General features: G+C 69.3%; 54 protein-coding genes and 4 pseudogenes (1 of these 58 only partly in view). 22 read left to right on the top strand and 36 right to left on the bottom strand.

Annotation, left to right across the window (positions count from 1 at the left end; genetic code table 11):
* The 9 genes in view from H0524_RS21165 to H0524_RS21125 are tightly spaced (at most 29 nt apart) and all read right to left on the bottom strand, a layout consistent with a single transcriptional unit that may run on beyond the window.
* On the bottom strand, window positions 1-669 hold the 5' portion of the coding sequence (locus tag H0524_RS21165; protein WP_180200207.1) for an SDR family oxidoreductase. It extends 171 nt beyond the left edge of the window; the window shows 669 of its 840 coding nt (coding positions 1-669); its start codon is at window positions 667-669; its stop codon lies off the left edge, out of view.
* A complete protein-coding gene (locus tag H0524_RS21160; RefSeq protein ID WP_180200206.1) occupies window positions 666-1658 on the bottom strand; it encodes a beta-ketoacyl synthase N-terminal-like domain-containing protein in 993 nt (330 codons plus the stop codon). Before H0524_RS21160 ends, H0524_RS21165 begins: the two co-directional genes overlap by 4 nt.
* Window positions 1655-2818 (bottom strand): beta-ketoacyl synthase, encoded by a 1164-nt coding sequence (locus tag H0524_RS21155; protein ID WP_180200205.1) that lies wholly within the window; start codon window positions 2816-2818, stop codon window positions 1655-1657. The genes H0524_RS21160 and H0524_RS21155 overlap by 4 nt, the downstream gene beginning before the upstream one ends.
* Complete coding sequence (locus H0524_RS21150; RefSeq protein ID WP_180200204.1) at window positions 2815-3774, bottom strand: hypothetical protein; 960 nt, start codon at window positions 3772-3774, stop codon at window positions 2815-2817. Before H0524_RS21150 ends, H0524_RS21155 begins: the two co-directional genes overlap by 4 nt.
* A gap of 1 nt (window position 3775) precedes the next feature.
* Window positions 3776-4558, bottom strand: a complete 783-nt coding sequence (locus tag H0524_RS21145; RefSeq protein ID WP_180200203.1) for an alpha/beta fold hydrolase — start codon at window positions 4556-4558, stop codon at window positions 3776-3778.
* On the bottom strand, window positions 4555-5538 hold the full coding sequence (locus tag H0524_RS21140; protein WP_180200202.1) for a beta-ketoacyl synthase N-terminal-like domain-containing protein: 984 nt from the start codon (window positions 5536-5538) through the stop codon (window positions 4555-4557). The genes H0524_RS21145 and H0524_RS21140 overlap by 4 nt, the downstream gene beginning before the upstream one ends.
* Entirely contained in the window at window positions 5535-6695 is a 1161-nt protein-coding gene (locus tag H0524_RS21135) for a beta-ketoacyl synthase N-terminal-like domain-containing protein (protein ID WP_180200201.1), read from the bottom strand. Before H0524_RS21135 ends, H0524_RS21140 begins: the two co-directional genes overlap by 4 nt.
* Window positions 6692-7942 (bottom strand): beta-ketoacyl synthase, encoded by a 1251-nt coding sequence (locus H0524_RS21130; protein WP_255436131.1) that lies wholly within the window; start codon window positions 7940-7942, stop codon window positions 6692-6694. Before H0524_RS21130 ends, H0524_RS21135 begins: the two co-directional genes overlap by 4 nt.
* Window positions 7943-7971: 29 nt before the next feature.
* Entirely contained in the window at window positions 7972-8241 is a 270-nt protein-coding gene (locus tag H0524_RS21125) for an acyl carrier protein (RefSeq protein ID WP_180200199.1), read from the bottom strand.
* Window positions 8242-8566: 325 nt separating this feature from the next.
* Between H0524_RS21125 and H0524_RS21120 the strand changes: the two are divergent.
* Window positions 8567-9025, top strand: a pseudogene (locus H0524_RS21120) (amino acid permease); the annotation flags it as partial.
* Between the two features lie 114 nt (window positions 9026-9139).
* Here the strand turns inward: H0524_RS21120 and H0524_RS21115 are convergent.
* Window positions 9140-9655, bottom strand: a complete 516-nt coding sequence (locus tag H0524_RS21115; RefSeq protein WP_180200198.1) for an SRPBCC family protein — start codon at window positions 9653-9655, stop codon at window positions 9140-9142.
* 123 nt (window positions 9656-9778) lie between these two features.
* Between H0524_RS21115 and H0524_RS21110 the strand changes: the two genes are divergently transcribed.
* Window positions 9779-10408, top strand: a complete 630-nt coding sequence (locus H0524_RS21110; protein WP_180200197.1) for a TetR/AcrR family transcriptional regulator — start codon at window positions 9779-9781, stop codon at window positions 10406-10408.
* A gap of 231 nt (window positions 10409-10639) precedes the next feature.
* Here the strand turns inward: H0524_RS21110 and H0524_RS21105 are convergent, their stop codons facing one another.
* Genes H0524_RS21105 through H0524_RS21090 form a run of 4 tightly spaced genes read right to left on the bottom strand, consistent with a single transcriptional unit; the run spans window position 10640 to window position 13152 of the window.
* A complete protein-coding gene (locus H0524_RS21105; protein ID WP_180200196.1) occupies window positions 10640-11137 on the bottom strand; it encodes a hypothetical protein in 498 nt (165 codons plus the stop codon).
* On the bottom strand, window positions 11130-11966 hold the full coding sequence (locus H0524_RS21100) for a hypothetical protein (protein WP_180200195.1): 837 nt from the start codon (window positions 11964-11966) through the stop codon (window positions 11130-11132). The genes H0524_RS21105 and H0524_RS21100 overlap by 8 nt, the downstream gene beginning before the upstream one ends.
* Window positions 11963-12505, bottom strand: a complete 543-nt coding sequence (locus H0524_RS21095; protein ID WP_180200194.1) for a barstar family protein — start codon at window positions 12503-12505, stop codon at window positions 11963-11965. Before H0524_RS21095 ends, H0524_RS21100 begins: the two co-directional genes overlap by 4 nt.
* Window positions 12502-13152, bottom strand: a complete 651-nt coding sequence (locus H0524_RS21090; protein WP_180200230.1) for a recombinase family protein — start codon at window positions 13150-13152, stop codon at window positions 12502-12504. Before H0524_RS21090 ends, H0524_RS21095 begins: the two co-directional genes overlap by 4 nt.
* 155 nt (window positions 13153-13307) lie before the next feature.
* On the opposite strand from H0524_RS21090, the gene H0524_RS21085 reads away from it, so the two are divergent.
* The 4 genes from H0524_RS21085 (at window position 13308) to H0524_RS25165 (ending at window position 16644) form a co-directional block, all read left to right on the top strand.
* Complete coding sequence (locus H0524_RS21085; protein WP_218942375.1) at window positions 13308-14798, top strand: Mu transposase C-terminal domain-containing protein; 1491 nt, start codon at window positions 13308-13310, stop codon at window positions 14796-14798.
* 4 nt (window positions 14799-14802) lie between these two features.
* Window positions 14803-15711 carry an AAA family ATPase gene (locus H0524_RS21080; RefSeq protein WP_255436129.1) on the top strand — a complete coding sequence of 303 codons (909 nt, stop codon included), beginning with the start codon at window positions 14803-14805 and terminating at the stop codon, window positions 15709-15711.
* On the top strand, window positions 15708-16295 hold the full coding sequence (locus tag H0524_RS21075) for a recombinase family protein (RefSeq protein ID WP_218942374.1): 588 nt from the start codon (window positions 15708-15710) through the stop codon (window positions 16293-16295). Before H0524_RS21080 ends, H0524_RS21075 begins: the two co-directional genes overlap by 4 nt.
* Window positions 16296-16374: 79 nt before the next feature.
* Window positions 16375-16644: an integrase core domain-containing protein gene (locus H0524_RS25165; RefSeq protein ID WP_255436128.1), complete on the top strand. Its 270-nt coding sequence runs from the start codon at window positions 16375-16377 to the stop codon at window positions 16642-16644.
* Between the two features lie 106 nt (window positions 16645-16750).
* On the opposite strand, the gene H0524_RS21065 is transcribed toward H0524_RS25165, so the two are convergent.
* On the bottom strand, window positions 16751-17521 hold the full coding sequence (locus tag H0524_RS21065; RefSeq protein ID WP_180200192.1) for a dienelactone hydrolase family protein: 771 nt from the start codon (window positions 17519-17521) through the stop codon (window positions 16751-16753).
* A gap of 253 nt (window positions 17522-17774) precedes the next feature.
* Here H0524_RS21065 and H0524_RS25505 point away from each other — a divergent pair.
* A pseudogene (locus H0524_RS25505) lies at window positions 17775-18706 on the top strand (GNAT family N-acetyltransferase).
* Here the strand turns inward: H0524_RS25505 and H0524_RS25140 are convergent.
* Complete coding sequence (locus H0524_RS25140; protein WP_309225187.1) at window positions 18600-19382, bottom strand: VOC family protein; 783 nt, start codon at window positions 19380-19382, stop codon at window positions 18600-18602. The pseudogene H0524_RS25505 and the gene H0524_RS25140 sit on opposite strands and share 107 nt — an antisense overlap.
* 900 nt (window positions 19383-20282) lie before the next feature.
* On the opposite strand from H0524_RS25140, the gene H0524_RS21050 reads away from it, so the two are divergent.
* Window positions 20283-21263, top strand: a complete 981-nt coding sequence (locus H0524_RS21050; RefSeq protein WP_255436124.1) for an aldo/keto reductase — start codon at window positions 20283-20285, stop codon at window positions 21261-21263.
* Between the two features lie 67 nt (window positions 21264-21330).
* Window positions 21331-22023: a dTMP kinase gene (locus tag H0524_RS21045; RefSeq protein WP_309225185.1), complete on the top strand. Its 693-nt coding sequence runs from the start codon at window positions 21331-21333 to the stop codon at window positions 22021-22023.
* A gap of 129 nt (window positions 22024-22152) precedes the next feature.
* Here H0524_RS21045 and H0524_RS21040 read toward each other — a convergent pair whose 3' ends face one another.
* On the bottom strand, window positions 22153-22998 hold the full coding sequence (locus H0524_RS21040) for an AraC family transcriptional regulator (RefSeq protein WP_180200191.1): 846 nt from the start codon (window positions 22996-22998) through the stop codon (window positions 22153-22155).
* 6 nt (window positions 22999-23004) lie between these two features.
* On the opposite strand from H0524_RS21040, the gene H0524_RS21035 reads away from it, so the two are divergent.
* Window positions 23005-23436, top strand: a complete 432-nt coding sequence (locus tag H0524_RS21035; protein ID WP_180200190.1) for a DUF2000 domain-containing protein — start codon at window positions 23005-23007, stop codon at window positions 23434-23436.
* A 284-nt stretch (window positions 23437-23720) separates the two neighbouring features.
* Here the strand turns inward: H0524_RS21035 and H0524_RS21030 are convergent, their stop codons facing one another.
* Window positions 23721-23915: a hypothetical protein gene (locus H0524_RS21030; RefSeq protein ID WP_180200189.1), complete on the bottom strand. Its 195-nt coding sequence runs from the start codon at window positions 23913-23915 to the stop codon at window positions 23721-23723.
* Window positions 23916-24812: 897 nt separating this feature from the next.
* On the opposite strand from H0524_RS21030, the gene H0524_RS21025 reads away from it, so the two are divergent.
* The gene (locus H0524_RS21025; RefSeq protein WP_180200188.1) at window positions 24813-25625 is read left to right on the top strand and encodes a nucleoside-diphosphate kinase; all 813 of its coding nucleotides are present in this window, start codon (window positions 24813-24815) and stop codon (window positions 25623-25625) included.
* Window positions 25626-25711: 86 nt separating this feature from the next.
* Entirely contained in the window at window positions 25712-26914 is a 1203-nt protein-coding gene (locus H0524_RS21020; protein WP_180200187.1) for an amidohydrolase family protein, read from the top strand.
* A gap of 72 nt (window positions 26915-26986) precedes the next feature.
* Here the strand turns inward: H0524_RS21020 and H0524_RS21015 are convergent, their stop codons facing one another.
* Window positions 26987-29848 (bottom strand): BTAD domain-containing putative transcriptional regulator, encoded by a 2862-nt coding sequence (locus H0524_RS21015; RefSeq protein ID WP_180200186.1) that lies wholly within the window; start codon window positions 29846-29848, stop codon window positions 26987-26989.
* Window positions 29849-30033: 185 nt separating this feature from the next.
* Here H0524_RS21015 and H0524_RS21010 point away from each other — a divergent pair, with 185 nt between their 5' ends.
* The 3 genes from H0524_RS21010 to H0524_RS21000 all read left to right on the top strand — a co-directional run bounded on the left by H0524_RS21010 (window position 30034) and on the right by H0524_RS21000 (window position 32159).
* Window positions 30034-30741: a DUF4386 domain-containing protein gene (locus H0524_RS21010; RefSeq protein WP_180200185.1), complete on the top strand. Its 708-nt coding sequence runs from the start codon at window positions 30034-30036 to the stop codon at window positions 30739-30741.
* A 125-nt stretch (window positions 30742-30866) separates the two neighbouring features.
* Window positions 30867-31193, top strand: coding sequence for a thiamine-binding protein (locus tag H0524_RS21005; RefSeq protein ID WP_180200184.1), 327 nt, complete (start codon window positions 30867-30869; stop codon window positions 31191-31193).
* 357 nt (window positions 31194-31550) lie between these two features.
* A complete protein-coding gene (locus H0524_RS21000) occupies window positions 31551-32159 on the top strand; it encodes a DsbA family protein (protein ID WP_180200183.1) in 609 nt (202 codons plus the stop codon).
* 34 nt (window positions 32160-32193) lie between these two features.
* Here the strand turns inward: H0524_RS21000 and H0524_RS25495 are convergent.
* The 5 genes and pseudogenes from H0524_RS25495 to H0524_RS20975 form a co-directional block, all read right to left on the bottom strand.
* Window positions 32194-32801, bottom strand: a pseudogene (locus tag H0524_RS25495) (ABC transporter permease).
* Window positions 32798-32980, bottom strand: coding sequence for a hypothetical protein (locus H0524_RS20990; protein WP_180200182.1), 183 nt, complete (start codon window positions 32978-32980; stop codon window positions 32798-32800). Before H0524_RS20990 ends, H0524_RS25495 begins: the two are co-directional and overlap by 4 nt.
* A gap of 343 nt (window positions 32981-33323) precedes the next feature.
* Window positions 33324-34571, bottom strand: a complete 1248-nt coding sequence (locus H0524_RS20985) for an MFS transporter (protein ID WP_180200226.1) — start codon at window positions 34569-34571, stop codon at window positions 33324-33326.
* Between the two features lie 427 nt (window positions 34572-34998).
* Entirely contained in the window at window positions 34999-36336 is a 1338-nt protein-coding gene (locus H0524_RS20980) for an MFS transporter (RefSeq protein ID WP_180200181.1), read from the bottom strand.
* Window positions 36337-36443: 107 nt separating this feature from the next.
* Window positions 36444-37946 carry an MFS transporter gene (locus H0524_RS20975; RefSeq protein ID WP_180200180.1) on the bottom strand — a complete coding sequence of 501 codons (1503 nt, stop codon included), beginning with the start codon at window positions 37944-37946 and terminating at the stop codon, window positions 36444-36446.
* Between the two features lie 144 nt (window positions 37947-38090).
* On the opposite strand from H0524_RS20975, the gene H0524_RS20970 reads away from it, so the two are divergent.
* From H0524_RS20970 to H0524_RS20960, 3 genes are all read left to right on the top strand, one after another.
* A complete protein-coding gene (locus H0524_RS20970) occupies window positions 38091-38618 on the top strand; it encodes a SigE family RNA polymerase sigma factor (protein WP_180200179.1) in 528 nt (175 codons plus the stop codon).
* Window positions 38615-39781, top strand: coding sequence for a hypothetical protein (locus H0524_RS20965; protein WP_180200178.1), 1167 nt, complete (start codon window positions 38615-38617; stop codon window positions 39779-39781). Before H0524_RS20970 ends, H0524_RS20965 begins: the two co-directional genes overlap by 4 nt.
* A gap of 93 nt (window positions 39782-39874) precedes the next feature.
* Entirely contained in the window at window positions 39875-40540 is a 666-nt protein-coding gene (locus H0524_RS20960) for a GPP34 family phosphoprotein (protein WP_180200177.1), read from the top strand.
* Window positions 40541-40609: 69 nt separating this feature from the next.
* Here the strand turns inward: H0524_RS20960 and H0524_RS20955 are convergent, their stop codons facing one another.
* From H0524_RS20955 to H0524_RS20930, 6 genes and pseudogenes are all read right to left on the bottom strand, one after another.
* Window positions 40610-41032 (bottom strand): hypothetical protein, encoded by a 423-nt coding sequence (locus H0524_RS20955; protein WP_180200176.1) that lies wholly within the window; start codon window positions 41030-41032, stop codon window positions 40610-40612.
* Window positions 41033-41207: 175 nt separating this feature from the next.
* The gene (locus H0524_RS20950) at window positions 41208-42128 is read right to left on the bottom strand and encodes a phosphotransferase (RefSeq protein ID WP_180200225.1); all 921 of its coding nucleotides are present in this window, start codon (window positions 42126-42128) and stop codon (window positions 41208-41210) included.
* Window positions 42129-42262: 134 nt separating this feature from the next.
* Window positions 42263-42898 carry a response regulator transcription factor gene (locus tag H0524_RS20945; RefSeq protein ID WP_180200175.1) on the bottom strand — a complete coding sequence of 212 codons (636 nt, stop codon included), beginning with the start codon at window positions 42896-42898 and terminating at the stop codon, window positions 42263-42265.
* The gene (locus H0524_RS20940; RefSeq protein ID WP_180200174.1) at window positions 42895-44250 is read right to left on the bottom strand and encodes a sensor histidine kinase; all 1356 of its coding nucleotides are present in this window, start codon (window positions 44248-44250) and stop codon (window positions 42895-42897) included. Before H0524_RS20940 ends, H0524_RS20945 begins: the two co-directional genes overlap by 4 nt.
* Window positions 44208-45040: pseudogene (locus H0524_RS20935) on the bottom strand (ABC transporter permease). The gene H0524_RS20940 and the pseudogene H0524_RS20935 overlap by 43 nt, the downstream one beginning before the upstream one ends.
* The gene (locus H0524_RS20930; protein WP_180200173.1) at window positions 45037-45888 is read right to left on the bottom strand and encodes an ABC transporter ATP-binding protein; all 852 of its coding nucleotides are present in this window, start codon (window positions 45886-45888) and stop codon (window positions 45037-45039) included. Before H0524_RS20930 ends, H0524_RS20935 begins: the two are co-directional and overlap by 4 nt.
* A gap of 272 nt (window positions 45889-46160) precedes the next feature.
* On the opposite strand from H0524_RS20930, the gene H0524_RS20925 reads away from it, so the two are divergent.
* Window positions 46161-46430, top strand: a complete 270-nt coding sequence (locus H0524_RS20925; protein ID WP_180200172.1) for a hypothetical protein — start codon at window positions 46161-46163, stop codon at window positions 46428-46430.
* 4 nt (window positions 46431-46434) lie between these two features.
* On the opposite strand, the gene H0524_RS20920 is transcribed toward H0524_RS20925, so the two are convergent.
* The 3 genes from H0524_RS20920 to H0524_RS20910 all read right to left on the bottom strand — a co-directional run bounded on the left by H0524_RS20920 (window position 46435) and on the right by H0524_RS20910 (window position 49637).
* A complete protein-coding gene (locus H0524_RS20920) occupies window positions 46435-48015 on the bottom strand; it encodes an MFS transporter (RefSeq protein WP_218942371.1) in 1581 nt (526 codons plus the stop codon).
* Between the two features lie 102 nt (window positions 48016-48117).
* The gene (locus H0524_RS20915) at window positions 48118-48939 is read right to left on the bottom strand and encodes an aldo/keto reductase (protein ID WP_180200223.1); all 822 of its coding nucleotides are present in this window, start codon (window positions 48937-48939) and stop codon (window positions 48118-48120) included.
* Between the two features lie 47 nt (window positions 48940-48986).
* Window positions 48987-49637 (bottom strand): TetR/AcrR family transcriptional regulator, encoded by a 651-nt coding sequence (locus H0524_RS20910; RefSeq protein WP_180200171.1) that lies wholly within the window; start codon window positions 49635-49637, stop codon window positions 48987-48989.
* A gap of 75 nt (window positions 49638-49712) precedes the next feature.
* Here H0524_RS20910 and H0524_RS20905 point away from each other — a divergent pair, with 75 nt between their 5' ends.
* The 3 genes from H0524_RS20905 to H0524_RS20895 all read left to right on the top strand — a co-directional run bounded on the left by H0524_RS20905 (window position 49713) and on the right by H0524_RS20895 (window position 52565).
* The gene (locus tag H0524_RS20905) at window positions 49713-50321 is read left to right on the top strand and encodes an NADPH-dependent FMN reductase (RefSeq protein WP_018728874.1); all 609 of its coding nucleotides are present in this window, start codon (window positions 49713-49715) and stop codon (window positions 50319-50321) included.
* 17 nt (window positions 50322-50338) lie between these two features.
* Window positions 50339-51817 (top strand): MFS transporter, encoded by a 1479-nt coding sequence (locus H0524_RS20900; protein ID WP_309225184.1) that lies wholly within the window; start codon window positions 50339-50341, stop codon window positions 51815-51817.
* A gap of 88 nt (window positions 51818-51905) precedes the next feature.
* A complete protein-coding gene (locus H0524_RS20895; protein ID WP_180200169.1) occupies window positions 51906-52565 on the top strand; it encodes a class I SAM-dependent methyltransferase in 660 nt (219 codons plus the stop codon).
* An 89-nt stretch (window positions 52566-52654) separates the two neighbouring features.
* Here the strand turns inward: H0524_RS20895 and H0524_RS20890 are convergent, their stop codons facing one another.
* The 3 genes from H0524_RS20890 to H0524_RS20880 all read right to left on the bottom strand — a co-directional run.
* Complete coding sequence (locus H0524_RS20890; protein ID WP_180200168.1) at window positions 52655-54220, bottom strand: S8 family serine peptidase; 1566 nt, start codon at window positions 54218-54220, stop codon at window positions 52655-52657.
* 125 nt (window positions 54221-54345) lie between these two features.
* Complete coding sequence (locus H0524_RS20885; RefSeq protein ID WP_180200167.1) at window positions 54346-55344, bottom strand: alpha/beta hydrolase family protein; 999 nt, start codon at window positions 55342-55344, stop codon at window positions 54346-54348.
* A 65-nt stretch (window positions 55345-55409) separates the two neighbouring features.
* Window positions 55410-55908: LGFP repeat-containing protein (locus tag H0524_RS20880; protein WP_375372019.1), on the bottom strand; the 499-nt coding region annotated here is incomplete at its 5' end.

Here is a 55908-nt window from a genome sequence, read left to right as displayed (position 1 = left end):
GTTCTCCGCGGCGCGGGCGACGTAGCCGGCGTGCTCGGGAATGAGCTGAAGGGCGGGAGTGACGGTGACGCCCGCCCGCAGCGCGTTGACCGCGACCCGGTGCGGCGCGAGCTCGCAGGCGAGCTGCCGCACGTGCGACTCCAGCGCCGCCTTCGCCGCGGACACCGCGCCGTAACTCGGCAACGCCTGCCCGACCCCGGCGCTCGTCATTGCGAACACCTTGGCACCGGGGCGCAGCAGGCCCGCGGCGTGCAGGTCCTGGGTCCAGTAGACGAGGCTGTGCGCCATCACGTCGGTGGTCATCTCCAGTTGCCGCGAGGACAGCGTCTTGTCCCAGCCGTCGCGCGGCAGGAACGGCACGAGCGAACCGAAGGCCAGGGAATGCACGAGAAGATGGATGCCGGTCCTGCCGGTGAGCTGACACAGGGCGGCGACGACCCGGGTACGCGTCTCGCGGCTCGCCGCGTTGGCGTTGAAGAACTCGGCGCGCACGTCGAAGTCGCGCAGCCGGGTCACCAGCTCCGCCACCTCGTCCTGACGGGCGGCGGTGTCGAAGTGGACCCCGGCTACGTGCACGCCCTCGCGGGCCAGGCCGAGGCAGATCTGCCGGCCGATCCCGCTGGACGCGCCGAGGACGAGGCACCACGTGCCGGAGAGGGACTTCATCATGGCCGGGACTCCTGCCGGGGGGACCGACGACGTGCGCCGGGGCGGCACGCCAGGGTGATCGCGAGATGCCCGTCGTGGACGGCGGTGACGAGCAGGGTGTCGCCCGACTCGCCGGTGAGGGCGCCGGCGAGGTGCAGCGCCGGAGTCAGGCAGCCCAGCGGCGACTCGGTGCGGTGCTGGGTGACGTCCGGCCCAACCAGGGCGGCGGGCACCGTACGCGCGATCAGCTCCGCAAGGCCCGAGCCGTCGAGGATCAGCCGCACCCGCAGGCCGGGCGCCGCATCGCCAATGATCCGGCGGACGGCGGCCCTGATGGTGACGGCGGCCCGTTCCGTGCCGCCGGGGGCGGCGAGGACCTGTGGCGGCACGAACAGCGATCCCGCCCGGAGAACAGGCATTTCCTGCCGGCCGTCGCTCGCCTCGAGCACCAAGGCGACCGCGCCCTCCTCGCCCGGGGCCGAATCCGAGCCGGCGTCGGGCAGGTGATGTTCGGTCGCGGCCACCAGGGCCAGGTCGCAGCGACCGGCCCGCAGCGCGCGAGTGCCCGCCTCCACGGCGTCCATCGCGGCTGTCCGCGGGGAGGCCATGGTCAGCGCGAACGCCTTCAGGCCTTGGTCGGCGGCGACCCGGTTGCCCATGACGTTCACTGCGAAGTACGGCGCGCTCACGGGCGCCAGCCCTTCCGCGCCTTCCGCACTGGCGACCTGACGGTCCATGTCGTCGAAGAGGCGTCCCAGTCCGCCGTTGGTGGCCAGCACCAGACCGCGGCGTACCTCCGGGATCTCGGCCAGGGCCGTGCCGTCGGCGGCGTGCCGGGCCGCGGCGAGCGCGTACTGGGTCGCGGGCGGCAGGTAGCGATATCCCCGCGCACCGAGGCGGGTGCGATGGTCGAACCAGCCAGCCGCCGTGCCCGTGCCGCCCAGCGCCGCCGTGGCGCTGTCGCCGCCGGGGCTCACCACCGCGACCGCGGTTACCGCAACTGCACTCATGCCGCCTCCAGAATCAGGGACATGTTGTTGCCGCCGAAGCCGTACGCGTTCACCAGCACCTGGCCCCCGTCGAGCGGGACCGGCCCGTCCTGGGGCAGCCACACGTCGCACTCCTCGTCCTGCTGGTCGAGGCGCACATTGGGCGGGACACTGCCGTGTCGCAGGATCTGGGCACCCGCCACGGCACCGAGCGCGCCGGACGCCCCGCCCGCGTGGCCCAGCAACGCCTTCAGGCTGAAGAGCGGTACGCGGCCAGCGCGGGCGCCCAGCACCCGGTGCAGCGCCCGGCTCTCCAGAACGTCGTTGAGTCGGGTGCCGGTGCCGTGCGGCACGACGCAGCCGACCCCCTCGGCGCCGCCGGCCTCGGCGAGCGCCTCGCTCATTGCGCGCACGATCTGTTCCGCCTCCGGCTCGGGCGCCGTGGGATGCCCGGCATCGCAGCTCCAGCCCGTGCCGGCGATCCGCAGGCCACCGCCGGGCACGGTGGCTCCGCGCGCCTCGGCGTGCTCACGCGACTCGAGGACGAGCATCGCCGCGCCCTCGGCGAAGACCGTGCCGCCCCGGTTCCGGTCGAAGGGGCGGCACCGCTGCGGGTCGACGGCGCCGAGCCGGTTGAAGCAGCCCAGCGCCACCCGCGAGTACGCGTCCGCGCCACCGGCGACGACCACGGAGGTATCACCCGCGCGGATCATGTCTGCCGCGGCGCCGAGCGCGTACCCGCCGGCGGTGCAGGCGTTGGCGATGTCCTGGGCCGTGCCGAGCACCCCGAGCGCCCCGGCAACCCCGGCTGCGAGCCGGAACGGCGGCAGCCAGCCCTGTTCCGGTGCGACATCCCCGCGCCGGTCGCTTTCGTTGATGCCCGGCTCGCCCATGCAGCTGCCGACGACGACCGCCGCCCCGGTACCGGCCTCGGCGGGGCCTAGCCCGGCGTCGCGCCACGCCTCCCGGGCCGCGGCGACCGCGAACCGGGTTGCGCGTGCGCCGGTCAGATCCTTGTCCGGGGCGAGGTGGATTAGCGGGCGGTCCATCACCGCCGGCGGATCGGCGGGGCGGTCGGGGCGGCGCGCCACGGCGTCCGTCATGGCCTTCCACAACGCGTCCGCGCCGGTGCCGTGGCACGAGACGGCGCCGATACCGGTGACCATGACGTCGGTGGTCATGCCGACGTACCGGCCAGGGCGGCGTTCATCCGGTCGTCGAAGGTAACCAAGCTCCAGTCGCGGCGGTTCTCGATGAGGGCGTACCCGTGAGTGATGGTGCCCGTAGAGGTGTGCACCAGGGCGCCGTCGCGCACGACGTACGTGTCCATCCGGGCCGTGTACGTGACGTCCTTGAAGACCTCCTCGACGGTGAAGACCGTGTAGAGGTCCTCCTCCATGCGGGCCTCTTCGAGGACGGTGATCCGCGAGCGCGGCACGACCGGGATCCAGTTCTGCTCGTCCAGCAGCGTCTTGATGGACACGCCGCGGTCCTCAAGGAACAGGTCTACGACCTCCTCCATGAGCCGCAGGTAGCCCGACATCTGCACGCGCTCGGTAAAGTGGCAATACCAGTACGGCATGCGCCACTTCCAGGCGAAGGCGTTGCTGCCGGCGGTCAGCTGCTTGATCAGGTCGTCGGTGTCGAGGTTGACCTCGGGCGCCTCGACGTCCCAGCCGGGAGCCCCGCCCAGCTGCGACACGACATGTGGGTGCAGCACGGCCGGGATCGGCTGGTCTCCCCCGCCGCGAGGGTCGTGGCGCAGCTGCACCCGTACGGTCGACATGGCGGCTTTGACCAGGCCCTCCTCCCGGGCGACCTGCAGCACCACCCCGAACAGCAGCTCGCCGTCGCGGGCGCGCCGGTGCGGCCGGACCGTGGCGGTGACGACGTCGTCGATGTGCAGGGCGTGCACGATGCGAGTGTCGATGTCCACGATGTCGGTGCACAGGCCGTACGTCTCGTAGATCGCACCCGGCGGCAGCCCGCCCTCACGCAGGTGGTTCAGCACCGACTCCTCGACGAGGTAGTTGACGTGTTTGAAGCCGATCCAGGTGCAGATGTTGGAGCCCTCGTAGCGGGGCCGGATCGTCAGCTCGGACGGCTCCGTCAGCGACGGGGTCAGGGTCAGGGTCACGTCAGCTCCTTGAGGTGGTGGTCAGGCGGGAGAGCTCCCGCAGCAGGTCCCCGACGACACCGGCGCAGTGCCCGGGTCGCTCGGCCATCGGGAAGTGGCCGCAGTCAGTGAGAATCTCCAGCCGAGCGTTCGGCAGGCGCGCTGCAAGGGCCGCGGCATCGCCGGGCGGCGCGCAGAAGTCGTCGGCGCCGGCCACGATCCGCACGGGCAGGTCCAGCGCGGCGACGTCGAGGAACGGGGTACGCAGGTACGCGTCGAAGAACCGGGTCCAGCCGTACGGCCCGATCCGGTCCCGCACCCGCCGGGCCATCCCCGCGACGACGTCATCCCCGAGCCGGCCGACGGAACGTACCCGCAGCCCTTCCTCGAGGATCCGGTGGAAACCGTTGAGGTACGTCGAGGCGGTGTCCCAGGTGAAATCGCCGGGGGTGGCGCGGTGGAAGGGCGCCAGCATTATGGCCGAGCGGGGCCGGTCCGCGTTGCGGGCAAGCCACTCCAACGTGAGCGGCACCGCGAAGGAGTGCGCGACAAGGACGTCCACTGTGCCCGGGATCGCCGCCAGCGAGTGGCCGACCCGCTCCGCCGGGTCGCCGCGGTGACTCCACGCCGGGTCGCGGAACGAGCTCCACGGCAACTCCGCCATCCATACCTCGGCGCCGTCCGGGAGCCCGCCCGCGAACAGCTCCCACACCGCGTCGTTGCCCGCCAGACCGGAGAGCAGCAGTACCCGCTGCGGAGTGTCGGAGGTGGCCGGGCGGATCAGCCGTGCGCCCGTCGCCGTCACGGGGCGTACGAGGACAGGACGACCGCGGCGGCCGCGTCCTCGCCTCCCGCGTCGCCGATGCCGGCGGTGGCGAGCACGGACCCCGCGTGCGGGCCGCGCAGCCACGCCGCCGCGGCCACGCACTGCAGGACACCCAGCGCGCCGGAGGCGGGTCCGCACGTCGCCGACAGGTCGATGCGGTGCGCACCCGTCACGACGTCCCCCGTAGGAGCGGGCCCGCGCTCCGGCAGGCACCACAGCCCGACCGGGGCCGCTCCCGCGGTCACCTGGGCGATGGCCGTCGTGAGCGAGGCGCACCGGGCGTAGCGTCCAACGACGGCCAACGGCCGCACGCCCCGGTCGAGGGCTGCCGACTCGGCTTCGAGCACCAGCCCCGCCGCGCCGTCGAACGGCTCCGCGGTGACACCGGAACCGGACAGGACGTGACGGACCGGCGCGTTGTCGGGCTCGGCCCCGGCGACCAGCACCCGGTCGGCACGCCCCGCGGCGATCAGCAGCGCCGCCCAGTGCACGGCATCGAGGCCGGAGGTCTGCCCGTTGCACAGGGTCAGGTTCGCTCCGCGGAAGCCGTACGTAATCGCCAGCCAGGACGCGATAACGTTACTGGAGGTCGCGGGCAGCGTCATCGGGCTGGTACCGAGGTAGGTGTGTTCCGCGATCGTCTGCACGGTGTCGCAGACGGTGTCGACGTTGCCGAGGTTGGTGCTGACGACCACGCCGACCTGCTCGCCGGGCACGGTCGCCCGGTCGTCCTCGCCGACCAGGCCGGCCGAGCGCAGCGCGTCGCGGCCGGCGACCAGGGCCAGCTTGGTAGCGCGGTCCTTGTAGCGCAGTCCGCGGCCGGTGAGTCGGCGCACCGGATCGGCGGGGGCGGGGTATCGCCGGTCCCCGCGCTGCTGCAGCAGATCGCCCGCGTCGTCGAGACCGGCAACGGCGAGCCCGAGCCCGGTCACCACCGCGCGCCGGCCTTCGGGCGTCATGGTGTGTCCTCCGCGCTCTCGATGACGGCCACGGCGTTGAGGCCGCCGAAGCCGAAGGAGTCGATCTGGGCCAGGCGCATCGGCTCGGCGGGCCGTAGGGCCGCGCCGCGCGCCAGCCGGAACCCGGAGACCGCCTCGACCGGGTCGGTGAGGCCGAGCACCGGCGGCACGACGCCGCGACGCATCGCCAGCACCGCGGCGACCAGGCTGTGCAGCCCCGACGCCCCGGCGGTGTGGCCGGTCATGGACTTGATGGCGGTCATGTGGGGCATCGGCTCCACCCCGGCGAAGACCGCGCTGATCGCCTCGGACTCCGCCTCGTCGTTGAGCGGCGTGCCGGTGCCGTGCAGCAGCACGAGGTCGATGTCCCCTGGGGTGATCCCGGCGCGGCGGTGGGCCTCCTCGGTGACCGCCGCGATGCTCTTGGCCTCCGGGGCGGATGGGTGGTACGCGTCGCAGTTGACCGCGACACCACGCACCCTCGCGTGGATCCGGGGCGCGGGACCGGGAGCGGCGGTCTCCCGGCGCAGCACGATCGCGACGGCGCCCTCCCCCTGCAGCATGCCGCGGCGATTGCGGTCGAAGGGGCGTACGCGGTCGGGGGCCTCGGGATAGCAGCGGTCCAGCAGGCCGTACGTGCTCTCGGTGAGGGTGTCCACGCCGGCGATCACCACCGTGTCCGCGTGCCCGAGGTCAAGCAGGTCAGCACCGAGGGCGAGGGCGTACAGCGAGGCGGAGCAGGCGTTGACGACGGTGTGCGTGTCGGCGGCCCGGAAGTGCCGCCGCAGCGCCGTGCCGAAGTGCAGATCCTGTACGTGGAACGGAATCTTGTCGCGCCAGGACAGCTCGACCGAGCGCAGCTCGCGCAGGGTGGTGCCGACCAGGACCGGCACCTCGCTCAGGTCGTCGCCCAGCCCCGCGTCTGCGGCCGCCGCCGCGACGGCCTGCACGAGCCAGCGGGTAGCGCGCAGCGGCTCGTCGGAGCCGAGTTCGGGGCGGTCGTCGATCTCGTATGCGACCTGCGCCCGGAACCGGCTGCGGTCGAAGCCGCGCAGCTCGTCGATGCCACTGCGGCCGGCGACCAGCGCGGAGAACATCTCCTCCGTGTCGGCGCCGACGCTGGCGACCGCGCCCATACCGGTCACGATCCAGCTCATGCCGCGCTCCGGTACCGGCGCATGATGAGCACAGCGTTGTTGCCACCGAAGGCGAGCGCATTGTTCTGCACGATGTCCAGCTCCATGTCGAGCGCCTCGTTGGGCACGCAGTCCACCGCGCACTCGGGGTCGGTGACGCGGTGGTTGACGGTCGGTGGGATGAACCCGCGGGAGACCGCGATGGCGCAGGCCGCGGCGGCCACCGCGCTGGCAGCGCCCATACTGTGCCCGATCATCGACTTGATCGAGATGGTGCGCGGCACGGCGTCGTCGCCGAACACCTGCCGCAGCGCCCCGCACTCGGTGACGTCGTTGGCCTTGGTGCCGGTGCCGTGCGCCGAGACGAAGTCAATCTGATCGGCGGTGACACCCGCGTGCCGGTGGGCATTGCGAACCGTACGCGCGATGCTGTCCCGGTCGGGCGCGACGGGGTGCAGCGCGTCGCAGGCGAGCCCGTACCCGAGCACCTCGGCGTAGATGTGCGCGCCGCGGGCCAGCGCGGAGTCGAGGCTCTCCATCACCAGGATCCCGGCGCCCTCGCCGGTGAGGATGCCCTCGCGGTCCCGGTCGAACGGGCGGCACAGCTCCGGGGCGATAGTGCCGAGCCGGTAGAAACCCGTGAACGTCTTGCGGCACATGGCGTCCGCACCGCCGCACAGGGCGATGTCGACGTCGCCGCTGCTGAGGGCGTCGTACCCGGACCCAACCGCGTAGTTGCCCGCCGCGCACGCGGTCGGGATGGTCACGGCCTCGACGTCCTCGAGCGCGAGCTCGCGGACGATGCCAGCGGACAGCCGGCCGGCCGAGACCCGCCGGGCCCGCACCGGGTCGTAGGATTCCGGCCCGTCGCGGAGTCCCGCCTCGACCAGCTCGTCGAGGTCGCGGGACTCCCCGTCGGTGGTGCCGACGGAGACCAGGCACCGGCGGGCGCGGACGCTGTCCTCGGTGAGGCCGGCGTCCGCGACCGCCATCCGGGCGGCGGCGACCGAGAATTGGCTCGCCCGGCCCAGCTCCGCGGGATCGAGGCGCTGGATCCAGGCGTCCGGCTCGAAGTCGTCCACCTCGCAGCCCTGGGCGTGGGCGAAGCCGGCGGTGTCAAAGGCGGCGATCGCCTTGACGCCGCTGCGCCCCTCCCGCAGCCCCGACGCGAAGGCTTCGACGCCGGTGCCAATGCTGGTGATGACACCGAGGCCGGTGATGACGACCCGGCGGCGCGTGGCGCCCGGTGCTGGAGCGTGCTGCATCATCTCACCCATCTGCGGTCGGGGCCGAGCGGTCAGCGGCGCGAGGCCTGCTCGACGACCTGGTAGATGCCCTGGAGGTTGACCATCCGGCTCAGCTCGGCCTGGTCGATGGTCACGCGCTGGCTGCGCTCGAGGGCGGCGAGAATCTCGATGGCGCTCAGCGAGTCCGCCTCGTGGTCCTCCTTGAACAGGCTGGTCTCGCTGACCTCGTCCTCCTCGAGCTCGAGGATGTCGCAGACGATCGTCTTGATCTCCTGCTTACGGGCGGCGTCAAGGCCAACGGTCAGGTCGGCGTTCGGCATGTCGGCTCCGTTCGGTTCGGGGCGCGCCGGCTAGGAGGGGCGAGCCCTTTGTCGAGCAGGTCGAGAGTGCCGTCGGCGGCTATACGAGCCCTATACGGCGGCGCCCGCATCGGTCCAGCGCGCGGCAAGGCCCGCATCGACCCGATCCGCTTACCGGATTCGGCGTTGGTGAGCGCGACGAAGCCGGTGCCACTGTCGAGCCGGGTAAACGTGCCGGCGCGGTAGCCCGCGAGTACGGCCACTGTGGCCGTACTCTGCGCAGCCGCCGGTGTCGTCGATGACCGTCACGCGCCCATAGAAGCTGCCGGGGTGGCCCACCGCGAGCATCCGAGCCGGCGCAGCCGTGGCGGTGATCGGAGTGCTGCTCTCGCTACTCGCCGGCGTGGGTCGGACCCTGCTGGCGATGGGCCGCCGACGGGACCTGCCGGTCAGCTTGGCCGCCGTGCACCAGGTGCACCAAGTGCCATACCGAGCTGAGCTGGCGGTGGCCGCGGTAGTTGCGGCCGTGGTCCTCGTCGGGGACATCCGCGGGGCAATCGGCTTCTCCAGCTGCACCGTGCTGGTCTACTACGCAATCACCAACGCCGCGGCGCTCACCCTCGGCCGCGACCCGGACCGCCGGCTGCCGGTACGGCTGCTCGCCGTACTGGGGCTGGCCGGCTGCCTCACGCTGGCCGCCAGCCTGCCCCCAACCAGCGTGGGGGCGGGAATCGGCGTGCTCGCCATCGGCGCCGCCTGGTACGCGCTGCGTCGGCGGCACCTCGACCGCGCCGGAGGCCGTTGACCCGCCCTGAACGAGGCACCTGGCACGTTACCGCGATGGGGGTAGCCGCCGGCGAACGACGACCTTCCACGCCGCTGCTCCTGGCCGGCGCGGGCAGAGGCCCGGCGTGGTCGTTCAGCAGCGGGACTCGGCGAGGCCGACGAACTCGTCCACGGCACCGGGGACTTCCGCTCCGAAGATGGAGGTGGTGATGGGAAGGGTCAGGATCGAGAGAGGGCCGCGCGCCTCCAGTCGCCAGGTGACGTCGTACCCGCCCTGGTCGTTGGGTTCGATCGTGTGGTGCCAGTCGGTGTGGGTCCACGGCAGACTCTTGAAGCGGTCTGTGTAACGCTCCTGGGGCACGACTTCGACCACCTCGTAGGCGATGGGGTCCTGTCCCTGGACCTTCACCGTGCCGGTGGCGCCGGCCTCGAAGGGCTCGTCGAGCTCGATGTAGTCGAGGCCCTTGTCCCACTCGGTGCGGGCGGGCACGTCGGCCCACAGGTCCCACATCGCGTCGCGGCAGGCGTCGGTGGAGCGGGTCACCGTGACGATGTGGGTGTCGCGGACCGAGCCGAGGAATGCCAGGAGGGCCACCAGGCCCACGAGCGCCCCGGCAATCGACAGTACGACCTTACGACGTCGGGTCATGAGAGTCCTTCTTCCGGGTCGGCCGACTCACCAGATTCAGCCGGGCTACATTCCTGGGACGTACCACACGCCCGCATTACACAGACGTGTTGCACAAACGTACCAACTCGAAGGGGTGTGTCAATGCGTGTCGACAATCGAGCTGCCCTGCTGCGCGGCGCGCGGACCTGTCTCGACCAGCGTGGGTACGCACGGACCCGCGCCCGTGACGTCGCCTCCGCGGCCGGGGTGAGCACAGCGGCCATCGGCTACCACTTCGGGACCACCGAGGCCCTGCTCCTCGCCGCCCTCACGGAAGGGCTCGAGGAGTGGTCGGCCACCCTGGATGGTCGGCTGCGGTCGGTACCGGCCCGTACGTCGCTGCCTGATCATCTGGCCGCCGCCTGGGGGCAGGTGGTCGAGTCGTTCGAGGGCAACCGCGGCGTGCTCGCCGCATCGTTCGAACTCATCGCACAGGCCGACGAGGACTCCGAGCTGCGCCAGGCGCTCCGTCGCACACTCGCGGACGCGCGAGAGAACCTCGCCACGCAGATGCTGGGTATCGACCCCACAGCCGAACCCCAGCGGGCCAGGAACGTCGGCGCGATGTGCTACGCGATCCTGAGCGGCCTCATCGTGCAATGGCTCGTCGACCCCGACGGTCTGCCCACCGCCGAAGGCCTGGCGTCCGGCCTCCTCGACCTGCTCGCCCTCGACGGCGCCCCCAGGCACACGCCACCATCGCCGCCGACATCTTCGAAACCACCACCCTGACCAGCGCCCGCCTGTACGTCCTGGCGATCATCGACCACGCCACCCGCCGGATCCGGGTCCTGGGCGCCACCGCCCACCCGACCGCCGCCTGGGTCACCCAGGCCGCCCGCAACCTCGTGATGGATCTCGAGGACGCTGGATGCCAGATGAGGTACCTGATCCGGAATCGAGACAGCAAATACCCTGCCCTGCTCGACACTGTGACCTTCGCCGGTTAGTGGCGGTGGAACTCTACGGTTGAGTGGCGCGTAGTTGTGCTGTGCAGCAGGCTCGCACCGTGTTCTTGAGTTCCTCGATCGGTGGCCCCCAGCCGCCTTGCCACGCGTCCTCGGTGCCGTAGAGCTGGCCTAGGGGAAGGTCGATCACCTCGTTGTCGTAGTTGGCGCGCATGACGATGTCTTCGACTTGTTGGGTGACCCAGAGTTCGCCTGCGCGTTCGGACAGGCACATCTCGGCTAGTTGTCGGAATGCTGTGGCGGCTGCTGCCATGGTGGTGGATGGCAGTGCGATTCCCAGCTCGGCCAGGGCGGCGGGGAGTAGGTCGTTGACGGTGTGCGAGTCTCGGCTGTTGAGCCCGGCAAGTTCCCGTAGCGCTGGGCTGTCGTGGCCGTCGGCCAGCCATTGTGCGGCCCACCAGGGGATGCTTTCGGTGGGTGCGATGCCGAGGATGAACCAGGCCGCCACCGTGACCGGTGTGGGGGTTCGCTGGTCGTGGTGGTGTTCAGTCATCGGCCGCGACCAGCAGGGACAGGATGCGGTTCATGCGGTCAATGGTTACCAGTTCGTGGAATTCGGTGTGGACGCCGCCCCAGTCGTGGAAGGCCGCCGGGCCGAGGTCGCGTAGCTTGTACACCCGGTCGGCGGCGCGTAGCCGCTGGTACGCCTCCTGCTCCAGGTCGGGCCGCAGGTGCTCCGGAAGCGGTGCGAGTTGCTCGGCCCAGGCGCGTAGGTGCCGCTGGGCTGCGTCGGCGTCGATCGGGTCGTAGCAGGCGGGCCTGATCCGTTCACGCCAGTACGGGCCGTGCCGTTCGGGGTCTCCACCGGGGTCGCTGCCGGCGTAGTTGTTGCCGAAACGCTCATGTGCGATCAGTGCTGCCAGGAGAGCGCCGTCGTCGTCGGCCGTCTCGGGTAGGCGGAAGTGCTGAAGGTCAACCCACTGGAAGGTGCCGTTGGCGAAGTTGATGAAGGTGTGTGCGAGGTGCACAAGCCGGGCCGCAGCGGTTGGTACGTCGTTCGCGCTGATAGAGGCGTCGGGCCCTTGCAGCGCGACGAGCAGGCGTAGCTGAACTTCGTGAGTGAGGCTGACATGCCATGTCACTTCGCCGGTGACTGTAGTACCGAGGGGCGGGACGACGTCGTGGGCTATCGCGGTGCTCTCGGCGTATCCCAGGGCGTCGGGCATGCCGTCGATGCGGATGAACACGCCGAACGGCTTTCGGGCGATGACTGTGCCGGTGACCCGTGCTCCGCACGGTAGCGCCTGCACGGTTGTCGGCCAGGCCCTTCGGAGCCGGTCCGGGTCGTCGTCGCGCGGGTTGGGCCAGGGGTACTCGGTCATGGCCGGTCCTGCTGACGGGTGGAGTCGAGCCACTCCGCGTCGTTCCATGTCACTGGCGTCGCGCCCACTGGTTCGAACCGGATGGCCGGGTCGTTGGACTGCACCAGGCAGCACACGCGGTGCCCGAACAGTGCCGCTGCGCGGGCCTGGTCGGCGATGATGTCCAAGACGACCTGCGCTGTCCGGGGACAGTGGCGGGAGAAGGTGTCGTAGCCGGTAAAGACCAGCACCAGACCGGTCGCGTCCGGGGTGGTGCCGTAGTCGTAGGTGACCACGTCGCTCAGGCAGTCGTTGAGCGCGTTGAGGTTGTGGCCGTAGTAGTCGGGAAAGTGCAGCGCCGCGGCTATGTCACGATGCAGATCCGCCTCCGATGGCCAAGTGGAGGCGTCCAGCCGCACCACCTGGTAGCCCTGTTCCCGCAGCGTCGCGACGACGGTATCCAGCACCGACGTGCGCCAGAACAGCCGCACGTATGAGGGCGCCACGAGCCTAAATGCGGCGTCACCGGACAGCTCAGCGTCGAGATCGAACGCGCTCACACGAGTTCCGCCGAGGCTGGGTCCGCGAGGTAGCGGTGCAGGGAGGTCTTGGGGATGCCGGTCTTGGCGGCGATCTTTCCCAGGCTGGTGCCCTGGGCCTTCAGTAGCCGGGCGTATTCGATCTTGTCGGCGGAGTGGGCGATGGGGCGGCCGACGTGCCGGCCCTTGGCCTCGGCTGCGGCGCGGGCATGCGCGGCGCGTTCGGCGGTGAAGGTCCGTTCCATCTCGGCGAACAGTGCTAGGAGCAGGAAGGCGATGCGGCCCATACCCTCATCGGTGGTATTGATCGGCAGCGGATCTGCGAGGGACCGTACGCCGATGCGCTTCTCGGCGAGGTCGTGCACGAGGTTGAGGACCTCGCGGAGGTTGCGGCCGAGGCGGTCGAGGGTGTGCACGACGATCGTGTCGCCTGCTCGCGCGTAGCGCAGTAGTGCCGCTAGGCCCTCGCGGTTGATTGTGGTGCCGGATTTTTTGTCGGTGAAGATCTGCTCGTCTGGGATGCCGTCCGCGGTAAGAGCGTTGAGTTGCCGTTCGAGGCTCTGTTTGGTGGTGGAGACGCGGGCGTAGCCGAGGTCGAGCCCGGCTGGAGGGTGCGGTGCGGCGGTAGCCATCCGGAGATCGTACCGGAAGTCGGCGCTGAACCGCATTTTCGGAACACCCATTGTGGGACGAATTGTGGAACGGGTGGGTGCCGTTTGTCGGCGTCGCGAATGGATTCCTGGTTGCTGTTCCACTTCCAAGAATGTGGAACAGTCCGCGTGTCCCACTCGAATATTGACAATTTTGCACCTAATCTACGGCGGTGCGCGGCTCGCCCCTTCCGCCGTCGCGGCCCGGTCTAGCCGAGTTGCCGGAGACCGTGCGGGCACAGGCGCTGCATCGGTGGCGGGTGCTGCGGCCGCATCTGGAAGATGGGGTGCCGCTGCTCCGCGCAGCCAGCGAGGCGGAGGTCGCGCTGAGGACCGCGCAACGCTGGCTGACCCGCTACCGCGCCGAAGGACTGGCCGGTCTCGCCCGGGCGCCGCGCGCCGACCGGGGAACGCGCCGGCTCCCCGACGATCTGCGGCTGCTGATCGAGGGCCTGGCGCTGCGCCCGCCCGGGCCATCGGCGGCGCATGTGCACCGGCTCGTGGTCGACGTCGCGAAGAACGAGGGCTGGCCGGTGCCCTCCTACGCCACGGTGTACGCAATCGTGCGGGACATCGACCCGGCGATGCGCACGCTGGCCCTGGACGGGGAGAAGCGGTACCGGGAGGTGTTCGACTTGATCCACCGCCGGGAGGCGGCCGGGCCGAACGAGGTCTGGCAGGCCGACCACACCCAGCTCGACCTGTGGGTGATCGCGCCGTCGGGCAAGCCGGCCCGGCCGTGGCTGACCGTCATCGAGGACGACCACTCCCGCGCGATCGCCGGGTACGCGGTCAACCTCGGCGCACCGTCCGCGATCCAGACCGCGCTCGCGCTGCGGCAGGCGATCTGGCGCAAGAGCGAACCAGGCTGGCACGTGTGCGGAATCCCGGGCACCTTCTACACCGACCACGGTTCGGACTTCGCCTCGGCCCACATGCAGCAAGTCGCCGCCGATCTGAGAATCCGCCTGGTGTTCTCCCAGCCGGGCAAGCCCCGTGGTCGCGGGAAGATCGAGCGGTACTTCGACACGATCAACCAGATGTGCCTGCCCACCCTGTCCGGCTACGCCCCGCGCGGCACCAAGGACCGGGCCGGGCAGGCGAAGCTCAGCCTCGCCGAGCTCGACGCGGCGATCGGCCGATTCATCGTGGCGAAGTACAACCAGCGGCCGCACAGCGAGACCGGCCAGCCACCGCAGGCCCGCTGGGACGCCACCGGGTTCCTGCCACACCTGCCGGCCAGCCTGGAACAGCTCGACCTGCTGCTGCTCACCATCGCCAAGCCGCGCAAGGTCCACCCCGACGGCATCCACCTGTTCGGGGTGCGATACCTCGACACCACCGTGCTCGGCGAGTACGTCGGCGAGTCGGTCACCATCCGCTACGACCCGCGCGATATCGCCGAGATCCGCGTCTTCCACGACGAGAAGTTCCTGTGCCGGGCCATCTGCCCCGAACTCGCGGCGCAGAGCATCGGCATCAAGGAGATCACCGCCGCCCGCAATGCCCGCCGGCGCGGCCTGGCCCACGGACTGACCCACCGCGCCAGTGTCGTCGACCGGCTCCTGGCGGTGCACCAGCCACCCGAACCATCGCCGTCGCCACCACTCACCGATCCGGCCGCGCCCGTCACGCCGGTGTTAAGGCTCTACCGGGAGGACTGACACGATGACCGACCCCAACGTGCAGGTCGAGGACACCCCGGAGCAGTGGGCCGCCAAGGAATCGGCCGTCGCCTGCCTGGACATGGCGGAACCCATCGAGGAGGAACCGCCGGCCGAGGCGCCATTCGTGGTGACCAAGGAGTACCGGCGCTTCGCCGAGTTCGCCGACGCGGTCCGCCGCGAGCGCTACATCGGGCTCTGCCACGGCCCGCCCGGGGTCGGCAAGACTCTCTCAGCACGCCGGTACGCCCGCTGGGACCTCGTCGAGCACGCCGTGCAGACCTTCAAGTTCTTCCACGCCGAGACCATCCCGCGCGAGATCCTCGACACCCGTAGCGCCGTCTACACCCCGAAGGTCCACAACAGCCCTGGCCGGCTGGAGAAGGAACTTGCCCACATCCAGGACCGGGTCTCCTGGATGGTCCAGACCCTGCAACACCCCGACCACAACCCGCCCATGCTGTCGCGGCATCAGGGCCGCTTCGCCGAACTGCTGCTTGTCGACGAGGCCGACCGGCTCAAAACCCCGACGCTCGAACAGCTCCGCGACCGGCACGACCGCACCGGTATGGGGCTGATCCTCATCGGCATGCCCGGCATTGAAAAACGCCTCGCCCGCTATCCGCAGCTCTACAGCCGGGTCGGGTTCGTCCACCACTTCCGGGTGCTCTCCGCCGAGGAACAGGCGTTCGTCCTCGCCCGCCACTGGCCCGAACTCGGCTTGCACGACCCTGAGGACTTCACCACCGCCGAGGCCCTGGCCACGATTATCCGCATCACCAGCGGCAACTTCCGGCTTACCGCCCGCCTGGTCGCCCAGATCAAACGAGTCTTGGACATCAACCACCTGGTCGTGGTGACCAAGGAAGTCGTCGAGGCCGCCCGCGAGTCCCTGGTCATCGGCGTGCTGTGACCGTCATCGGCTACGCCCGGCCTCGCATGGGCGAGGAGACCACACAGATCCACGCCCAGCTGGTAGCCGCCGGCTGCACCGCAAATTACTTCGACGAGCAGATCTCCATCCGCGGCGCGCGGCCTCAACTCGAGTACGCGCTCGCCGCCATCCCGCCCGGTGGCGCACTTGTCGTCTGCCGACTCATCCATATCGGTCAGTCCCTGGAAGATCTGGTCGGCCTGCTTGACCAACTCAGCTGCCGCGGCGTCCAGTTCCGTTCCCTACACGAACAGCTCGACACCGCCGAGCACGGCGAGCTGCTCCTCCAGGTCACCCACGGGCTGATCGACGCTCGCAGGACCTGGCAATCCAAAGCAACACGCGATGGGCTCGCCGCGGCCATCGCCGCCGGTCGCAAACCCGGCCGGCAACCAGGACCGCCACCGCTCACGCCGGAGCAACACGAGTTGGCACACGAGCTCAAGGGCGCCGGCCTACCCATCACCGACATTGCCGACCTGCTCGGCGTCTCACGCGCCAAGCTATACCGCACACCACCACCCGGCACAGCGTCAACTAACGGCGAAGATTCAGCGCCGTAGACCTTCGAAGGTCACACTCGACACAGTCCTCGCCGACTCCGGGATCACAGCCGTGCGCAGCGGTGTCCGGATACCCCGCATGAACTCGATCACGGAACGCTGGATCCAAGCCTGCCGCCACGAACTCCTCGACCGGGCACTGATCTGGAACCACGCCCACCTGCTACACGCCCTACGCGAGTACGAACACCACCACAACCAGCACCGCCCGCACCGCGGCATCGCCAACGCCCGACCACTGCGTCCGCTGCCCAAGCCGATCACCGACCCCACAACGCTGACGCACCTGCACGTCCACCGACACGACAGACTCGGCGGCCTCCTCCACGAATACGAGAACGCCGCCTGACCAGCACGGATGAAATTTTCGGCACCCGCAGGGCGGGGCGTGTTCGGTCACGCTGATGCCCGGCTGCTCGCCGACCTAGCCGACGCGACCGGCCTGACCAGGGCGTTCAGCCACGCCCTTGGAGGTCTGCGGCAGCGGCAGCGCGGGCCTCCGGTACGTGAAGGCACTCCGCCAGCAGGGCCACGATGTCGAGCCAGGCCCGCTGCGCGTGCCGCTGGTGGTAGCCGACGCCGGGAAGCACAGTCTGGTCGGGCCCCATCGGTGGATGGTGGAAGGCGTGCAGGGCACCCCCGTAGACAACAAGCCGCCAATCGACCTCCGCGGCCTGCATCTCGGCGGTGAACGCGTCCCGTTGGGCCGGCGACACTATCGGGTCTTCCGACCCGACCCCGGCCCACACCGGGCAGCGGATGTGCGCCGCCTCGCCCGGCCGACCCGTGGTCATTGCGTTAATCGTTGCGATCCCGCGCAGATTGGCGGCGGCGCGGCCGAGTTCCAGCACGATTGCTCCCCCGATGCCGTAGCCGATGGCGGCGATCCGGTCCGGGTCGGTTCGTGGTTCGGCGCGCAGCACGTCCAGCGCCGCGTGGCCGATGCCCCGCATCCGGTTGGGGTCGGCGAGCAGCGGATTCAGGCGCGCCAGCATCTCCTGGGGGTCGGTGAACCAGCGTCCGCCGTGAATGTCGAAGGCCAGCGCCACGTACCCCAACTCCGCGAGGGCGTCGGCCCGGCGACGCTGAAAGTCGTTGAGCCCCGGCCCCTCGGGTCCGACCAGGACCGCCGGCCGCCGGTCGACGCCGACGGGCAGCGCGAGGTGCCCGATCATCGTCAGGCCGTCGGCCGGGTACTCGACCGAACTCGTCGTGATGGACGTCATGAAGCCGGACTATAGCGATCGTCGAGCCCGGCCAGGCACATGTTTCGCCACTGGCAGATGATGTTCTGATCCGCAGACTGTACGAGGAGGCTGCCATGAGCTTCCCGTGGCAGCGCGACGACGGGAGGGTCGTCAACAATTTCCTGGCAACGCAGACCCGGGAACCGTACCGTGACGACCGACGCATTCTCGTCGCCATGTCCGATCTGTACGTGACCACAGGCACCAATGAAAACCTACCACTGGAGGCGGCATGCGTATCCGGACAGCTGCAGAGGCTGAGGCCGGCTCGGTCGCCAACTTCATCGTGGACGAGCCGGTCAGCTGGATCACGAGGGAACGGTTCGACAAAGAATACGCCGAGCAGCGCTTTCGCCCGGAGTGGACCTGGATCGCCGAAGACGACGATGGACGGATCGTCGCACGCGCCCTGTGGTGGGGCCGCTCCGACTCCGAGCACCCGGTCGCCCTGGACTGCCTGCACGTCCTCGGCTCTGTCGAGGACCGGAGCTACTCGCGGCCGGACACGCGGCGTTCGAGCGGGCCGGCGCCAAGGGACGGCCCCAATACAACATCTCACTGGACAACGGCTGGCGCGAGCGACCCGAGGTAGCGGCGGCAGTGGCCTGGCGCAGCGAAGCGGCCCGCCGCGCCGGACTGATCGAGGAAGTCGAGCGGCTGCAGTACGAATGGACCCCCGAAGCTGGCCTCCCCGCACCCGCCACCCAGCTCGAATTCCACCCCGACAGCAACGACGAGACATTCCTCGAGGCCTTCAAGCAGATCGCCGTCGGCAGCCTCGACATCGCGACCCTGCGCGAACTGCCGATGCTCGGCGCGGACCGGCAGGCCCGCGAGGACGTGGAGTTCTACCTGAGCTGCCCCGGCTAACGGGAATGGTGGCGCCTGGCCTACACGTCAGAGGGCGAACTGGCCGGCATGGCCATCCCGTCGGCGACGCCATACAACCGCAACGTCGGCTACCTCGGCGTGGTCCCCGCGATGCGCGGACGCGGCTACATCGACGAGATACTCGGCGAGATCACCCGGCTACACGCCGCCGACGCAGCGAAGCTGATCACGGCGACGACAGACACCACCAACACACCGACGGCCGCGGCCTTGGAGCGAGCCGGGTACACCAACACCGAGATCCGGCTGATCTTCGAGGCCCCCGCGAGCTGACGGGCACCCCCGCAGGGCAGCCACGAAAAGGGCGACCCCGTCCCACTTGCTGGCATGGCGTCGGCGGATTCGTCCCGTTGAGCTTGTGCTCGACGGGACGCAGTGTTGCCAGAAGGGAGGCCCCGGTGCGGGCACGGGGTCTGCAGGTGCTCGATGGGTGCTCGGACGTCAGGTACTGACACGGACGCACAGGAACGTCTCCGCCCTGAAGAACGACCGCGCACTCTCGGCCGGCAGCCTCACGGACCACGGCGCGGCCTGTTCGAGGGACGGAAGGGCACGGCCCGGTTCCCGGACATCGCAGCGGCACGGATACGCGGGGGCGACGCCCCGAGGTGGTCGACCAAACCTTCGTCTCATCGTCGCTAACCTCCCAGCGGCGGTCCGGGCCCTGACCCACATCGACCCTGCCGGCGCCCAGGGCGATCGGCCGCTCCACCTCGTCCTTGGTGCTCGTGTCGATCAGGCTCACGTCAAGGTGGAGACGGTTCTTCACGGTCTCGCCCTCGGGCACCCGGACGAAGACCAGGGTGACCGGCATCTGACGAGCCCACAGATCCTCGAGGTCCGGCACCCCGGAGCCGATCTCGATGATGTCCTCGCCACGGTCGAGAACCGTGAACCCGAAAACCCCGCACCAGAAGGCAGCGAGCCCTTCCGGGCTGTGGCAGTCGATGCTCAGCCCTGCCCCTCTGGTTCGGGTACGCCGCCACTTCTACGGCCCTGGTGGTACTGGCACTGATGCCACTTCCGTGGATCGCATGGCTGGCGGTCGCCCTGCTTGGTGTCGGTAGCTACCTGCCCTTCGGGGTGAACGTCACACTCGGCCAGCGCTACCTACCGGGGCGGGCGACCACCGTCTCCGGCGTCACACTCGGCCTCGCGGTGTCCGTGGGAGGTCTTTTCGCCCCGGTGTTCGGGCTGATCGCCGACCGTGCCGGCCTCCACGCGGCACTGCTCACGTTGGCGGCAATGCCCATCATCACGATGGTCACGGTCCACCGTCTCCCCTCAGTGTTGAACGAGGCCGAAAATATCCGCCAGCGCGCCCGCGACTACCCAAGGCCACGGCGGCGCGCGCGGCGGCGGAGACGAAGCTGGCGGCCAGAATTGCACCGACTCCGCGTGCCGGGCCACCTCGGCAACGGGGACGCCGAGTGCAGGCCAGTCCGACGCCGAGTGCAATGGCAGCGTGGAAGATCCTCGCCCGGTCCAGATGTTCCGGTACGCCGCGTGCCCGGGCGATGGCCTTGACGGCGGCCTGGTCGGAGTCCGTCAGCCCGTAGCCATCGGGGCCTCCACCGTGCGAACGGGGAGGTTGGGCGCGAGCCGCCGTAGTGCTTGTCGGCTCCGCTGAAAAGTTTGGGGCCCGCGTTGACAGTGCTCGCTACAACAGTGAGGCGTCTCGAAACCGGGTGGCAGCTGGCTCTGGATCCGTTGCATGCTTCGACCCACGAGATAGGTCACCGTGGCTCCCAGGACCTGTGCGGACGTGACCCGTGCGGACCGACAGGTTCCCACTCCAGAGAAGGTGATGTGGACGATGGAACTGCGCAGACTAGGTGCTGACGGGCCGATGGTGTCAAGGCTAGCGCTGGGCTGCATGACCTTCGGGCAGGAGGCCGACGAGGACACGGCGTACGCGATCCTCGACGCCTTCGTCGAGGCTGGCGGCACGCTGATCGACAATGCCGACGTCTACGCCGACGGCCGCAGCGAGGAGATTCTGGGCCGTTGGATGCGGGACCGCCCGGAGCACCGCAAGAACCTGGTCCTCGCTACCAAGGGGCGATTTCCGGTTACCGGCCAGTCGGGTGCAGGCCTGAGCCGGGCCTATCTGCACCGGGCGCTGGACGCCAGCCTGCGGCGACTCGGCGTCGAACGAATAGACATCTACCAAGCACACGGGCCCGACCCCCGAGAACCCCTCGAGGAGTTCGCTGCCTTCGCCGTCGAGGCCACCGCGGCAGGCAAGGTGGCGCACGTCGGGGTCAGCAACTTCGCTGGGTGGCAGACGGCATTACTGCACTCCGAGATGCTGCGGTCCGGGGCTGCCGCACCGGTTTCGCTGCAGCCTCAGTACAGCCTGCTCGTGCGCGAGCCCGAGTGGGAGCAGCTTCCGGCGACTCGGGCGCTCAACATGGGCACCATGGTGTGGGGCCCGCTCGGGGCGGGCTGGCTGACCGGCAAGTATCGCCGCGCTTCCAGTGCGCCTTCGGGAAGCCGGCTGGGCGACGACCCGAACCGGGGTCTGGAGGCATTCTCCCGGCGCGGCACCGAGCGGAACTGGCGTACCGTCGAGACACTCGCCGAGGTCGCGGCACAACACGGCCTCACCTCGGCGCACGTCGCGCTGGCATGGGTGATGGACCGGCCGGGCATCACCGCTGCTCTGGTCGGTGCCCGCACGGCCGACCAGCTACGCACAAGCCTCCAGGCAGCGAACCTGCACCTCGATCCCGCCGCCATGGAGGTTCTCGACAAGGTCAGCGAGCCGGCGACTCCCGACTATCCCTACACGTTCCTCACGGAAGTGTCGGCGTGGAACGAACGCTGACCCGCGTAGACCGCGTAGCCCCCTGCGGGGCGGGCGATGCTCGCTGGCCCTAAAGAAAGGCTGATGCGTGTTTGACCTGAACGTTCCCGGCCGGCTGATCGCCATCGTCGGCATCGACGGAGCAGGCAAGACGACACAGGTGAAGGAGCTCGCATCGTGGCTCACAGCGCTCGGTGTTCCCGCACGTCAACTGCCGCATCAGACCCTTCTCCCGGTCCGACAGTCCCTCGACAAGATCGCTCGGGAAGATGGCTTCGAGGATCACCTCGACATGTTGGGTCCAGATATTATCCGCCTGATCCCGGCGTGCTGTAAATTTGTTACGCTCGCCGCGCTGAACGAAACGGCAGCCGATCCGGAATCGGTCACGTTGATGGATCGCTACACTTACTGTCAATATGCGGCAGTTCGGTTGCAGCGGGCGGACAACGAGGAGTTCCTGCGACGCCTCAACCGCGCGCTCCCCACTCCCGACCTGACCATCTTCCTCGACGTCGATCCGGCTGCCGCTCAACGACGTATCGAAGGTCGCGGCATCGATCGGGAGAGCATCGACTTTCTCGCCGGCTATCGACGTGCCTACCGGTCCCTACCAGAGTTCGACAGCTTCGTCGTTGTGGACGGCAACGGTCGACGGGAGGCGGTACAGCAGGCTCTGCGCGAGGTCGTCGCCAGCGCCCTCGACATTTCGGCCGCCCCTTCCCCAAGCGCCGCCCCTCCCCCAGGCGCCGCCGGTCCCACCCCAACCGGTAGACGCTGACGTGGTTGCGGGAGTCGGTACGGAACTCGGCACAGTCCCACCAGGACCATCGCTCCCATAATTGCCAACCCGCGCCGGCCGCCAACTCGTCGAGTTCGTCCGGCTGCCCTGCTGTCGGCCTCGGGCGGCTCAGCCCTTGCTGAACGCCTTCGGACTAACGCCGAGGATCCGCTTGAAGTGGCGGCTCAGGTGCGGCTGGTCGCAGAAGCCGCTCGCCCCGGCGACCGATCCCAGTGGCTCCCCGGCCAGAATCAGCCGGCGGGCCAGGTCGACCCGGCGAGAGATCAGGTACCGATGCGGCGACATGCCGAACTCGCGGGTGAACGACCGCACCAGATAGGCCGGGTGAAAGTGCAGCACGCGGGACGCCTCGTCGAGCGAGACGCCCGGCACGACGTGCTCCTCCAGCAGGTCCCGCAGCCGGTACGCCGGGGCCCGGTCGAGTCGCTCGGGCCGGCCCGCGTGGCCGAGCCGGGCGCGCAGCCGCTCGGTGATCTCTGCGAGATGGGTCTCGGCCTCGAGCTCCTCGCCGGCCTGCCCGATCACCGTGTGCAGGGCTGAGATCCGGCGGCGCAGCGCGGGATCGATGAACGCCGAGTTGTCCACAGCGGCCCCGACCAGGCCGGTGGGCAGCCGGTCCGGCTCCAGGTAGAACACGCGCTTGCGCAAGCCGTGCGGGTGGGCGGCGGTACCGTTGTGCGGTACGTACGGCGGGAGCAGGGTGACCAGGTCGCCGAACGCGCCGCGCTCGTGCTTGTCGAGGTCGTACCGCACGGCGCCATCGTCGACGATCAGCACGCTCCAGGTGTTGTGCGCATGCATCGGATAGGCGTGACCAGTGAGATGGGCGCGCAGCACCTCCACCACACCGCCCAGGCGCGGACGCCAAGCGGAGATCTCCATGCCCGCCGCGCCAGCGCTGGTCACCGACACGTCAAAATCGTACAAGACCGCGGGACCGGCACGGCCGATCATCGGATCATGCAATCTGACACCACATCCGTACGCTTCGACACCAAGATCGCCGTTCTCCTACGCGACGACCTGCTCACGTGGCAGCGCCTCAACATCACCGCGTTCCTGGTCAGTGGGATCGGCACGGCGGTGCCCGAGGTGATCGGCCAGCCGTACGAGGACGCCAGCGACGTGCAGTACCTGTCGATGTTCCGGCAGCCCGTACTCGTGTTCGTGGGTGGCAAAGAACTGCTCCAGGCGGCACATTCCCGGGCGATCGGCCGTAACCTGCCGGTGTCGGTCTTCACCTCCGACCTGTTCGCCACGAACAACGACCGGGACAACCGGGCCGCCGTCCGCGCCGTCACGTCCGAGCAGCTGGACCTGGTCGGGATGGCCACCTACGGCCCGCGTAACGCGGTGGACAAGGCACTCAAGGGCGCAAAGATGCATCACTGACCGGCCGGCCCCGCCGCCGGGATCGGCGCGCATTCCCACCAGGTTCCTGCCGGCCTACCGAGGTACGGCCCGGAACGGTCACCGGTGAGGTCAGGAGCGCAGCGACGACCTGCGGAGCCCGCGCTGGCGGCGGGGTGCCGGGTGGGTTCCGGCAAGCATGACCGACGTCGAGGAGCTGCGCGGCCGGCGGCCCTCAGGGTAGACAGTGTGTTGCGCCGCCAGAAATACGTCTCGGCGGGCGTCCTCCTCGTGGGAGCACATCCGCCGATTCGGGGGATGAGGGTTCAGGCTGCCTTGATCACGAGCTTTCCCCCACCCGTGTCGACATCGACGTTCGGACCCGACGCCGCGGTCGCTACCGCTACCTTCTTCGGCCCGCCACCGGCGTCGGCACTCACCTGGAACAGGCCACCGGGCAGAGCCACGTCGGCGCCACCACCACCGGTACGAACGCTCACCGGCTGCGGGGCCACGCTCATGGCGACCTTGACACCGCCGCCGCCACCGGAGTAAACCCCGAGCTTCGGGGACCCGTGCCAAGGGCTTCGCGTAGTCGGCTGAGGTGTGTTTGACCTGAGGTGTGTCTGACCTGGTCATGGTGATCACACCCAGGTCGTCACTCCACACCACATCGAAAACTATCTGTGCGAACCGACTCGAACCCTACTGGGAAGCCCTCCGGGTACGCGCGGCCACCAGCGTGACGGCCAGGACCGTCAACGAGATGACGGCGACGGATCGACCAATCCGGTCTATGCGTATCGAGTTACAGGCCCGAAACGCCGGTTCCCAATAGTTACCGTCTGAGGGGAGCGCCCGCCAGGGATTCAGATTGGTTTCCAACACGTTTCCGCAACTCATCTTTTCATGGTCACCCGGCGCGCGAATATTAATTGGCCAAGCCAACAGAAGCGCCACCAGGACACTGCCCAGCACGGCGACTTTGACGGGTGTCAGCCAGCGGCGCCTTCGACCACTCCGCTCAGCTCCAGCTGTCATCCAACGAATAGTAGGTCATGCGTGCCGCGCCGGCCCAGCCCGCCCACATCGATTCGGGGACCAGCATCCTGGCCAGCACCAGTCAACGCCCTTGGTGTCGGCCGGACGCAGCACCTGAGTTGGTCATCGGTTCTCGGAGTTTCGGAGTTTCGGAGCGGACCTTAAGGACCCTTCTTCGGGAATATCCCACTTAATCAGTATCTCAGCCAACACTCCGTTACACATCAGGGTGCGACTTTGAAATCATTACTTTGCGAACCGCAATCACTTATCCTACGTTCTCAACTCCTTCATGGAGTGTGCAACGGAACAATCCCGGCTTCCTGCGCCACGGTGCGGGCCGAGATTGAGAGTGGACAAGATTCAGGAGTAGGTGCGTGGACGACGAGCGACTGGCACTGGTCATGCTGAAGCCGGACGCGGTCCGGCAGCAGCTGACCGGCCCGATACTGCGCTGGCTGGCCGGCAGGGGGTTCGAGCCGGTCGAATTCCGGCAATTCCTGCTCTCCGCGGAGCGCCGGGCCAACCTCTACCGCACGACCCGCAGTGGTGGTCGGCTCGACTGGCAGCTCAACGCCGTCCTGTACACCCTGGGGCCGGTGCAGAGCCTCCTCCTGCGCGGTCCGGCCGGGGACCTGCCGGCGGCGAGCCTCGTGTCCGGGCACCTCAAGGGCGACTTCCGTCCGTCCCGGGCACAGCCCGGCACGATGCGGGCAGATCTCGGTGCGTTGAACCCCATCTTCAATCTGGTGCACTCCGCGGACGACCCGGCGAGCGTCCGGAGGGAGTCCCGCGTCCTCTTCGATGACGGTCCCTTCTTCAACGAGGCTGGGCTGTCGGCCGCTGCCACTCGGCCACCGACACCATTTCCCTTGTGGAGCACCGTCGCCGATGTGCTCCACCGATGGGCGGCGAAAGCAGGCGTGGCTGAGGCGACGCTGGCTGGGGTGAACTGGCCGGCGGACTCGGGTGGCCCGCGACACGATGCGCTGCGGGTGGCGACCCGGGCGGTCGAGGAGATCGCGGCTGCGTCGTCACCGGGCACGGCCCGGCTCCTGGTTGGGATCCGCACGGGCGAGACGACGTGGGCCGGATGGCGGGACCGGACTAAGATCGATGACGACCCTTGGCCCTCCTACCTCACGTACACCACCCTGCGCTATCTCGATCTTTGTCTGGAAACCCCGTGATGCATATCCGTCCTGGCGGAGAGCCCACAATCCCGGTCCGAAAGAGGGATCTGTTCGCCGACATCCGGGCCGATTGGAGCTGACCGATGGGCTTGGCGACGACTCAGGTGGAGACCATCTTTGATCCACGACTGGCGATCCGTGCGGCCCGCCTGTTCGACGGCTACCTGCTGCACGACGGCCCGGTGCTGCTCTTGGTAGCAGGCGGGCAGATCACCGATGTGGACGTTACCGGCGCTGCGCCCCCGCACGGGGTGCCGATGACCGATCTCGGAGATGTCACGCTCCTGCCCGGTCTGGTGGACGCGCACACACATCTGGCGTTCGACCCGCAGGGGCGCACCGAGCACCAGATGGTGCACGACGACGACGCCACGGTCCTGGGCCGGATGCGCGAACACGCGGCCCGCGCGCTGCGCGCCGGGATCACCACCGTCCGAGATCTGGGCGACCGGGGTTACCTCAGCCTGCGGTTGCGGGCCGAGTACGCCGAGGACACCAGCGGTCCACAGGTGCTCGCCGCCGGGCCACCAATCACGCGCAGCGGCGGGCATTGCTGGTATCTCGGCGGCGAGGCAGATGACACGGACCAACTGGTCGCGGCTGTTCACGCCCGAGCCGACCGCGGCACCGATCTCCTGAAGATCATGGCGACGGGTGGGATGACCACCAGCGGCTCGAACGCCGCAGCGGCGCAGTACACCCTCGACGAACTACGCGCGGTCACTCGGACCGCCCACGACCGGGGCCTGCCGGTCATCGCCCATGCCCACGCGACCAGGGGGATCACCGACGCGGTCACAGCCGGCGTCGACAGCATCGAGCACTGCACGTTCATGACCGCCGATGGGCTGAAACTCGATCCGGCGACGGTCGACGCAATCGCCGCGGCCGGGATCTTCGTCGGGTGCACGGTCGTGCGACCCAGAGACAGCATGCCCGAGGAGGTGCTTCGGACCATCGCGCCCTACTGGGAGAATCAGGCGTACCTGCGTCGCCGTGGCGTTCGCGTCGTCTGCTGCACCGACGCGGGGATCAGCCAGCACAAGCCCCACGACATCCTTCCGAGCGATGTCGGATACTTCGCCAGCCAGGTCGGCACCAACGCCGAGGCGTTGGCTTCAGTGACATCGTTGGCCGCGCAGGCGTGCCGTCTCGGTCATCGCAAGGGGCGGGTGGCGGTCGGCTACGACGCCGATCTGCTGGCCGTGGCCGGAAATCCAGTCACGGATATAACTGCACTGGTCCAGACTCGCGCTGTCTTCCGGGCCGGAAAGCGCGTCCACTGAACGTCCATCCAGCAGGGTGGAGTTTCGGCACGTGCACAACAGGCCGTCACGCGGCGCGGAGAGCAGCAGCCCTCAGCAACTGGCCGGGCTGGTCTGTTCGACAAGAAGGTCGTCGAGAGTCTCGCCGATCATGGCGAGGGCTTGCCGCTGACTTACGATCGTGGATCGAGTCGGTACGGGGGCAACGGCGGCGAGCTTTTCCCTGGCGTCGGCGACCATGGCCGCCCAGGCGGCGTTGTCGAGCGCGCCGGTCGTGTCGAGGAAGGCCAGGATCCGGGCGCCGTCGGCGAAGCGTGCCACTGCCGGCATCATCGTGACGAAGCTGATCATGACCACGCAGGCAGCGTGCATGTTGTCGGCCTCGAGCAGTTCTTCGACGTGGGCACGGAGTAGCTGATAGGCGGCTCTGCGGTCGCCGCGCCGGAACAGTGCCTGGGCGCGCACGGACTGGTTCGGCGAGTGGGTGCGTGCCGGCAGCGGCACGTCGATCGCCTGGTCGAACAGCTGGTCTGCGGCCGCCCGTTGACCTTGGAAGCTGGCGGAGAAGCCGAGCAGCATCAGCGTCCAGTGCAGCAGGGTCGGCGGGCCGTGGCTGCGGAACCGGTCAACGAGCGGGGTGAGCTGGGCTTCTCCGCGTGCGTACTGCCCCTGAAAGACCAACGCTACGCCGAGATCGACCTCGACCTGCGCGGCGAGATCGTCGGCGCCGAGTCGGCGTAGCTCGGCCAGCGCCGGCGGCGCCGTGTGGATCTGCGCGGCGTAGTCGTCGTGGACGTTGGCTCGCAGGTGCCGGGCCACCGGGTCGTCAGGGTCGCAGTGCTGCCGGATCAGGGTGTCGAACCCGGCTGGGTCCTGACGGACGTGATGGCGGGACGCGGCGGCGATCAGGCCGGCCACGACCCGCGGCCGGTCCTCGACCGGCACCCGGTCCTCGGCCGGCGTCCGGTCCTCGGGCGGTGCCTGTTCGAGGAGGCGTTGGGCCCACTGACCGATCTCGTGGCGGTGCCGCCGGGCGGCCTCGGTGGCGATCGGCCGGAACAGGTCATGGGCCAGGCGGTGGTCGCCGCTGGCAAAGGCCCGGTCAACCGCCACGCGCAGGTTGGGCCACAGCTCGTCCAGCTGGGCGACCCCCTGGACTTCCGTCAGGCCGGTGAGCTGGTCGTGCAGCGAGGCCACCCGTTCCCGTACGTATCGGGTGTGTGCGGCCTGGGCGGGTGCGGCCGTCGGTCCGGCGGCGAGGTGTTCGGCGGCGAACTGGCGTACTGGTTCCAGCAACCGGAACCGCTGGCCGAACGGGCCGGGTTCGGCGGAAACCATCGAGCGCTGCACGAGGCGGTGCAGCACATCGTTGACGTTCAGGCCGCTGCCGGCGGCAACGGCCGCGGCTCCGGCCCGGTCGACTGGGCCGGTACACACCGACAGCCGTTGCAGCAGGTCCTGTTCGGCCATGGTGAGCAGCCGGTAGGACCATTCGATCGTGGCGCGCATGGTGCGGTGCCGGTCCGCACCGGTCCGCCGCCCGCCGACCAGCAGCCCGAGCTGATCGTCGAGACGCTCGCGGATCTCCTGCGGGGTGTGACTGACGGTTTGGGCGGCGGCCAGCTCGATGGCGAGGGGAAGCCCGTCGAGGCAGCGGCAGATCTCCTCGATCACCTCCCGTGCGGCATCCGTCGTGCCCGCGGCGGTCAGCGCGTTCGCACGTTCGGTGAACAGGTCGGCGGCGGCCCCGGCAGCGGGTAAGGGTGGCACGGCGACCAGCCGTTCGTGACCGTGGTGGAGGCCGAGCGGTTCCCGTGCGGTGGCCAACACCCGCACCTGCGGGCAGCCGTCGGCGACGGCCTGGGCCAGGCGGGCCGCGCCGTCCACGACGTGTTCGCAGTTGTCGAGCACCAGCAGCGCCCGGAGGGAACTCAAATACAGCACAATGGACTCACTCAGCGACCGGCCTGGGCCCTCCTCGACGCGTACCGCCGCAGCGACAGCTTGGGGAACGTCCTCGTCCGTCGTGATCTCGGTCAGGTCGACCAACCAGGCGCCGTGCTCCAGCCGGGCCCGTTGCGCGGCCGCGACGGCGAGCGCGGTCTTGCCGATGCCGCCCGGCCCGACCAGGGTGACCACCGGGCTCTCGACCAACGCCCGGCCGATGCGGTCGAGGGCAGCGTCACGGCCGAGCAGTCGTACGGCGCGCCGGGGCAGCCGGTCGACCGGCTCGGGCCGCCGCGCGCCGCCGATACGGTGGTCCTGGCCGAGAATCGCCAACTCCAGGCGGCGCAGTCGCGGCCCGGGCTCCACACCCAGGTGCTCGATCAGCCGCTGACGGGCAGTGCGGTACGCGGCCAGCGCGTCGGCCTGCCGGCCCACCCGGTACAGCGCCGTCATCAGCAGCGCCCAGATGCCCTCCCGGAACGGGTACCGCGCGCTCAGCTCGGTCAACGGCCCCACCGTCGCTGCGGCGTCCGCGTCCACCCGGGCGGCGAGATCGGCCTCGACCGCGCCGAGCCACCGCTCGACCAGGCCGTCCACGGCGGCAGCCAGGCCGGGCACCGGCACCCCGGCCAGCGGGTCGCCGGTCCACTCGGCGAGCGCCCCGGCGAGGTCGCCGGCCTCGACCCGCCGGCCGAACCGGATCACATCGACCGCGTCGGCGGGCACATCGAGACGGTACGCGGCACCCGAGCGCACAATCCTCGTCGCGCCCAGACCGCCTCGTAGCCGAGCGATGTACGACTGCAGGGTCCGGACGGCGGTACGGGGTGGTTGCTCGCCCCACAGCAGATCGATGAGCCGCCAGTCGGGAACCGCCGTGCCGGGCTGCAACGCCAGGGCCGCCAGCAGCGCACGGCACTTACCCGCCCCGATGTCAACGGCGGCGCCGTTGCCGTCCACCACCTCGACCCCGCCGAGCAACCGGATGCGTACCGCCGGCCCTGCCATCGCCACTCCCGCGTCCGATACCCGCCCCGACCCGCAGCTCAACATTTTCGCAACGCCGGCACAACGCCGGTCCAACGTCTGCCCGGCACGATCGGTCCACCTCGATCGCGGGAGGCAGGTCGCCGCCCGTCGCTCGAACCCGCCGCAGCCCGACCCAGGGTTGCCACGATACTGCTGGAGGAACAATGTCCGACCGGTCCGCCGCCCGCCTCGCCGGCGCCCTCTTCCTACTGGTCATCGCGGTCGTCCTGGCCAGTTCGGCTGCTGCCGGCAGCGGCGCCGGCGGCATCGCCGAACGGCTCGACGACATCGCCACACACCCGTCCGGGGTACGGCTCAGCATCGTGCTGCTGGCCATCGCCGGCATCGCCACGCTGGGTCTGGCCGCCATGCTGCACGCCATCACCCGCCGACAGGACCCGTCCCTGGCCGCTTTCGCCCTGGCCTGTCGGGCGGTGGAGTCGGGGCTCTACGCGGTACAGATCCTCGGTGCCATGCTGCTCCTGTCACTCAGCGGACAACGCACGGACAGCGCCCGGGAACTGGGTGCGGCGACGGTCGACATCGCCGCGTGGAGCACGAACGTCGGCGCCTGCTTCTTCGCCGTCGGCAGTGCCGTGTTCGCCTACCTACTGCTACGGTCCGGCGCGATCCCCCGACCGCTGGCCAGCCTCGGCCTGCTCGCATCGCTGCTGCTTGCGGTCAGCGTCCCCGTGCAGAGCGCCGCCGGCGCCGTCACCGCCGAAGGCGCCGGAATACTGCTGTGGCTGCCGATGCTCGCCTTCGAAATCACCACCGGTGGCTGGCTCCTCATCAAGGGCCTACGGTCCACCGACCCCGCCCTCGCCCCTTTCACTGGCGTAAAGGAGAGCGACGAAGTGAGAACAGCATGACGAAGCAGCTCAACTCGATCATGAACGAAGGTAACACTGGATTCAGTCTGCGCTTCAGCTTCCCCACCGGCTCCCTGCAGATAGGCTGAGCAGGCCAGCTTCGCCAAACCTTGGAGGATGCAGCTATGCCCGTTCTGGTCGCGTTCTCGATCACTCCACTCAGCGTCGGCGAAGACATCGGTGAACTTGTGGCTGAAGCCGTACGCGTGGTCCGCGCCTCGGGTCTGCCGAACCACACCGATGCGATGTTCACCCTGGTCGAGGGCGAGACCTGGGATCAGGTGTTCAAGGTGGTCAAGGAAGCAGTCGATGCGGTGGCATTGCGGTCGCCGCGGGTCAGCACAGTCATTAAAATGGATTACCACCAATACAAATCGAACGCCATAACGGCCAGAATGGAAGCCGTCGACCGGTACCTTGCATCTGGTCACGAAGAAAAGTCATCAGCTTGATCTCGTAGTGGGTCCGCAGTCGGGCCGGGTCGTGCGGATACTGGCTTGATCTTCTGCGGCTGGGGCTCAACCGGGCCGGGTTTCGATCGGCTGGCGAGCAGCATCTGCACTTCCAGCGCCCGGTCTTCGATTGCGGGTGTGAGGTGCTCAACTGGCATCAGGGACAGTGGCGGGGCGGCGAACTGCCGGCGTCCCGCTTGTCCGGTGCGTGCTGAGTAGCCGAGTTCGAGGCGGGTGATGCGATGCCCGGGCGAACAGATCCTTGACCACTTGTCCGAAGCACGTCAGCATTCAGCGGCACACGCGAGGCCAAGGCCATGCTGTGGCTGTTGGATGCACGAAGGAGGGTGCCCGGCGGTGGATCGGTCAGTGGACTTCTGGTTCGACCCGAGTTGCCCGTACACCTGGATCACGTCGCGATGGATCGTTGAGGCGGCGACGGTACGGCCGCTGGAGATCCGCTGGCACGTGATGAGCCTCTCGGTGCTCAACGAAGACCGAGAGGTCGACCCGGAGGGTGACACCGAGGGCTACCTGTGGGGCCCGGTGCGCGTCTGCGTGGCTGTCGAGCAGCGGCACGGCCAGGACGGACTGGCCCGCTTCTTCACCACATACGGAAAGCGGGTCCACGTGGGCGGAGGATGGGCCGAGTTCGGCGACGTCCTGGCCGACGCCGGCCTCCCGGCGGACCTGGCCGCAGCGGCCGGGACGAGCGAGTTCGACGAGGCGGTCCGGGCGTCGCACGCGGCGGGCATCGCCCTGGTCGGCGACCATACCGGAACCCCGATCATCGCCGCCGACGACGCGGACGGGAACCGGGTCGCCTTCTTCGGACCCGTGATCTCGCGGATCCCACGGGGCGAGGAGGCGGGCCGGCTCTTCGACGGCGCGGTGCTGGTCGCCGGCGTAGCGGGCTTCCACGAGCTGAAGGGGCGACCGCACGCGGAGCCGCAGTTCGGCGGGTAGCGCCTCCACCGTGGCCCGCTAGCATCACCGGTGCTCAGCCGACGCGTTTCATGGCTTCCTGCTTACGGTCCTGCATCTTCGAACCTGACTCACGGCGTGCGGCGCGGCTCAACACGATCGGCGCCAGCAGAAGGCCGATGAAGGCCCAGGCAGCCGGAGATGCCGGCCAGGGCCATCGTGGGGAAGGTAGCCCAGGTGTTCGCCTCCCGGGGGCCCTTCACCAGCGACCCGACGATGATGCCCAGCGGCATGGTCGCCAGCAGCCCGAGCACGAACACCCAGAGCAGGGTGAGCCAGCTGCTGACGTGCAGAGAGGCCAGCCCATCCACCAGCAGCAGGCTGGGCACCAGGATGAGGACGAGCAGGGGCAGTGTGCCCACCGACAGGCCGAACACCCGAGTACGCGGCGCCGCCCACCGTCTGGAAGGCGAGCAGGCCGCCGAGCAGGCTCGGCATCACGACGGTGGCCAGCGACAGATCGGTCCCCTCGACCGTCGAGTCGCGCTGGAAGAACAGGACCGTCAGCAATACGGCCGCCAGTAGCAACCAATAGACAATGTCACCCACGTTCGTCAGGCTCTGCCGGAACTCGATCCAGCCTCGGCGCAGCCCGAGGCGCACGGCGTAGGTCGTCGGATTCACGCCCGAGCCCCCTCGCAGGACGCTGCCGCCTCGGTCAGCACCTCGGGGCGCCCGACAATGCCGGCGAGGGCATCATTCTGCCCGTACCACGTACACAGGTCGGGAGCTTCGATCGGGGCCGTCTCGTCCGGCGGACCGACGGTTGGCGCTGCCTCCTCCAGTTTCTGCACGCTCGGCATAAGCTACGCCCTCCACTAGGCCTCCTTGTACGAATGATAGTATATCTGCTACATACCGTGGTCACCCTAGTAGCTGATGACTGCACAACGAGTCACTACTCTTCGACAGGACCGGCCCTGCAAAGCTCGGCAACGGACCCGCGCCCTGCGGTGACGGCAAACCTCCACGGCAACCGGGGACTCCAGCTACACCAACGGTGCCGGCAGCAGCTCTTCACACACCCCGTCGGACTCGAGGAAGTTCCACTCCAGCGCCACCTCGGTCTCGACGCTGCCGGCCTTCACCTCGGCCAATGAATCCCAAAGGGCACGCCGTGCTCGGCGCGGTCCGAGCCGGCGCCCGTCAAGGGCGATCAGGACTGTGGAGTGAGGTCGATGCGGTAGCGGCCACGACCGGGCCGGTACCGGACAACGGAGTTAGCCGGGGTCGGAGGCGACGACGCCCGAGAACAGCCGCGAGCGCCCCGATGAAGCCACCGACCACCGCGAGCAGGAACGCGGCGGTGCTGTCGGTCGCGTCAACGACCTGGCCGCCGACGGCAGCTCCGGCGGCCAAGCCGACCGTCACCGCGCTGGACAGCCAGGCGAACCCCTCGGTCAACGCGGCGCGGGGCACCAGCGACGCGGCCAGCGAACTTCCGGAGATCAGGATCGGTGACACGGCGACACCCGCAAGCGCGACGCCGACGGCCAACACCGGCACGGTGTCCGCGAACACCATCGGTACGGCGACCACGCAGAGCGCGGCGGCTGATCCCACGAGGCGTTGCAGGGACGTGATCCGGCCGATCGGCACCGACCCGTATACCAGCCCGGCGACGAGGCTGCCGACCGCGAACAGCGCGAGCAGCACGCCCGCGGCGCCGGTGACGCCGCGCTCGGAACTGAACGACACCACAGCGACGTCGACCGCACCGAGAAACACCCCGAGACCGACATAGACGGTGAGCAGGACACCCATGCCCCGGGCGCGGACCGCACTCGCCCGCCGCCGCTGGGGCGCCCGCGGCGGTTCGGTGCGCCGCTGGACGGCGAGCGCAAGCGAGCCGAGCACAGTGAGCGCCAGGGCACAAAGCATCCCGGCCGCCGGGAACCAGCCCACCGCCAGGGCGGTGACCAACACCGGACCGGCCACGTAGATGACCTCGTCGAGGATGGATTCGAGGGCGTACGCCGTCGGCACCCGGGCCGAATCGACGAGCACCGTCCACCGGGCCCGGACCAGCGAGCCGAGTGGCAGGGCCGACGCTCCGACGAGCGCGGCGGAGCAGATCAACGTCCACGCCGGGGCGGATCGGCCGGCCAGGACTACGAGCGCCACCATCCCGAAGGCGTGCACGAGCACCGAGACGGCGATGACGATCCGCTGCCCGACCTGGTCGGCGGCCCGCCCCAACGCCGGGGCGGCAACCGCCTGCGCCAGCGTGAGCGCCGCGGTGACCACACCGGCGAGTCCGTACGAGTCGGTTTGAATGGAGATCATGAGCAGGCAGCCGAGGCTGCGCATCGACATCGGCAGCCGACCGACGAAGCCGGCGGACACGAAGAGGGCAGCACCCGGCGTGCCGAGCAGCTCGCGGTACGCGCGCAAAGCCAATCACCCTTTCCTCGGTTTCGCCAGCAACCCCATCAAGTAGTCGTCACCACTCGACCCGGCACCGACTACATCCGCATTTATGCCCACCACAGCAGGCTTCGATGCAACGACCAATACCTCCCCGAGGGAGCGCACAGATACGCGAGTTTAGAAGCGATGAGCTGATACGCGCCATCATGTTTCGCGCCCCAGAATTTTTCACACCGTTGACGGCTCGGAGCAAGACCGCCCACCGCCGGCATCCAATTTGTACAACCGGTGCAACCCCTTACCTCGACCGGTCGACGCGACCGGCGAGGAGCACGAACGTCACCACCCCAACCACCGAGATGATCCCCTGGCGCAGGGTCATGGCGGCCGGTGCGGCGGTGAGCAAGCGGCCAGTCGGCCGGCACCCAGGGGAATCGCTCATGTTCGGGTCTCAGTGCACGGCCTGGGCCGGCCCGGTGGGCGACGGCGCGAACGCGGCATTCAGCTCATCCCGGTGCCGGCGCAGCAATGCAATCACCCATACCCCGACGACCAGGCATCCGATGCCACTGACGGCGAAGACCGTGGGCACGTTCGTGGTCGCCGCCAGCACCCCGCCGGCGAGGGCGCCGATCGGGATACCACCCCAGACCAGCGTCCGATACGAGCCCTGCACCCGGCCGAACAGCTCCTCGGGGATGAGCGCCTGGCGCAGCGACATCGAGAGTACGTTTCCGATCATGACGAAGAACGCGGCCAGGCCGTACAACGTGCCACCGAGGATCGCGTTGTCGGTCAGGCTCATCGCGATCAGCGGCAGTGGGAACAGCACCGCGGTCAGGCTCAGGGTGCGGACCCGGCCCAACCGCCGGCTCACCGCCGGTGCGACGAGACCGCCCAACAGCCCGCCCACGCCGCCGCCCAGCATCACCAGGCCGTAAAAGGCCTCTTGCACCCGTGCCACCTCCAGCACGTAGAGCACCAGGACCGCGTTCGGCATGCTCTGTAGCGCCGAGGTGGCCCCGTTGACCGCGGCGAGCTGGCGCAGGAAGCGGTGGCCCCACAGCCAGCGCACGCCGGCCGCCAACTCGGCCCGGAAGCCGGCGGCCTGGGCAGCGTTCCGCTCCGGTGTGAACCGACCGGCGACCGTCACCATCACCAGCGCGGCGACCGCGTAGAAGGCCATGTTGCCGAACAGTGGTGCGGCCGCGACCAGCCCGAAGACCAGCGCGCCGACCGGCGCCCCGACGAAGGTCTGCATGCCGGTCTCCGCGGTCACCAGTAGCCCGTTTCCCCGGTCCAGCTGGTCCCGGCGCACGATCTGCGGCAACACGGCCCGGGCAGCGCTGTCGTAGAGAGTCTCGGCAACGCCGAGCATGAACACCACCACGTACAGCAACCAGATCGACGTCGTGCCGGTCGCGACCGTGCTGGCCAGCAACGCGACCAGCACCGCGCGGAACAGGTTGGACCGAATCATCACCCGGCGTCGGTCGGACCGGTCTACCAGCGTCCCGGCCGGCAGTGCGAACAGCAGCCAGGGCAGGAAGGACAGACTGGTGATGACCGAGATCAGCAGGGGGTCGCGGGTCAGGGTCGCCGCCAGCAGTGGCACGACAGCCCGGCCCACCCCGTCTGCGAGATTCGACGCCGCGCTTGATCCGAACAAGCGCCAGAACGCCCCGCTGAGCTGAGGGTTGACGGGCTCCGGCGAAGCTGCGGGACCTGCCGTCGCCAACTGTCGCTCGGCACTCCCCACGGAGGTCGACCTTCGCTTTGAAAGGGGCATCGACGGAACCTAGCACTCTGCTCACGGCAGGATGGGCCCGCTTTCTTGAGGTGCGGCAGGTGCACCGCGCCGGCATCGGTGGGCCCCGCCCGCACACCGGCTGTCACTCACGCCCCGGATCGCCGGTAGCGGAGCAGGCGGGTCCAGGTCCAGATCGAGTCGACCAAAAAGATGATCAGCCAGATCCTACTGGCGCCCAGCTGCCACGGCGCCTCGCCAAGGTCACCGTTGAGTGCCTCCAGCAGGGTGTACCGGCCGCTCGCGACCGCCGCGAGCCAGGAGTGGCCGAGTGCCGCGAAGGCCACCTGCCCGGCGATGAACACGGCCGCCCGGACGGTCCAGCGACGCCGCAGCTCTGCCGGCGAGCGGCGGCGCTGCGGTGGCGGCGCCGGTGGCACGGTCTCCGCCGCCGGCGCCGCCACCAGGAGGGAAACACCCGAGGGCTGGAGCGGTGGCCGGTCCGGTACACCGACGCGGCGCAGTGCGGCGGGGACGAGCGCCGCTCCCGCCACAAGCACGACGGCCGCGCCGACGCAGGCCCCGCGCCAGCCGCCACTCTGGTAGAGCGCGCCGGCACTCAGCGGGCCGAGGACCGCGCCGAGCAGGGTCGCACTCTGGTAGATACCCATGCCGCGCCCGAGGCTGCCGTCCGAGGCCTCGGCGGCGACGGTCTGCTCCACCGGGATCGCCGCAGCCAAGCAGGCAGCGGAGACCGCCCACAGTGCTCCGATGACGACCGGGTTGGCCGCGAAGGCCAACCCGACGGCGACGATGGCGCTCGCGACCAGCGACGAGGTCAGGGTTGCCGCGCGTCCGATCCGCCGTACGACTGCATACAGGCGCAGTGGCAGCGCGGTGAGAATGACGAAACCGGGCAAAAACACCAGTGCTATCTGACCGACGGTGAGTCCGAAGCCCCGCTGTAGGTGCAGCAATAGCAGCAGGGACACTCCGAACTCGACGGTGGAGGTGACCGCCACCACGACGAGCAGTGGGCGCAGCCGGCGGGTGACCTGTCGCAGGTCGGCCTGGGCGCGCGACCGCCCGCCGGTCTGCGTCGGGGTGGACAGGAGCAGTACCGCGGCCAGGAGGCAGGCAACCCCGGCGGTGGCGAAGACCAGCTGGTATCGGTTGTTGTCGAGGAGTGTCAGCGCGATGAGGAAGCCGATCCAGATGCCGGTCCCCTCGGCAGACAGCAGCCGACTGAAGATCGCCGCATCGTCGCGCAGGTGCTCACCGACGCGCGCTCGCAGCGCCACCCAGAACAGCGCGCCACCGATTCCGCCGCAGACAGCAGCGCCGAACGCCACGCCAAGGTTGTTGGCAAGCGCGTACCCGAAGAGTGAAAGCCCGAAGAGGATCGCACCGACCGCGGCCACCCGCGCCCGGTCGAAGCGATCGGACAGGACCCCGGCGGCCGGCCGACCCAGCAGGGACAGCAGCGCCTCGGTCGCGGCCAATGCGCCGACCTGGCCGGCGGTCGCGCCCATCGCCGCGCCGGCCCACAGCGGCAGCAGGAAGTCCAGCACCTCGGCCGGGCCTCGGGCCAATCCCGCCGCAGCCAGCACCCGCGGACTGCGGCGGTGGCCTGCGGCCTGAGCCGGGTACATGAACGCTTCTTACCATGATGTGATCACAGCCGCGCGCCCAGGACGCTCACCCACGCCGAGTTTCCATTCGTGAACTCGAACGACTCAACCCTCCCCTCGCCGACCGGCGTTAGACAGGTAGCGGATACGGGTCAGGGGGCAGAGATGTCGGGTCAGGACCAGTACGCGGGATTTCGGGAGTTCGTTCTGTCGCGGGGGCAGGCGCTCTCCCGGGCCGCCTACCTACTGACCGGTGACCACCAGGCAGCCGAGGATCTCCTGCAGGAGGCCCTGACCAGGACCGTGCGGCACTGGCGGCGAATCGAGCGCGACGGCCGCCCCGAGGCCTACGTCCGAACTGTCATGGTGAACCAGCTACGTTCGTGGTATCGACGGCGGCGCCCGATCGAGCTATCAAGCGCCAGCGTGCCGGACCGGTCGGGCGAGCCGGATGTCGCCGACCACGTGACCCAACAGGCCGCGCTCGCGCGCCTGCTGGCGCTGCTTCCGCCCCGTCAACGGGCAGTGCTGTACCTGCGGTACTACGAAGATCTGTCGGAGGTCGACACCGCTCGACTACTGCGGTGTTCGGTGGGCACGGTCAAGCGACACGCGCACGACGCACTCGTACGCCTCCGGAAACAGCCGGCGCACCTTTTGGATTCGCATCCCTCATCGGAGGCAAGGAGATGACCCAAGACTTCCGTAGCGCCTACCGTGAGCTCGCCGAAGAGGCCGGTAGCTACGCAGACCCGGAACGGGCGATCGCGGTCGCGCGTCGCCGTCGGCGAAACAGCATCCTGGTGTTGCCGGCGGTGCTGACGGTCGCGATCACGATCGGCACCGCCCTCGCGGTACGCCCAGATTCGGGCCCGGCACCCGCGCAGCCCCTCGGACCCGGTGTCACCGCGTCAGCCCAGGCCCCGGCGGCCACGAAGCCCTTACCCTCGACCCCGGTCGGTCCCGCCACACTGGTGTACGCGCCGTGTGAGACGTGCGCGACCCAGATCGTGCTTGCTACCGGCGCCCACCACCTCGTGCCCTCGGACGAGGTCGGCATAGCCGCGAACAACGCATCGCTCTCCCCAGACGGCCGGTGGCTCAGCTACCCGGCGGACCGAGACATGAAGATCCGCGACCTGACCGGCGACCGCGTCTGGACGGTCGCTTCGTCCGGACCGCAGCGTCGGGTTGGCGTCTGGGCCTGGTCGGTGGACTCGTCCCGGCTACTGCTCGGCGACTACCACGACGGGCAGGACAACACGTACACGGTGCTGCGACTCGACACCGGCACCCGCACCGCGGTGGACGTCGCCGAGGAGGACCTCATCGTCGGGATGCTGCCGACCGGTGAGGTGCTGACCACGCCGGACCTGCTCGGCCCAGACCGGCAACGCAGCACTCGAATCACCCTCACTGTCGGCACCGAAGCGGCAGCACGCACGATTGACGTCGATGCGACCCGATGGCTCGACACCACCGAGACGGTGGTGTGGCACAACGCCGTGCACCCCGCCGTTGACGGCGGATACTCGCTGGTCGTCTTCACCTATCCTGGGGCGGGCAGACCGGAGCCGCCGGACTGCGGGTTGTGCAGCGAGGCCGACCCCACGGCCGTGCTTCGGGTCAACGCCGCCGGAGAGATTACCGACCGCCAGGACATCCCGTCCCGGGACAACCGGTTCCAATACTGGTACGTCGTCGGATCGGATGGATCCGATGTCCTATTCGGCAAGGTGGAGACCCTGATAGGTCAGCAGGCAACCACGCTCATAGCCGTCCAGCCGGACGGACACCTCCGGGAGATCACCACGCTACCCCAGGAGGCGGTCATCAAGGCACCCGGCGCCCGTTAACGCTGAATCCGTTCCCATACCTGACTGAAGGCAATACGGGATGCACTTCTACTGGCGATTGTCCGCTACCGACACCGGGGGTATTATTGCCGGGTGACTGCACTTTCGCTAACTGAGGAGCTGGCATTACTTGCCTTGTGCGAAGACGGCGCATTTCGTGGCCCACCAGAATACCTTGATCTTGGCCTGGCGGCCGGGCTGCTGGCAGACCTGTCCGTCGCCGAAAAACTCGACCACGTCCAGGGAAACGTCATGGTCAGGAGTGCGGAGCCAACCAGTAACCCCCTGAATAATGCGGCACTTCGCGAGGTCGAGCAAGACCGAAAACTTCGCGCCCCGCAGCACTGGGTCGTTCGTTTGACCAAGGATATCCAAACCCGCGTGGTCACCAAACTGACACGAGATGAACAACTGACTCGAGCGAGCCGAAAGAGGTTTTCCCTACTTCCGGCTGAACGATATCAAGTGACCACCCTGGGTGAATCCTCCCTAGCCGAGGCGCGGCAAAGCCTCAGGCTCGCAGCACTTGATGCCGGAAATATCGATCAAAGAACTGCGAGCCTCTGTGCGCTGGTTAGCGCCCTGGGCTGGAGCTCGGGCCTGGTGCCTGATTTACCCGCTCAAGACGTGGACCGCCAGTTCACTGCGATGCACCGTTCATGCTGGTCCGCCAGCGCGCTGTCGGAACTGATCAGCGAAAAGCGGGCCGGGCCATGGGGCCCGACCGTTGCCAAGATTGTCACGAACCTAAATGACTAGCCACCCATCACCGGTAAAATACGACCGATCCGGATAGGTGAATCTCCTGGGGCACGCGGGGAACACCGGCTACCCACCGGGACAGCTGGCCTCGCCGCCGCTCCGCTCCTGGCACCTCGTTGGTGCTGGAGGTGGAGGCGAGGGCGGGTTGATATCCCGGTACGCCTCAGGGGCCACCGGTACTGCGAGTAGGCAGAGCCCAAACGCGATCAACAGGTAGACAGCGGCAGTCCGGCGTAGTTGCCCGCAGACGGCCACGACGGCGATCACCATCGGGCCGGCCACCACCTCGACCGCCAAGAGCAGCAGTGCTGTGTCTCTCCTACGCACCCAGTCAGCACGGGCACGCTGGGTCATGTCGGGATCGACCCAAAACAGTCCGGAGCCGATGTCGATCAGCCAATTGAGCAGCACCAGCGCGCCGAGGAGCCATGCCACCGTCAGCAGCACGACGGCGCTTGGCGCCCAGGGTGCCGCAGGCCGACGATCCATGCCGACAGGTTAGCCACGACCAGCAAGGGGTGGCGGGGGCGACGGCCGGTGGCGGCAGCTGCGGACGCCCGACCGGAGTGATCAAGACAGCACACTGGACGCACCGATGGCACGGGACCGACCGGGAGAACCAACCGGCGCTGCCCCGGCCCGCACAAAAGAGCTACGGCCCGGCTCAGGCCGACGCGCCCTCCAGGTTGCCGGTGAGGTACCTCAGCGCCGCGGCGGCATCCACACCGTCACCGTGCGGACGGCGGAGGTCATCGAGGAAGGCAGCGACGTCGGCGAGCGGCCACCAGAGCCGGTAGAGGGCGATCCCGGCCGGCGACACGGTGCGGCCGCTGATCTGGCGGTACCGGGAGTGCACCTGCGCGTCCGCGCCCGTGGGTTCCTCCCGGAGCATTCCGGCGAACGCGTCGGTGAGCATCCACACGTCCCGCTCCGGGGGCGCCAGCTGCACGGTGGCCCAGTCGATCAGCCAGGCCCCGGCGGGTGAACGCAGGACGTTGCCGGGATGCAGCTCACCGTGGGTGACCACCCAGTCGGACCCGTCACCGCGTACCTCGGCAACAAGCTGGTCGAACCTCTCCTGCCACTGCCGTACCCGCCCCTCGTGCCGGAGCAACAGATCTCGGGCGGCCACGGAGTGCGGGCCACCGGTCCAGGGCCGCCCCAGGTCGGCGAGGGCCGCGTTCAGCCCGTCCCTGCCGGGCAGCAGCAGGTCGGCGCGGGGCGCCAGCTGCGCGACCGCGGGAGTGGCCCGGTGCACCTCGGCGATAAGCCCGGTCACCTCGGCGAGTTCCTCGCGCCGATGGGGGCCGAACTGCCCGGCGGCGCCGGCGATGGCCGGAAACACCGACAGGGCGTACCGGGACGACAGTCTCCACAACGGTGCCCCGTTCTCGGCCGGAACGGGCGCGAGCACAAAGCCAAGTCCCGCGTCGCGGTGTAGGGCCAGGGCGGTTTCCTGGGAGCGGCTGAGCCGGCCGAACTCCTCGTCCCGCCCGTCCGCCACGAAGCCGAGGTCGTCAACTTTGACGAACCACTCCGAGCCACGTTGATCGGTCGCCGACCAATGGTGACTGCCGAAGCCCACCGGAAGGTGGGTCAGTGACTCGACGCGAATGCACCATCCTGTACGCAGCACCGCGCGTACGTTCTCCTCAACAAGGTTTTCTGGCCGGTCCCGCAAGGGTGTCATCCTGATGGAAGCTGCGCACTCCGGCAGCGTCAGGTGCCGGCGTCGGGTGGGATGAGCCCCAGCGACATCGCCTTCGTCACGGCCGCCGTGCGGTCGGAGACGCCGAGTTTCGCGAACGCGCGCAGCAAATGCGTCTTGACCGTGGCCTCAGCGATGTTCAGGGCCCGGCTGATGTCTGGATTAGACATGCCAACTGCCACGAGGCGCAGAACGTTGACCTCGCGCGGCGACAGCACGTCCCGCTTCGGGTGCCGCACCTGGTTCAGCAGCCGGGTCGCGACCGTCGGTGACAGCACCGTCTCGCCACGCGCGGCCGCCCGGATGGCACCGAGCAGGTCGGTGCGCGAGGAGTCCTTAAGGAGATACCCGGTGGCGCCCGCCTCGACGGCTCGCAGCACGTCCGCGTCGGACTCGTACGTCGTGAGCACCAGCACCCGCGTGTCCGGTGCCACCGTGCGTAACTGACCGGTGGCGCCCACCCCGTCGAGGCCCGGCATGCGGAGGTCCATCAACACCACATCCGGGTGCAGGGCCCGCACCGACGTGAGCGCCTCGGCCCCGGAGGCGGCCTCGCCGACGACGGTGATGTCCGGCTCGCCGCCGAGCATGCCGCGGACACCGGCCCGTACAACCGGGTGGTCGTCCACCAGCAGCACCGAGATCACGAGACCGGTACCTCGACCCGGACCAGGGTGCCCGAACCGGGCTCCGAGCTCACCGTCACCGTGCCGGACATCTGCTCGACGCGACTGCGCATCGCCGCCAACCCGTAGCCTCCCGATTCCGCCGTCGCGGCGCGGCCGCACCCGTCGTCCTGCGTCTCCAGTACCACCGACCCATCGTGCTGCCCCAGCCGTACGAGGACCGAACTGGCCCGGGCGTGCTTGCGGACGTTCGTGAGCGACTCCTGCGCCGTACGCAGCAGCACCACCTCGAGTGCCTTGGGTAGCGGTGGTCCGTGGACGTCGGTGGCGAACTCCGCGTGCAGGCCGGTCTCCGACCGGAAACGGTCGACGAGCCGGCGCAGCGCCTGCGCCAGCGAGGAGTCGTCGAGCGCGGCCGGCGTGAGCGCACCGACTAGCGCCCGCGCCTCGGTCAGGTTGTCGCGAGCGGTCTCCATCGCCAGGGCCAGGTGTCGCCGCGCCTTCCCGGGTGACTGTTCGAGATCAGCCTCGGCCGCCTGCATCAGCATCAGCACGCTGGACAGCCCCTGCGCAATGGTGTCGTGGATGTCCGCGGCGAGTCGCTGCCGCTCGGCGTGCACGCCGTCCTCGTGGCTGAGCCGCGCCACCTCGGCGCGGCTGGCCTCGAGTTCGCGGATCAGTTCGGCGCGGTCGTCGTTCTGGTCCGAGACGTGGCTGAACCAGGTACCGCACACCACCGAGACGACCACCGTCATCATCGCCACCCACAGTGGCGCCTCGAACAGCGCCACCAGGTCACGCGAAACAGCGAAGATCACCGCCAGGTAGCTGACGTTGACCGTCACCACCGCGATGAACGCGCGCCGGCGCGGCAGGATGACGTACGCCTGCGGGCACAGCATGGCCAGCAGCAGTGACACACCGTTGACCATCGCCACACCGGCGGCGAACAACCCGGTGGCGCCGGCGAAGTAGGCGTAGCCGTGCCAGGTGGCGCCACCCCCGCCGGAGAGCACGCGCCGCCACACGGCGTACCAGACGAGTGCCACGACGATCGTGGCCACCGCGCCGGTGCGGGCCGTGGCCGGTCGGTTCGTGGCCCCCAGGACGAGGGCAGCGGTGGCGACGGCGATGAGGACGTAGTAGATCTCCCACACCACGTCGCTGGTCCACCATCGGCCACCCACTTCGCCGGGGTGGCTGGCCGGACCCGTCGCGGTCGGACCCATCGCGGTCGGGCAGCCCGTTGCGGTCGGACCCATCGCGGTCGGGCAGCCCGTTGCGGTCGGACCCATCGCGGTCGGACCCGTTGCGGCGCCGGTGCCGGGGATCACCCGTCCCGGCGTCCCCGCCAGCGAAACGTCGTGCGGCATAGCAGGAGACCTCCGATGCACCACGCGCCCAGGATCACCGCCGTTCTGCCATGCTCCCACGACATCACGACCTCCTGGGTGAGGATGGTGTCCGGCAGCAGCGCCGAGCGGAAGCCCTGGGCCATCCACTTCAGCGGGAACAGTGAGCCCATCGTGAGCAGCGGCTCGGGCAACGCGCTGATCGGCGTGTAGAAGATGCCGGAGATCAACGACAGGGCGATGTACGGCAGGTTCATCACGGCGCCGGCGCTGCGCTCCGAGCTGGCCAGGCTGCTCGCCGCGATGCCGAGGAACGTGCATCCGGTGACCCCGAGGACAACACCCAGGCGAAGGTCAACCAGCGCGACGGGTCGGTCGGCATCGTGACGTCAAACATCAGCACGCCGATTCCGAACAGGACGACAACCTCGGCGACCGTCACGACGAGCACCATGATGACCTTGCCGAGGAAGTAGGCCGCGGCGGGCATCGGTGCACCGCGTAGCCGCTTCAGCGTGCCGTCCTGCCGGTCGGCGGCGACACTGATACCGAGATTGACGAACGTGGTGGAGGCGACGCCGGCGGCGACCATGCTGGGCACGAGATACTGCGCCGAGGTGACGCTACTGCCCTCGTACACCCCGCTGATCATTGCGCCGAGCAGCGCGAGCAGAACGGCGGGCAGGGCGAACGTGAACACGACGGCGTCGCGCTCCCGTAAGAAGGCCTTCAGCTCGATAGTGCCGCGGTGCACGCCAAGGTAGGCGACCGACGGCCCACGGCGCGCGCCAGCGATCGCTGCGGTGGTCATCGGTCCCTGCCGATGAGAGTCAGATAGGCGTCTTCGAGGCTCTGCCGGGTCACGGTGAGGCCCGGCACGGTGCCGCCGTGGCGGCTGGTGAGGTCGGCGACGAGCGGACCGGGGTCCGACGTGTGCGCGGTGCGACGCACACCGTCCTCGTCCCAGGAGACGGTAACCTCGGCACCGGCCCGGCCACCGAGCGTCGCCGGATCCCCCTCGGCCACGATTTTTCCCGCGGCGACGATCGCGACCCGGTTGGCGAGCGCCTCGGCCTCGTCGAGATAGTGCGTGGTAAGCAGGACGGTGGTGCCGCGCTCCGCGGCCAGCGAGCGGATCAGGCTCCAGAACTGCCGGCGCGCGCGGGGATCGAATCCGGTGGTCGGTTCGTCCAGGAACAGCAGCTTCGGGTTGCCGATGACGCCGACCGCGACGTCGAGCCGACGCCGCTGGCCGCCGGAGAGCGTACGCACCCGCGCGCGCGTCTTCCCGCTCAGCCCGACCGAATCGATCACCTGATCGGGGTCCCCTGCATCGGGGTAGTACCGGGCGAAGTGTCGAACCGTCTCGCCGACGGTGAGCTCGGACAGGTCGGCGACGCCCTGCGAAACGATGCCGATGCCGTACCGCCAGCTCCGTGGCGCCTGCTGCGGGTCAACGCCCAGGACGGACACCTCGCCCTCATCCCGGCGGCGGTAGCCTTCGAGGATCTCCACCGTCGTCGTCTTGCCGGCACCGTTCGGGCCGAGCAGCGCGAAGATCTCACCAGTGACGATGTCGAGGTCGATCCCGTCGACCGCCGGGATGTTCCGATAGCGTTTGCGCAGGCCCCGCACCCGTACGGCGAGCGATTCGGTCATGGGTCCAGGCTCTCGCCACCGCGCCCGGCCGGGGACGACCACCCGACTGAATCCCGGTGTCCACCGATCGGTCGACACCTTCGGCGCGGGCCGGAGTGCTCCCACCGCGGTGCGGGCGGGCATGGGTGGGCGTCGGTGCGGGGCCGTACAGGGCGGTCCAGGCACGTCGGCGCTGGCGTCGGCGCCGGGTGAGAGCCGCCGGTCAGGGGTCGGAACGTCTGCCCGAGGACGGGTCTGTTCCGGTCTCAGCGCTCCTCCTGGCGGTTGCCGCCGTGGGCTTCAGCGCGGGGCTGCTGTTGCAGGACCGCCTCATCACGCTCACCCCGGATGACCTTCGGGGCCAGGCGCTCGGGCTGCACACGTCCGGCTTACTCGCCATGCAGGCGGCGGGTGCGACGATCGCTGGTCTTGTTGCGCAGTTCATCCCGGCAGGTACGGCGATGAGTGTCATGGCGATCGCGTCGCTGCTGGTGACGCTCGTACTCACACCCACGTTGCGACAACCGGCGACCGCCTCGACGGTCGAAAGGGTCGCCGCCTAGTCGGTCAACGGATGTGGTCATCGACGGTGGCACCGACCTCCTGCTTCCGGTCACCGTCTGGCTGCACCCGGCGCAGCAGGAGGCCGACGGCGATCGCCAGGGCGATCAGCACCACGCTGCTGATCGCCGATGTCACCGCCATCCCGGTGGTGAACGCCTCCCGAGCAGCGGCGAGCAGGGCATCGCCGACCCCGCCGGGCAGCTCGGCCGCCACGCTGACCGCCCCGCCCAACGTCTCCGTCGCGACCTGCATCGACTCGGGCGGGGTCGGCACGGGCGCGGACCCGATCAGGTCCTGGCGGTAGATGGCACCGCCGATGCTCCCCAGCACCGCGATGCCCAGGGCGAGGCCGAGCTCGCTTCCGGTCTCGGAGATGGCCGACGCCGAACCGGCGCGCTCCTCGGGAGCCGCCCCGACGACCAGGTCCGTGCTCAGGGTCATCGCACCGGAGATGCCAAGGGACGCAACGACCATGCCGGCCACCAGCAAGGTGAACCCGGCGGCCGAGCCGATTCCGGCCAGAGCACCGAAACCCACCGCACCGAGCGCCAGGCCACCCCCCAGCACTGCCGAGCGCGACAGGCGGCGGACGGCGAGCGGCGCCAGCATCGCCCCGGCAACGCCCACCAGCGTCCACGGCAGGGACCAGAGTCCGGCTCGCAGCGGGGACATACCGAGGACGAGTTGGAGATACTGACCCGCGAAGAACTGCACACCCGCCATCGCGAAGACCGCCAGGGTCTGCACGGCGACGGCCACCCCGAACGTACGGCGGGTGAACAACGCCAGGTCGAGGAGGGGATCCCGCAAAGTCCGCTGCCGGCGAACGAAGATCCAGCCGAGACCGGCCCCAAGGGCCATGCAGGCCCACGGCAGCGGACCGCTGGCCCCCTCGGCGAACTGCTTGAACCCGAACACCACGGCCAGCATGGTGACCAGCGAGGCGAGAGCACTGAGCAGGTCCGGGCGGCCGGCACCGGGGTCCGCCACCTCCGGGAGCAGCATCGGACCGATGATCAGCAACAGCACCATCACCGGCACGCCGAGCAAAAACACCGCCCCCCACCAGTAGAACTCAAGGAGAATCCCACCCACCAGCGGCCCGATCGCGGTCCCGGTGACAAAGCTGGTCATCCAGACACCGACCGCCACTCCGCGCTGCGCCGGGCTCGGAAACATGCTGCGGATCAACGCCAGGGTCGAGGGCATCAGCGTAGCCCCGGCGACTCCCAGCAGCGCCCGGGTGAGAATCAGCATCTCCGGGGTGGTGGAGAACGATGCCAGCAACGACGCGACGCCGAACCCGAATGCGCCGATCAACAACAGCCGTCGACGGCCGATCCGATCGCCGAGCGACCCCATCGTGATCAGGAAGCCGGCGATGAGGAAACCGTAGACATCAGTGATCCAGAGCAGTTCCGAACTGCTCGGTTTGAGGGCTTCGCTGAGTGCCGGCACCGCCAGGTGCAGCACCGTGAGGTCCATCGCCACCAACAGCGTCGGCAGAGCAAGGGCAGCCAGACCCCACCACTCTCGCCGCCCCGCCCGCTGCGACTCCTGAGCCACCACGACCCACCTTTTCATCGATGTAACGGGATTTGTCGTCATGTACGACTCTGTCGATCGCCACCACCGAACCTAGAAGTTGAAGAAGACTTCACGTCAAGGTGACCGACCGGGCAAGCCCTACGGGATCGGTACGGCGTCGAGCTGGTGCAGCACCGCTTCCGGTAGCTGCAGGTCGGCTGCGGCGAGGTTCGTCCGGGCGTGACTGACCCGCGTGGTGCCGGGTAGCGGAAGAACGGTGCGGCCGTGGATGCGTTCGCGGTGGTGGACCCACGCCAGCGCGACCTGTCCGGGGGAGGCGCCGAGTTGTTGGGCGAGACGGGCCAGGACCGCGCCGGGGTGGTGCGGCGGCGTGTCGTCGCCAACCGGCCGGTGGTGGAGCAGGCCGTGGGACGTCGGTGAGTGCGCCACGACGGTGATGCGGTGCTCGGTGGCGGCGGCCAGCAGGCTGGCCTCGATGCCGCGCTCGGTCAGGGACCAGCGCTCCTGCAGCGCGGTGATCGGGTGCACGGCCTGGGCGCGGTGCAGGTCCGCGGCGGTGACGTTGGAGAGTCCGATCGCCCGTACCAGCCCGCGGGCCACCAGGTCGGCCAGGGCCCCGACGGTCTCCTCGATGGGCACGGTGTCGCTGCGGTGATGCAGGTAGTACAGGTCGATAACGTCGGTGCCCAGTCGCTGGAGGCTGGCCTCGCAGGCGCTCCGAACGTATGCGGGATCGGCGCGCACCTCGAAGCCGCGGGGGAGGTCGGGGCGGGGCCGGAGGCCGAACTTGGTGGCCAGGGTGACCTGCCCGCGCCGGGAGCGGATGGCGCGGCCGACGAGTTCCTCGTTGCCGTACGCATCGGCGGTGTCGATCATGCGTACCCCGTGGTCGAGGGCGGTGTGAATGACAGCGACGGGATCGCGGTCCGGGTCGGCGGCGGTGTTGTCCCGGAGGCGCATGGCACCGAAGCCCTGCCGCCCGAACGCTTCCGCGGTCAACGGTGGCGTCATGCGTGGTACCCGTGCAGGAAGGCCCGCACGCCAGCGGTGATCCAGTCTTTCCGTCCGCGCATGGTGGTGGGGGTACCTGGCGGGCCGGGTGTCGCCGAGACCAGGCGCGCGAAGTGTACGGCGGCCCGCTCGGCGTCGTCGGCGCGCAGCAGGTCAGCCTCGGCCCAACGACGCAGGCGGGCGGCGAGTTCGGCGCGAACGCGTGCGGGACCCGCCTGCCACCAGGCGGTGACCGCCTCGGCGTTGAGGTGGTCGGCCTCGGTGTCGACCTGCCGGATCAGTGCGCGGTGCGCGTCCGGCTGCCCGGTGTCGGAGAGCCACGCGTGGGCGAAGGCCGCAAGCGCCGGTTCGACCTGGTCGCGGGAGGCGACGGCGTCGAGGTGGAGTTCGATCAGCGCGGTCTCCTGCGCGGCGACGGTGGCCGCGGACTCGGTGATCACCGTGGCGAAGAGCGTCGTCTTGTCCGTGAAGTGCTTGTAGATGGTCCGGGTGGAGACGCCGGCCTCGTTCGCGATCGTGTCGATGCTGGCGCGGCTGAATCCGTCGCGGGCGAACGCCTGTAACGCTCCGCTGAGGATCGCGGCTCGTTTGTCCCCGCGCAGCCGTGGCCCGGCGGTGGCGGGCGATGCGCTCGTCGTCTCAGTCATGGCGTCCTCTCGTCGCTTGCGTCACCCACGCTACCATGTAAAGTACCTGATGTACTTTACAGATTTGGAGGCATCATGACCCGCATCGCCGTCCTCGTCGGCAGCACCCGCCGGCACCGCCGTGGCAAGGCCGTCGCCGACTGGACGCTGCAGACCGCACGGTCCCGGGGCCCGGCAGACACGGTGTTCGAGCTGGTCGACCTGGCCGAGTTCCACCTTCCCGTGCTCGACGAGTCGGCCCCGGCGCTCTACCACACCTACGAACACGAGCACACCAAGCGCTGGGCCGCAGCAATCGACGCCTTCGACGGCTACGTCTTCGTCACGCCGGAGTACAACCACGGCGTCCCCGGCGGTGTGAAGAACGCAATCGACTACCTGTTCTACGAATGGAACGACAAGGCCGCGGGCTTCGTCAGCTACGGCGTCCACGGCGGGGTGCGGGCGGTGGAGCAGCTCCGCCAGATCGCCGCCGAGCTCAAGCTCGCCGACGTACGCACCCAGGTGGCGCTCAGCACCTTCACCGACTTCGACTACACCGGACTCGACCCGGCCGACCCCGCCACCACCGGCGTGTTCACCCCGACCGAACGCCACGCCGACGACCTTGCCGAGCTGCTCGACGAGACGGTCGCCTGGAGCCGCGCACTCGCCACACTGCGCACGGTCGCCGCGGCCAGCTGAACCGGCGGCCCGAGGCAGTGTCGTCACCGACCGCGCGCGCGGCACCGTCGGTACCCACCTCCCGCGGCAGCCTGCCGGTGATCCTCGCCGGGTTCCTCGCCCTGCCGATGTCCATGTCCGGGGCGAGCGTGGCGATTCCACGAATCAGCGCCGAGGTCAACGCGGGCAGCGCGGCCACGCAGTGGGTGGTCACCGGCTACTTCCTGACCGCCTCGGCCCTCATGCTCGTGGCCGGCTCGCTCGCCGACGGTGTCGGACGGCGCCGCGTCTACCGCATCGGCGCGCTGGCCTACACCGCGGGCAGCCTCGTCGCGGCCCTCGCGCCCGGCGTCGGCGTCCTGCTGGGAGCCCGGGTACTGACCGGCGCCGGCGCCGCATGCATCCTGGCCGCGAGTGGCGGGATCCTGGCGGCCGGCTTCACCGGCCCGGCCCGCATCCGCGTCTTCGCCGCCGTCGGCGCGACCGCCGCGCTCGGCCTGGCACTCGGGCCCAGCGTGTCCGGGTGGATCGTCACGACGGTGGGGTGGCGACTCAGCTTCGGCTGCTTCGCCATCGTCGGACTCCTCCTCGCCGCCGGCAGCCTGCTGCTGCCCGAGAGCCGAGCCAGCGTCCGACCACGCATCGACTGGCTCGGCGCGGTCACCCTGGTAACCGCGCTGACCGGCGTCCTGCTCGCCATCTCCCAGGGCCCGGCGCGGGGCTGGACCGACCCCGTCGTGCTCGGTGCCGGCCTACTCGGGCTGGTCGCACTCACCGCCTTCGTACCCGTCCAACGGCGTGCCGCCAACCCGGTGTTGGACCTGACGCTGCTACGCCACCGGCGGTTCATGGGCTGGCTGCTCGCCACGTCGCTCACGGCATTCGGCTACGGCGGCGTGCTCGCCTTCCTGCCCACCTATCTGCAGGCGCCGGCCGGGTTCACCGCCGGCCAGACCGGCCTGATCATGCTCCTGCCGACCGTGCCGATGATGCTCGTACCGCCGGTCGCCGCGGTGCTGGTCAACCGGGGCGTCACCCCCACGGCGCTGATCACCGTCGCCCTCCTGGTCCTCGCGGGCGGAAACGCCTGGCTCAGCGTCCTGACCCCCGGCATTGACGTGCCCGCCCTGGCCGGGCCGCTACTGACCGTCGGCGCGGGGGTCGGACTGGCCATGGGCGTCACCGACGCTCAGGCCGTAAACCAGGTCAACACCGAACGCGCCGGCATGGCCGCGGGCATGCTCAACACCGTGCGCGGCGCCGCCAACGCGGGGATCCTCGCTCTCTTCGGCGGTGTCCTCATCACCCTCGTCACCGGCAGGCTGGGATCGGCGGACCTCGCGGGACGCGTCGTCGCCGGCAACGTCGGCGCCACCCCCGACGCCGGTCGGCTCGCGGCCCACCTGACCGACGCCTGGCGGATCACCCTGCTCGGCGTCGCTGTCCTGGGTGCGGCCCTGGCCCTCATCACCGGTCTGCTCGTCCGCTCGACCACCACGCCCGGTGCCGAGCGATAGCCGCAAACCGGCGCGATGGTGGCGCTGCGGGGTGTGGGTTTGGAGTAGGTTCGTGCCTCAACGGCCGACGACGGGGAGGGTCAGCGGGATGGACATCGGTACCGAGGAGCTACGGGACGCACACGACGTGTTGTCGGAGTGGTATGCGAAGAACCTGGTCGGGGTACTGGAGAGGATGCCGGTCGAGCGGGCGATGCTCGACCTGTTCGCCGAGCTGACCTTGTCCCTGGGTACGGAGGTCGCAGACGTCGGTTGCGGTACCGGACGACTTCTGCCGTACCTAGCGGGTCGGGGCCTGTCACCGTCTGGGGTGGATCTGTCGCCCGGAATGGTGGCGGTGGCGCGGCGGGAGCATCCGGGCTTCGGGTACGAGGTCGCCGATCTGCGGGAGCTACCGTTCGCCGACGCGTCGCTGGCCGGGGTGGTGTGCTGGTACTCATTGATCTTCCTGGCACCGGACTCCCGGGCGAAGGCGTTCGCCGAACTCGCCCGGGTCGTACGGCCGGACGGCTACCTGGTGGCGGCGTTCAAGTACGGGGACGGGACCGGGCATCGTAATGCTCCCGGTAGCCCCGTCGAGAGCCTCGGAGTCGACTTCGATCGGTACTGGCTCTCGTCCCGGGAGATGGAGGACCGCTTCACCACCGCCGGATTCACCCTGGTGTTCCAGGGCAGCGCCCCGCCCGAAGAGCCCGAGCCCGCATACGGGTACATGCTGGTCCGCAGGAACAGTTCCGCGAACACGTAGGGCGCGGAGCACAGGCTCCGCACACCGCCGCCCCGCGAGGCCCCTCCCGGGTGGTGCGGAAGGGGCCTCGGCCTGTGGGGGTCGGGGTTTCAGAGGTTCAGCGTCCAGGTGTTGAGGTAGCCGATGTCGTTGAGCCAGACGTCGCGTACCCGCAGTAGCCAGGTACCGTCCGCGTACTCGCCGGACAGGTCGACCGCGTAGGTCTCGTTGATGTGGTCAACCCGGTCGAAGAAGTCCCAGTTCTTCAGCCGGTAGGCGGAGCCGTCCGGGGCGACCAGGTCGATCTCCACGTCGCCACGGAAGGTGTGCCGGATGTTCACCGCGACGGTCGAGGTGGCCGAGGCGGCCCGGCCGCAGTCCGAGAGGGTGATCGAACTGCTGGCCATCGCCAGATCCAGAATCGCGACGTCGGTGTCGTTGGTGCCGGTACAGCCCGCCGGCGGGGGCGGAGGCGGGGTGCCGTCGTCGACAAAGAGCAGCCGGTTCGGCGATCCGCCGCCCGGGTTGCCGACGACGCCGCTGGTCGCGTTCGCCACCAGGGTGCCCCGGACCTGCTGCGGGGTGTACGCGGGATTCTCGGCGAGCACCAGCGCGGCGGCACCGGCCACGTGCGGTGCCGCCATCGACGTACCGCTGGTGGTGAAGGTCGAGGTGTCGCTGCTGGCCCAGGCCGAGGTGATCGACGAACCCGGCGCGAAGATGTCCAGACAGCTGCCGTAGTTCGACATGATGTAACGGGTGTCGGTGCTGTTGGTCCAGCCGACGGTGATCGCCGCCGGGGTCCGGGCCGGGGATTGGATGCAGGCATCGATGCCAGCGTTGCCCGCCGCCACCGTGTACGTCACGCCGGAGTCGATCGAGTTGGTGACCGCGCCCTCGATGGCGCTGCTCGGCAGCGCGAAGGAGAGACTCATGTTCGCCACGGCCGGCTTGGCCGCGTTCGCGGTGACCCAGTCGACGGCGGCGACAACGCTCGCGACCGTGCCAAAGCCGCCGCAGTCGAGCGCCTTGACCGCGACCAGTTTGGTCGCCTTGGCCACGCCGTGCACGGTACCGCCGACGGTGCCGGCGACATGCGTGCCGTGACCGTGACAGTCGGTGTCGTTGTCATCCAGGGTGTTGGTGCCCCAGGTTGCCCGCCCACCGAAGTCGGTGTGTGTCGTACGGACACCGGTGTCGAGGATGTACGCCGTCACGTCACCGGCCGTGTTCGGGTACGTGTATGAGCCGTCCTGCGGTCGGTACCGCTGGTCGATGCGGTCCAGACCCCAGGACGGTGGGTCCGGTTGGGTGCCGGCGAGCGACACGGTGTGGTTCTGTTCGACGTACGCCACCGCCGGGTCGGCGGCGACCCGGGCCGCCGCCGCGGCGCTGAGCCGCAGCTCACCACCCCGCACGGCCGTGGTGTACGTACGCGCCACCACGCCACCGTGCCGGCTGCGTAGCCGGTTCAGCGACGACCCGACGGCTGACCGGTTGACCCCGCTGTCCTTGAAGACCACGAGGTAGCTTCCCGGTACGGCCGTGGCCCCACCGGCGTTGCGGACCGTACCGGCCGGCTCGGCGGCCTGGGCCTGGGCCGCGGTCGGGGTCGCGGTCGCGACCATGGCCAGGGCGACGACGCCGACCAGGACGGAGCTGCGGTGCTTACCCATCTCCTACCTCCCGGTGGACGGCCGGCGGCCGTCCACCCGTTCGTAGCGGTTAGCTCGTCCACCCGTTCGTAGCGGTTAGCTCGTTCGCTGGTTCGACGTGGTGGACGCGGGGGTTCTCGTCCGGGTCAGCCGGCTCGGCGTAGCCGCCCCAACATGCCGTCGAGGTCGTCCCTGAAGAACTCGTGATGGAAGAAGTGTCCGCCTGGCCTTTCGAGTCCCTGGTGGGGAATACCGGCCTGACTGAGGGCCGCGCGGAACTCGCGTTGTCCGGCGAGCACCTGGGTCTCGTTGATGACGTCCCACCAGTTGACCGGCTCTGGTGAGGTGCCGGCGACCAGGAAGACCCGTTTGTGGTGGTAGCTCGGAATGCGTTCCATGGGGTTGTCCGCGGTGACCCGAGCCTGGTCGAAGAACGGCGCGCCATAGATGGTGCCGCCACCCAGCTCCACCGCGGCGGAACTGAGGTTGGCCCAGTGCGCGACGAGGTGACCGTCGCGACGCAGGCTGGCGGGCCCGGAGTGGGAACTGACAGAGCAGAAATGTCCGAAATACTTGGCGGCGTACTTCAACGCACCGAAGCCGCCCATCGAGAAGCCGGCCACCGCGCGTCCGTCGTACTCGGCGAAGGTGCGGAAGTTCGCATCGATCCACGGCACCAGTTGGTCCATGTGGAAGGTTTCCCAGTCGCGTGGGCCCACGAAGGTGCTGACCGGGTTGCAGTACCAGCCAGCGGCGCCGCCGTCGGGCATGACCACGATGATCTCCCGGCCGGCGGTCAGATTAACGATGTTCTCGTGCATGTGGAAGTGACGGAAGTCCTGCTGGCCACCGTGCAGCAGGTACAGCACGGGGTAGCGTTTACCGCTGGTGTGGTAGCCGTCGGGCAGCAGGACATTGACGGCGGGATCCCATCCGATCGCATTGGTGGAGAAGCGGTAGTACTGCAGCCGGTCGGTGTGAATGGTGGGCGGGCTGACGACGCGGAGGCCGAACCCGTCACCGACGGCGTGGGCCGGATTCGGTATGAGGGCGGGGCCGCCGAACGCCCCGACGGCGGCTGCGGCTGCCGTGCCGGTGAGGAGGCGGCGGCGGCTCAGCGCGGTCGGCTGCGATTGCGGGGTCATGGTTGCTCCCTGAGGTGGGTGGCTTGCTTCTGGGTTGGGGAATGGAGGTGAGGTGGTGATGCTGATCAGGTAGGGGTGATCCAGGTGCCCTGGTCGGGGTGCCAGTGGATGGTGGCTTCTTGGAAGCGTTGGTACTTGCCGTCACCTTCGTCGAGCTCATCGGTGCGGGGGTAGCCCAGAACGGCTTCGCTACCGGCGTCGTGGAAGGCGTCGTAGATAGCACCGTGAACGGTGTGGGTCCCGGTTTCCGGTGACCAGAGAAACAGACCGTGCTCAAAGAACTGGAAACGTCCGCGAGTCCCGTCGGGCGCTTGGGCGGCGTCCGCCTCGTCCATGGTGGGGAAGCCCCAGCGTCGCTCGGCATCGGTGGCCCAGAAGGCGGTGAGAATGTCGCCGTAGATGGCATGGGCGATGTCGGGCCGCCACAGGATGATTCCGTTCTGGAACTGCTGGAACCGCCCACCCAGCGAGGCGTCCTCTTCGGCACGGATCGGCCAACCGAGCGGGCCGCCCGGCCCGCCCATACTGTGATACTTCACCCCGATCGTGCCGTACGGCTGGAAC

This window comes from Salinispora sp. H7-4 (genome assembly GCF_013416675.1).
Taxonomy (GTDB): domain Bacteria; phylum Actinomycetota; class Actinomycetes; order Mycobacteriales; family Micromonosporaceae; genus Micromonospora; species Micromonospora vitiensis.
This window is presented reverse-complemented; position numbering and strand designations above follow the sequence as displayed.

Excerpts from the sequence above, each read along its gene's own strand:
- H0524_RS21135 (WP_180200201.1), bottom strand. The coding sequence starts at position 6,695 with ATGAGCTGGATCGTGACCGGTATGGGCGCGGTCGCCAGCGTCGGCGCC.
- H0524_RS21100 (WP_180200195.1), bottom strand. The coding sequence starts at position 11,966 with ATGACCGAGTACCCCTGGCCCAACCCGCGCGACGACGACCCGGACCGG.
- H0524_RS20885 (WP_180200167.1), bottom strand. The coding sequence starts at position 55,344 with ATGACCCCGCAATCGCAGCCGACCGCGCTGAGCCGCCGCCGCCTCCTC.
- H0524_RS20965 (WP_180200178.1), top strand. The coding sequence starts at position 38,615 with ATGACCCAAGACTTCCGTAGCGCCTACCGTGAGCTCGCCGAAGAGGCC.
- H0524_RS21140 (WP_180200202.1), bottom strand. The coding sequence starts at position 5,538 with ATGACGCCCGAAGGCCGGCGCGCGGTGGTGACCGGGCTCGGGCTCGCC.
- H0524_RS21080 (WP_255436129.1), top strand. The coding sequence starts at position 14,803 with ATGACCGACCCCAACGTGCAGGTCGAGGACACCCCGGAGCAGTGGGCC.
- H0524_RS20940 (WP_180200174.1), bottom strand. The coding sequence starts at position 44,250 with ATGCCGCACGACGTTTCGCTGGCGGGGACGCCGGGACGGGTGATCCCC.
- H0524_RS21105 (WP_180200196.1), bottom strand. The coding sequence starts at position 11,137 with ATGACTGAACACCACCACGACCAGCGAACCCCCACACCGGTCACGGTG.
- H0524_RS21160 (WP_180200206.1), bottom strand. The coding sequence starts at position 1,658 with ATGAGTGCAGTTGCGGTAACCGCGGTCGCGGTGGTGAGCCCCGGCGGC.
- H0524_RS20915 (WP_180200223.1), bottom strand. The coding sequence starts at position 48,939 with ATGCGCCTCCGGGACAACACCGCCGCCGACCCGGACCGCGATCCCGTC.
- H0524_RS20970 (WP_180200179.1), top strand. The coding sequence starts at position 38,091 with ATGTCGGGTCAGGACCAGTACGCGGGATTTCGGGAGTTCGTTCTGTCG.
- H0524_RS21130 (WP_255436131.1), bottom strand. The coding sequence starts at position 7,942 with ATGATGCAGCACGCTCCAGCACCGGGCGCCACGCGCCGCCGGGTCGTC.
- H0524_RS21040 (WP_180200191.1), bottom strand. The coding sequence starts at position 22,998 with ATGATCGGCCGTGCCGGTCCCGCGGTCTTGTACGATTTTGACGTGTCG.
- H0524_RS20980 (WP_180200181.1), bottom strand. The coding sequence starts at position 36,336 with ATGCCCCTTTCAAAGCGAAGGTCGACCTCCGTGGGGAGTGCCGAGCGA.
- H0524_RS21155 (WP_180200205.1), bottom strand. The coding sequence starts at position 2,818 with ATGACCACCGACGTCATGGTCACCGGTATCGGCGCCGTCTCGTGCCAC.
- H0524_RS21065 (WP_180200192.1), bottom strand. The coding sequence starts at position 17,521 with ATGACGTCCATCACGACGAGTTCGGTCGAGTACCCGGCCGACGGCCTG.
- H0524_RS21010 (WP_180200185.1), top strand. The coding sequence starts at position 30,034 with ATGTCCGACCGGTCCGCCGCCCGCCTCGCCGGCGCCCTCTTCCTACTG.
- H0524_RS21020 (WP_180200187.1), top strand. The coding sequence starts at position 25,712 with ATGGGCTTGGCGACGACTCAGGTGGAGACCATCTTTGATCCACGACTG.
- H0524_RS20910 (WP_180200171.1), bottom strand. The coding sequence starts at position 49,637 with ATGACTGAGACGACGAGCGCATCGCCCGCCACCGCCGGGCCACGGCTG.
- H0524_RS21035 (WP_180200190.1), top strand. The coding sequence starts at position 23,005 with ATGCAATCTGACACCACATCCGTACGCTTCGACACCAAGATCGCCGTT.
- H0524_RS25165 (WP_255436128.1), top strand. The coding sequence starts at position 16,375 with ATGAACTCGATCACGGAACGCTGGATCCAAGCCTGCCGCCACGAACTC.
- H0524_RS21005 (WP_180200184.1), top strand. The coding sequence starts at position 30,867 with ATGCCCGTTCTGGTCGCGTTCTCGATCACTCCACTCAGCGTCGGCGAA.
- H0524_RS20920 (WP_218942371.1), bottom strand. The coding sequence starts at position 48,015 with ATGAAAAGGTGGGTCGTGGTGGCTCAGGAGTCGCAGCGGGCGGGGCGG.
- H0524_RS21050 (WP_255436124.1), top strand. The coding sequence starts at position 20,283 with ATGGTGTCAAGGCTAGCGCTGGGCTGCATGACCTTCGGGCAGGAGGCC.
- H0524_RS20990 (WP_180200182.1), bottom strand. The coding sequence starts at position 32,980 with ATGCCGAGCGTGCAGAAACTGGAGGAGGCAGCGCCAACCGTCGGTCCG.
- H0524_RS21115 (WP_180200198.1), bottom strand. The coding sequence starts at position 9,655 with ATGACCCGACGTCGTAAGGTCGTACTGTCGATTGCCGGGGCGCTCGTG.
- H0524_RS21125 (WP_180200199.1), bottom strand. The coding sequence starts at position 8,241 with ATGCCGAACGCCGACCTGACCGTTGGCCTTGACGCCGCCCGTAAGCAG.
- H0524_RS21015 (WP_180200186.1), bottom strand. The coding sequence starts at position 29,848 with ATGGCAGGGCCGGCGGTACGCATCCGGTTGCTCGGCGGGGTCGAGGTG.
- H0524_RS20895 (WP_180200169.1), top strand. The coding sequence starts at position 51,906 with ATGGACATCGGTACCGAGGAGCTACGGGACGCACACGACGTGTTGTCG.
- H0524_RS21030 (WP_180200189.1), bottom strand. The coding sequence starts at position 23,915 with ATGAGCGTGGCCCCGCAGCCGGTGAGCGTTCGTACCGGTGGTGGTGGC.
- H0524_RS21090 (WP_180200230.1), bottom strand. The coding sequence starts at position 13,152 with ATGCGGTTCAGCGCCGACTTCCGGTACGATCTCCGGATGGCTACCGCC.
- H0524_RS20955 (WP_180200176.1), bottom strand. The coding sequence starts at position 41,032 with ATGGATCGTCGGCCTGCGGCACCCTGGGCGCCAAGCGCCGTCGTGCTG.
- H0524_RS20905 (WP_018728874.1), top strand. The coding sequence starts at position 49,713 with ATGACCCGCATCGCCGTCCTCGTCGGCAGCACCCGCCGGCACCGCCGT.
- H0524_RS20890 (WP_180200168.1), bottom strand. The coding sequence starts at position 54,220 with ATGGGTAAGCACCGCAGCTCCGTCCTGGTCGGCGTCGTCGCCCTGGCC.
- H0524_RS20975 (WP_180200180.1), bottom strand. The coding sequence starts at position 37,946 with ATGTACCCGGCTCAGGCCGCAGGCCACCGCCGCAGTCCGCGGGTGCTG.
- H0524_RS20930 (WP_180200173.1), bottom strand. The coding sequence starts at position 45,888 with ATGACCGAATCGCTCGCCGTACGGGTGCGGGGCCTGCGCAAACGCTAT.
- H0524_RS21110 (WP_180200197.1), top strand. The coding sequence starts at position 9,779 with ATGCGTGTCGACAATCGAGCTGCCCTGCTGCGCGGCGCGCGGACCTGT.